Source organism: Paraburkholderia lebeckiae, assembly GCF_050436325.1.
Classification (GTDB): Bacteria; Pseudomonadota; Gammaproteobacteria; order Burkholderiales; family Burkholderiaceae; genus Paraburkholderia; species Paraburkholderia tuberum.
Genome location: NZ_JBNDLZ010000002.1, coordinates 1,182,446 through 1,239,126, shown reverse-complemented (window position 1 = coordinate 1,239,126; position 56,681 = coordinate 1,182,446). Strand labels below are relative to the sequence as shown.

Genomic DNA, 56,681 nt, shown 5'->3' with positions numbered 1-56,681 from the left:
GCCGGCGATCGCCGCGGCGCTGAGCACGATCTGCAGCGACGCGCGTTGCGCCGCCTCGCCGAGCGCGAAGATCAGCGCGGCGAACGTGACCACGTTGAGCAGCGCCGCCACCGGATCGAGCGGGTGCCGGCTCTGCGCGGTATGCGGCAGCGCCGGCATCGCGAAGCTCAGCGCGAGCACACCGAGCGGCACGTTGACCGCGAACAGCCACGGCCACGTCGCGACCGACAGAATCAGCGACGCCACCGTCGGCCCGACCGCGAACGACACGCCGACGATCAGCGCATTGGTGCCAAGCCCGCGACCGAGCCGATGCGGCGGGTACAGATAGCGGATCAGCGCGGTGTTGACGCTCATGATCGCGCTGGCGCCCAAGCCCTGCACGATGCGCGCGGCGGCGAGCAGCGGCAGCGTCGGCGCCATCGCGCAGCCGAGCGAGCTCAGCGTGAACAGCGCGATGCCGCCGATATAGATGCGCCGATGTCCGACGATATCGCCGAGCGCGGCGAGCGGCAGCAGCGTCGCGACCATCGCGAGCTGATATGCGTTGATGATCCAGACCGAGGCGGCCGGCGCCGCGTGCAGGTCGCCGGCGATCGCGGGCAGCGCGGTGTTGGCGATCGCGGTATCCAGCGTGGCGAGCGCGACGGCGAGCATGATCGCGGCCATCGCGCGGCGGTTGGCGGCCGACATCGGGCCGTCGGCGGGGAGAGTCGGCGTGGGGACGCCGACGGCGGGGCTGAGCTTATCGGACAAGGCGTGGCTCGCGGGGTTGGGCATGCCGGTGTCGGTCGCTTCCGGGGAGGCGACGCGCTCGGGCGGCGGTTTCGTCGTGGGTGAGGCGCGCGCGGTCGGTCCACGGCGGATCAGTGTGGCGGCTTGTGCGGCGCAACGTCGCGATTGTTGCAGAGACGGCACGATCGTGCAGGGAGGCGGGCAGGAACCGGGAGGCGGCTTGAAGATGAGGCGCTTTGATCTCAACGAAACGCAACTAACCGCCAAACCCGGCGGCCATCTCCAAATCGGCGCGCGCGCCCCGCCTCAAATCCAACACGCATACGACAGAATCGCCCGGCAGAACGGGCCGCCCGATTCGATCACAAGATCAGGCTATTCGGGGCTTCATCCGCCCGTCACGCATCGGAAAAATAATCGATGTGCGGCTCGCAGATGCTTCGGGCGTACGCCTAACCTGCTTTCGTCACCCGACTCACGCGCGCCGATGCCCACCCAGAGTGCCGCTGCCATGCAGCTTTGCACCGCGTCCGGGCGCCCGCCGCGGCTCGGTCGCGCGGCAGCGGGCGCGCACGCCGGGCACGCCGTATGCGTCATCGTCCTCTCGCGCGCCAGTGTGCGCGATCCCCAAAATGTCCTACTCTGTTTTTTTAAACCGCTCCGACAGGCACGCGCCTCCCGTCCGTCTCCCGTGCGGTTCGCGTTTGCCATGTCGACCTTCCCGGAGGCTTCGATGACAGCCGTCGATCTGGAATTCGACCAGCTCAACAGTACCGTCGATGCGCTACGGCGCTCAATTTCGAATCGCATGATGTACGGCGTCGGCAAGGACGCTGTCACCGCTCACCCGCACGACTGGCTGCACGCGGCCGCGCTGGCCGTGCGCGACCGGCTCGTCGCACGCTGGATGAAGACCACGCGCCTGCAATACGAGCAGGACGTGAAGCGGGTCTACTACCTGTCGATGGAGTTTCTGATCGGCAGGACCTTTACCAACGCGCTACTCGCGCTCGGCATTCACGATCAGATGAAGGAGGCGCTCGCGAGCCTCGGCGTCGACATGGACGCACTGATCGATCTCGAACCCGACGCTGCGCTCGGCAACGGCGGCCTCGGTCGGCTCGCGGCCTGCTTTCTCGACTCGATGGCGACGCTCGGCATTCCGGGCTTCGGCTACGGCATCCGTTACCAGTACGGCATGTTCCGTCAGGAAATCGTCAACGGCGAGCAGGTCGAGGCGCCCGACTATTGGCTGCGCGCCGGCAATCCATGGGAATTTCCGCGACCCGAAATCAAGTACATGGTGCACTTCGGCGGCCGCACCGTGCAGCGCGGCGACAAGACCGAATGGATCGACACCGAGCATGTGAACGCGACCGCGTACGACACCGTGATCCCCGGCTACGCGACCGACGCGACCAATACGCTGCGCCTATGGTCCGCGCGCGCGACCGAGGAGCTCGACCTCGGCGCTTTCAACCGCGGCGACTACCGCAACGCGGTCGACACCAAGAACATGTCGGAGAACGTGTCGCGGCTGCTCTATCCGGACGACTCGACGCCGGCTGGCCGCGAGTTGCGGCTGCGCCAGGAGTACTTCTTCGTGTCGGCGACGATGCAGGATCTGATCCGCCGTTATCAGCGCACGCACAGCACGTTCGGGCGCTTCTCGGAGAAGGTCGCGGTGCATCTGAACGACACGCACCCGGTGCTCGCGATTCCAGAGCTGATGCGCCTGCTCGTCGACGAGCATCATGTGCCGTGGGACAAGGCGTGGAAACACGTGACGCAGATCTTCTCGTACACGAATCACACGCTGATGCCCGAGGCGCTCGAAACCTGGGATGTCGAAATGTTGTCACGCCTGCTGCCGCGGCATCTCGAGATCATCTTCGAAATCAATGCGCAGTTTCTGAAACACGTCAGCGAGCACTCGGGCCACGACGCCGAGATGATCCGCCGCATTTCGCTCGTCGATGAATATGGGCAGCGGCGCGTGCGCATGGCATATCTGGCGATCGTCGCGAGTCACAAGGTGAACGGCGTGTCGAAGCTGCATTCGCAGCTGATGACGCGCGACATCTTCGCCGACTTCGCGCGCATCTATCCGGACCGCTTCACCAACGTGACCAACGGCATCACGCCGCGCCGCTGGCTCGCGCAGGCAAGTCCGTCGCTGTCGTCGCTGATCGACGCGCGCATCGGCACACACTGGCGCAGCAATCTGTTCGAGCTCGAGCAGCTGCGTAATCTGCGCAAGGACGACGAGTTCGTCGAAGCGTTCCGCGAGGCCAAACGACAGAGCAAGCTGCGGCTCGTGCACCGGCTCGCGCATCACACGAAGCTGCACTTCGATCCGGACGCGCTGTTCGATCTGCAGGTCAAGCGCATTCACGAATATAAGCGCCAGTTGCTGAACTTGCTGCACGTGATCGTACGCTACAACGAGATTCGCGCGAATCCGGAGCGCGACTGGGTGCCGCGCGTGGTGCTATTCGCGGGCAAAGCCGCGTCCGCGTACCGGATGGCCAAGACGATCATCAAGCTGATCGGCGACGTCAGCGAGAAGGTCAATCTTGATCCGCTGATCGGCGACAGGCTGAAGGTCGTGTTCGTGCCGAACTACGGCGTCAGCGTGGCCGAGCTGATCATTCCGGCGGCCGATCTGTCGGAGCAGATCTCGATGGCCGGCACCGAGGCGTCGGGCACCGGCAACATGAAGCTCGCGCTCAATGGCGCATTGACGATCGGCACGATGGACGGCGCGAACATCGAGATCTGCGACGCGGTGGGGCGCGAGAACATCTTCATCTTCGGTCACTCCGCCGACGAGGTGGACGACCTGCGCGCAAGCGGCTATCGGCCGCGGCGGATTTACGAGGAAAACGAAGCACTGCGCACCGCGCTCGATCAGATTCGCACGGGCTTCTTTTCGCCGGACGATCCGCTGCGCTTCTCGGATATCTTTCACACGCTGGTCGACTGGGGCGATCACTATATGGTGCTCGCCGATTTCGACGCGTTCGCGAAGGCGCAAAACGAAGTGGATGCGCGTTTCGTCGACAAGCACGCGTGGGCCAAAAGCGCGATCGAGAACGTCGCGGGGATGGGGCAGTTCTCGTCGGATCGAACGATCGGCGAGTATGCGCGCAATATCTGGCGCGTGAGTCCGCTCAGTCTCGGCTGAGCGCGAGATGACGGCAACGTAGTCGTTGCTTGCGGGAAAGCGGATCGAAAGCCGTGCGAGGCTGGTGCTGATCAGTCGCGCACGGCTTCGTCATGTTCGATCGTCGCTCCGCGTCAAGCCTTCGGCGCGGCAGCCGCGGCCTTCGTCCGATGCACTGCCTCACCGACACGTTCGACGAACTCGCGATCCGTACTCATCAGCGCTTCGCGCTCGCCGTCGGCCGTCTTGACCATCAGCCGATGCGTGATGTCCTGGGTCACCCAGGTAAGCCAACCGACCACGATCAGCATCGCCCCGCATACGAGTCCCGGCGCCGAGTGCAGCACGCCCCCGACGATTGCGCCGATCAGCCCGGCCACCGAGATCACGAGCGGCACGACCTTGTTCTTCTGCACGGTCACGACCCGCACGTCGACGATATCGCGCAGCGGGAAGACCTGACCTGCGGATGAGAGGGCGTTGCGCGTGACTGACACGCCGCGATCGTTGAAAGGCGTTTCCATCGTTTCAATGCAAGGGTGGTGAAGCGCGCAGCGTAGCAGACTTCGTCGCCAGGCAGCGGCGCGACTTCACGCGCCGATTGCAGTGCGTCAAGGAAAATCATACTTTGCCTGGACGGATTGGCTAAGATGTCGCAGGGTCGCGCGCGCTCCGGATGATTACAAAGCCTTGCCGCATCCCGATGCGCCGCGGCGTCGCGCCGGGAAAACAGAAAACGTCGTCACGCTCCCGCTCGGAGGCCATTCATGACTATTGGCGTATATGCCACGCTGGTAGCGACGTCGCTCGTGCTGCTGCTCGGCGAAAAGCTCGTGCAGTGGATCGGCGTGCTAAGAGCCTATTCGATTCCGGCGCCGGTGGCAGGCGGGCTCATCGTCGCGATCTGCGTGCTGATCACGCGCATCACCACCCACGTGCAGGTCAGGTTCGATTCGACGATGCAGACGCCGCTGATGCTCGCGTTCTTCGCGACGATCGGTCTGAATGCGCATCTATCGAGTTTGAAGGCGGGCGGCCCGGTGTTGATCCGTTTTCTGGCGCTGGTCAGCGGGCTGCTGATCCTGCAGAACACGGTCGGCTTGCTGCTCGCGTTCGCCCTCGGCGTCGATCCGCTGCTTGGGATTCTCGGCGGCTCGGTCACGTTGTCGGGCGGCCACGGTACTGGCGCCGCGTGGAGCCAGGTCTTTACCGAGCGTCACGGACTGGAGTCGGCGACCGAGATCGCGATCGGCTGCGCGACGTTTGGACTCGTGATGGGCGGCGTGCTCGGCGGTCCGATCGCACGGCTGCTGATGCGGCGGATCAGCGCCGACGAGTTGCTGCGCGTCAAACAGCTAGAGGACAAAACGCTGGTCTTCGAAGAACCGAAGGCGCAGCAGGCCACCACACCCGCCGCGATCATCACGACGCTCGCGCTGATCTCGATCTGCCTCGCGGGCGGCGAAATGTTTGCCGACTGGATCGCGGACACCGCGTTCGAATTGCCGACGTTCGTCTGCACGCTGTTCATCGGCGTGATCCTCAACAACGTGCTCACGCTCGTGCGTGTGCGGATCGACCAGCACGCGGTCGCGCTTGTCGGCAACGTCGCGCTCGCGCTCTTTCTCGCGATGGCGCTGATGCGGCTCGACCTATGGGGGCTTGCCGCGCTCGCGGTGCCGATCATCTCGATCCTCGCGGCGCAGACGCTGCTGATGGCGCTCTACGCGGTATTCGTCACGTTCCCCGCGATGGGCCGTAACTACGACGCGGTCGTGTTGTGCGCGGCGCAATGCGGGCTCGGACTTGGCGCCACGCCGACCGCGATCGCGAACATGCAGGCGATCACGAACCGCTTCGGCCATTCCCATCTCGCGTTCCTGATCGTGCCCATGACGGGCGCGTTTTTCATGGACATCGTCAACGCGATCGTCATCAAACTGTTTCTCGCGCTGCCGTTTCTCCATTGAGCCGCGGCGGCATTGGCACATCAACCCAAGCGGGCAAATACCATGAGCGATCCACGACACATCGCACCCGACAGTACCGCCGCGCGCGTCGCGTTATGGCGTGCGCTGCACGTGCAGGCCGATGCGCCGCCGCACGTGCTCGAAGACGAAGTCGGCTTGCAGTTGCTGGCACCCGCCGAAGACTGGCGCAGCCGTGGCGACATGGACCCGCGGTTCACGCGGCCGTTTCGCGCGTCGATCGTCGCGCGCGCACGCTTTATCGAGGATCTGGTCGTCGAGCAGACCGGGCGCGGTGTGGATCAATACGTGATTTTGGGCGCCGGTCTCGACAGCTTCGCGCAACGCCGGCCCGACATTGCGTCGCGGCTCACCGTGTTCGAGGTCGACCCGCCGGGACCGCAAACGTGGAAGCGTCAGCGGCTCGGCGAGCTTGGTTTCGGCTTGCCGGACTGGCTGCGTTTCGTGCCGGTCGACTTCGAAGCGGGCGATAGCTGGCGGCAGCGTCTCGTCGCCGAAGGCTTCGACGAAAGCAGGCCGGCCGTCGTCGTGTCGACCGGCGTCAGCATGTATCTGACGAAAGAGGCGAATGCGGCGACGCTGCGCGAAGTGGCCGGGCTGGCGCGCGGCTCGACGTTCGCGATGACGTTCCTGTTGCCGCTGGAGATGGCGGACCCGGACGTGCGCCCCGGACTCGAAATGGCAGAGAAGGGCGCGCGTGCGAGCGGTACACCGTTCATCAGCTTCTTCATGCCGCAGCAGATGATCGCCATGGCGCGCGAAGCGGGATTTGACGAGGCGCGGCACGTGTCCGCGGCCGATCTGACGCAGCGCTACTTCGCGGACCGGACGGATGGGCTGCGACCGCCGGGCAATGCGGAGGAATTGCTGGTGGCGAATACCTAGGGGCCTCTGAACTGTGTTTTGCGGCGACGACGCCAATTGAAGTGACGAACCCAGCATGTGAGTGGTGAATACGCAATCGCTTTCCCCGCACCGCTATAATCGCGCTCGAACATGGCCTCCGAAGTCTACTCATGAAAAAGATCGCTGCCCTCGCACTCGTCGCATGTGCGCTCGCCGCCTGCTCGTCCCCGGAAAAGCAGACGCAACGCGCCCAGCAGGAGATCCTTCATAGCGAGCCGAACCTCCGCGCCGCGCAACGCGACGCGGTGATCGACTGCACACCGGCGAATTGCGATGCCGCGTGGGCGGCGACGAAACGCTATATCGAGCAGCATTCCGACACGCACGTGATCCGCGCGGACGCGGTCGCGATCGATACCGACGTGCCCGACGATTCGGGCAAAGCCGCTTTCTCAGCGACCCGCGCGAACAAGAGCACGGGCGGCGCGACGCTGTCGCTGTTCGCGCAGTGCCGCGGCATGTATGGGCCCGACAGCGCGAAGGGCGACGACTATGACGCCTGCGCCGAGAAGATCCTGAAGATTCAGAACGGCTACGTGCCATATCTGCGCTCGCACGCATCGGCGCAATAGGCGGCAAGCTACCGGAACCACGGGGCCCCGAACGCGGCACTCGCGTAGCGATTCGCTGAACCCTCGCCACGATGCGGCGGGAGGCGCTATGCTGATGCGTCTTCGCCTCGCGGAACCCTCTCATGCAAGCTCCTGGCGCAACCGTACCGATCTCGCTCGTCAACGGGTTCCTCGGCAGCGTCGGGACGCGGCCGGATATCGTGGACCGGCATCTGTCGGCCGCGCACATCCCGCGCGCGCTTCTGGACCAGCCTGGAGCGCGCGTCACCGAGGAACAGTTCTCCACGCTCTACCGCTCGCTCGCGATCGAACTCGACGATGAGATGCCCGGCGTTTTCTCGCGCCCGCTGCGCAGCGGCGCGCTCAAGTTTCTCTGCCTGAGCCTGCTGGATGCGCCGAATCTCGAAACCGCGATGCGCCGGTTCGGCCAGTTCTTCCATCTCGTGCTTGACGACTTCCGCTTCGAGTCGCGCCGCGGCGACCTCGTCGCGAGCCTGGCGCTGCGTCCGGGAAGCACGGGAGCGCAACCCGGCATGCTGGGCCAGGAGCTGGTGCTGAAGCTCGCGCATGGGATCGCGTCCTGGCTGATCGGTCAGCGGATTGCGTTGTTGCAGGTGCAGTTTGCCTTTCCCCGTCCCGCTCACGCGCTCGAGTATCTTTATCTGTTTCCCGGACCGGCGAAGTTCGACTGCGCTCAGACCTCGATGCAGTTCAGCAGCAGCTATTTCGACCTGCCCGTGCGTCAGCGCAAGGCAAACCTGCGCAGGTTTCTCGCTCGCGCGCCGGAAGACTGGATCTTCGTTTCGTTCAACGAGCAGCTGTTCAGTCATCGCGTGCGGGAACATCTTGCGTCCCGGCTGCCCGACGTCCCGTCCATCGAAGAGGCGGCGGAAGGCCTGCACTGCTCGGTCAGAACGCTGTGCCGTCATCTTGCCGCCGAGGGCACGGCGTTCCAGGTGCTCAAGGACGAATTGCGCCGCGACATCGCGATCCAGCGCCTGACGGGCACGCGCGAGCCCATTGCCATCATCGCGGGCGACGTCGGCTTCGGCGACCCCACCGCATTCCACAGAGCGTTCCGTCACTGGACCGGCAGCACCCCGGCGGCCTATCGCCGGGGTGGCTGATCGCGTCATATCGATGCGTCGGCAACACCCGCCGACGCAGTTCCCACGGGGCGCTTACTCCCTCCGACGTGGCCAGAGATGTCAATAGATCGTCCGGTTTGGACAACCGGGCAGGGCCTGTCCGACGCTACGATTCAGCCATACGTTACCCCGGCCGCATCGGTGCCAGACGGGTGACTTTCCCAACGGACTATCTGATCGGAAGAATGGTAATGAGCTACGTCGCGCCTCTCAAAGAAATGTTGTTTGCACTCACGGAACTGGCCGGAATCGACCAACTGGCGGGCTTGCCCGGCTGCGAGGACGCAACCGCCGACACCGCTCGCGCGGTGCTCGAAGAGGCCGCGCGGCTGCACGAAGGCGTGCTCGCGCCGCTGAACGTCGACGGCGACCGCAGTCCGAGCACCTGGAAGGACGGCGTGGTGACCGCCACGGCTGGTTTCAAGGACGCGTTTCGCCAGTTCAGCGAAGGCGGCTGGCAGGGTTTGCAACATCCGTCTGAATACGGCGGTCAGGATCTGCCCAAGCTGCTGTCGACGCCCTGCATCGAAATGCTCAACGCCGCCAACCTGTCGCTGGGGCTGTGCCCGCTCCTGACCGACGGCGCGATCGAAGCGCTGCTGACTGCGGGTAGCGAGGAGCTGAAGCAGCGCTACGTGCCGAAGATGATATCCGGTGAATGGACCGGCACGATGAATCTGACCGAGCCGCAAGCCGGCTCCGACCTCTCGCTCGTGCGCACCCGCGCCGAGCCGCAGGGCGACGGCTCGTACCGGATCTTCGGCACGAAGATTTTCATCACCTGGGGCGAGCACGACATGACGGAAAACATCGTGCATCTGGTGCTCGCACGCACGCCGGGTGCTCCTGAAGGCGTGAAAGGCATTTCGCTGTTCGTCGTGCCGAAGTTCCTCGTCAACGAAGACGGTTCGCTCGGCGAGCGCAACGACGCGCACTGCGTATCGATCGAACACAAGCTCGGCATCAAGGCGAGCCCGACCGCCGTGCTGCAGTTCGGCGATCACGGCGGCGCGATCGGGCAGCTCGTCGGCGAGGAGAACCGCGGTCTGGAGTACATGTTCATCATGATGAACGCCGCGCGCTTCGCCGTGGGGGTACAGGGCGTGGCGATCGCGGATCGCGCGTACCAGCACGCCGTCGCGTATGCGAAGGAGCGCGTGCAGAGCCGTCCCGTGGATGGCTCCGCGAAACAGTCGGTCGCGATCATCCAGCATCCCGACGTGCGGCGCATGCTCTCGACGATGCGCGCGCTGACCGAAGGCGCACGCGCTCTGGCCTATGTGTCGGCGTCGCATTGCGATCTCGCGCATCGTCATCCGGACGGCGCGACGCGTGCGAATCATCAGGCGATCTACGAATACCTGGTGCCGATCGTGAAGGGCTGGAGCACGGAGATGTCGCTGGAGGTGACGAGTCTCGGCGTGCAGGTGCACGGCGGCATGGGCTTCATCGAGGAAACCGGCGCCGCGCAGTACTACCGCGATGCGCGCATTCTGCCGATCTACGAAGGCACGACGGCGATCCAGGCCAACGACCTCGTCGGCCGCAAGACCATGCGCGACAACGGCGAGGTGGCCGGGATACTGCTCGCGCAGATCGACGCGACCCTGGCTGCGGTGCAAGCGCACCCCTCGTATGGTTCGAGCGCGGCTTTTCAGGCGATGTATCGTCATCTGTCCGCCGGCCGCGAGGCGTTGTACAGCGCGGTGCGCTACGTGGTCGAGAACGTCAAAAGCGATCCGAATGCGGTGTTCGCCGGCAGTGTGTCCTATCTGATGCTCGCGGGTATCGTGCTCGCGGGTTGGCAAGTCGCACGGTCGCTCGTGCTGGCGGCCGACAAGCGCGACGAAGATCCGTCCTTCCATGACGCGAAGATCGCGACCGCGCATAGCTACGCGACGCAGGTGCTGCCTCGTGCAATCGCGCTCGAAGCGGCGGTTCGCGGTGCTCGCGATGGCGAAGGCGCGCTGGCGCTGCGCGAAGACCAGTTCTGATCGATCAACGGACGTAATGTGTCATTCAAAGCGGTAGGGCTCGGCCCTATCGGTGTGGGAAGGAGAGAGTCGTGAGAGTTCTTGTAGCAGTCAAGCGAGTGGTCGACTACAACGTGAAGGTCCGCGTGAAATCGGACGGTACGGGCGTTGATATCGCGAACGTGAAAATGTCGATGAACCCGTTCGACGAAATCGCGGTTGAAGAAGCCGTGCGTCTGAAGGAAGCGGGCGTCGCGACCGAAGTGATCGCCGTGTCGGCCGGTGTGGCGCAGGCGCAGGAAACGCTGCGCACCGCGCTCGCCATCGGCGCGGATCGCGCGATCCTGATCGAATCGAACGAAGACCTGCAGCCGCTCGCAGTCGCGAAGCTGCTCAAGGCGCTCGTCGACAGGGAGCAGCCGCAACTGGTGATCCTCGGCAAGCAGGCGATCGACGACGACTCCAATCAGACCGGCCAGATGCTCGCCGCGCTCGCGAATCTGCCGCAGGCGACGTTCGCGTCGAAGGTCGTCGTGGCGGACGGCAAGGCGACGGTGTCACGTGAAGTGGACGGCGGCGCGGAAACGCTGTCGCTGACGCTGCCGGCCGTGGTCACGACCGATCTGCGCCTGAACGAGCCGCGTTACGTAACGCTGCCGAACATCATGAAGGCGAAGAAAAAGCCGCTGGAAACGGTCAAGCCCGAAGACCTCGGCGTCGATGTCACGCCGCGTCTGAAGACGCTGAAAGTCGCTGAGCCGCCGAAGCGCTCGGCCGGTGTGAAGGTGCCGGACGTGAAGACGCTGGTGGAGAAGCTGAAGACCGAAGCGAAGGTGCTTTAAGTAGAACGCGGAGACAGAGCAAATGACGAATCTGGTAATAGCAGAACACGATAACGCGTCGATCAAGGCCGCGACGCTGAACACGATCGCAGCGGCACAGAAGATCGGCGGTGATATTCACGTGCTGGTCGCGGGACATAACGCGCAGGGCGCGGCCGATGCCGCCGCGAAGATTGCGGGTGTCAGCAAGGTGCTGCTCGCCGATGCGCCGCAACTCGCCGCAGGCCTCGCGGAAAACGTCGAAGCGACGGTGCTGACGCTTGTGCAAGATGCGGCGAAGCACTACACGCACATCCTCGCGCCGGCTACCGCCTACGGCAAGAACATCGCGCCGCGTATCGCCGCGAAGCTCGACGTCGCGCAGATCAGCGACATCACCGCAGTGGATAGCGCCGACACCTTCGAGCGTCCGATCTACGCCGGCAACGCCATCGCGATCGTGCAATCGGCTGATCCGATCAAGGTCATCACCGTGCGTTCGACCGGTTTTGATGCCGTCGCGGCCGAAGGCGGCAGCGCAGCGGTCGAGAAGATCGAAGCGGCAGCCGACGCCGGCCTCTCGCAGTTCGTGAGCCGCGAAGTGACGAAGCTCGATCGTCCGGAACTGACGAGCGCGAAGATCATCGTGTCGGGTGGCCGGGGTCTGGGCAACGGCGAGAACTACACGAAGGTTCTGGAGCCGCTGGCCGACAAGCTCGGCGCGGCACTGGGCGCCTCGCGTGCGGCCGTCGACGCGGGCTTCGTACCGAACGACTATCAGGTCGGCCAGACTGGCAAGATCGTCGCGCCGCAACTGTACGTCGCGGTCGGCATCTCGGGTGCGATCCAGCACCTCGCCGGCATGAAGGACTCGAAAGTCATCGTCGCGATCAACAAGGACGAAGAGGCGCCGATCTTCGGCGTCGCAGATTACGGCCTCGTTGGCGATCTGTTCACCATCGTGCCGGAACTCGAGCAGGCGCTCGGCTAACCGCATCCAGCGGTTAGCGTCCGGCACAACGCGCAGTACGCGTCAGAAGAGGGCAAATGCGTGCCCAGCAAACGGAATAAACATGAATGAGCTTAACGGATACGATTTCGAAGACCTGCGACCGGGCATGAGTGCCCAGTTCGCCAAGACCATCACGGAGGCGGACATTCTGCTCTTCGCGGGCGCGTCGGGAGACATCAACGCGGTTCACATCAACGAACAGTTTGCGCGAACCACACCCTTCAAGGGGCGCATCGCTCACGGGATGCTGACGGCCAGCATCATCTCCGCGGCAATTGCCGGGCGGCTGCCCGGCCCGGGCACGATCTACCTTGGCCAGAACCTGCGCTTCAAGGCGCCGGTTCGACCCGGCGACACCGTGCAGGCCGAAGTGACCGTCAAGGAACTGATTCACGACAAGCGCCGCGTGGTGCTGTCCACCGTTTGCACGGTCGGCGGCAACGTGGTGATCGAAGGCGACGCCGTGGTCATGCCGACAACCTGCCGCGACCGTGTCGTCGCGGACGCGGCTTGCGCCGTCAGCAAAGCATGATAGCGAGCCCCGCCATGAGAATGCCATTCAGCATGCCACACGAGTTTTCCACGGGCTGGGTCAATGCCGGCTTCGATTTATGGCGTTTTTCGCCGGTCAAGGATGAATACGCTACGACGGTGCCCGACACCGACGGCTCGGACTTCGATTTCAACTGGCCGGTCGCGCGAGGCTCCGTGACCCACACGAGCGCTCACTATCTGCAACAGCAGGCGCAACTGTGGAGCGACGCCGTCGCCGGATTGATCGGCGGGCGCACGGAGTTGAAGGCGGTCGCCGAGCCCGAGCAGGGAGACCGGCGCTTTCACGCCGACGACTGGTCCAGCAACGGCTGGTACAGCCTTCTTAAACAGAGCTATCTGATCAATGCCCGGGCGCTCGCGGAGTTCGTCGATGCGAGCGCGCTCGACGAAAAGGGCAAGCACAAGCTGCGCTTTTTCATGCGCCAGTTCATCGACTTCGCCAGCCCCGCGAATTTCGTCGTGACGAATCCCGAAGTTATCCGGGAGGCGGTGGAATCGGGCGGATCGAGCCTGCTCGCGGGCGTTACGCATCTGCTCGACGATCTGGGCAGCGGCTCGATTTCGATTACGGATCAAAGCGCGTTCGAAGTGGGCCGCAGCGTCGCCACGTCCAGTGGCGCGGTGGTCTATGAAAACGATCTGTTTCAGCTGATCCAGTACGAGCCGCTGACACCGAAGGTCGCCGCGCGGCCGCTCGTGATCGTTCCTCCGTGCATCAACAAGTTCTACATCCTGGATCTGCAGCCGGAGAATTCCTTCGTGCGCTTCGCCTGCGAGCAGGGCCTGACGGTGTTCGTCGTGTCCTGGCGCAACCCGCAGCAGGACATGGCGCAGACCACGTGGGACGCCTACCTCGAGGACGGCGTGATGCAGGCGATCAGCGTCGCGCGTGCGATTAGCCGGGCCGACCAGGTCAATGCATTGGGCTGGTGCGTGGGCGGCACGATGCTGTCGTCGGCGCTGGCGGTCATGCGTGCGAACGGCGACGACTCCGTGGCCAGCCTGACGCTGCTGACGGCGTTGCTCGACTTCACCGACCCGGGCGATCTCGGCGTGTTCATCGACGAGCAGGGCGTGGCGATGCGCGAGCATACGATCGGTGGCGGGGGGCTCTATCCCGGACGCGAACTCGGCTTCGTATTCCAGTCGCTGCGTGCCAACGATCTGATCTGGCCGTATGTCGTGAACAATTACCTGAAAGGCAAAACCCCGGCCGCGTTCGATCTGCTGTACTGGAACGCGGACACGACCAATCTGCCCGGCCCGATGTACAGCTTCTATCTGCGCAACATGTACCTCGAAAACAGTCTGCGCGTGCCGAACAAACTGAAGTTCTGCGACACGCCGGTGGATCTCGGCAACATCGATATCCCAAGCTATCTGATGGCGGCCGAGGAAGATCACATCGTGCCGTGGCGATCCGCCTATCAGTCGACGCAACTACTGGGCGGTCAAACCGAGTTCGTGTTGGGGGCAAGCGGCCATATCGCGGGCGTGATCAATCCGGCCTCGAAGAACAAGCGCAGCTACCGAACCAACGATACCTGCGACGAGAACGCCGACGAGTGGCTCGCAACGTCGGTTCAGCAGCGCGGCAGTTGGTGGAATCACTGGATCGATTGGGTCAAGCAGCATTCCGGCGAGCAGGTCGAGGCGCGCACGAAGCTCGGCAACAGGAAGTACAAGGCAATCGAGAGCGCACCGGGCCGCTATGTGAAGCTTCGCGCCGAGTGACCGGATGGCGATAGCGGGTGCGGCAACAACGGAGGGTGATGCTCAGTGGATCACCCTCCGTTTTTTTTCGTCGTTTCTTCCACCGCTCCATTACTTCGCATGACTCGCGCGCCAGTCGCGCGGCGTCATGTGGAAGCGCGACACGAACCAGTTCGTGAACGATCCCTGTTGCGCGTAGCCGAGAAGCGCCGAGACCCGTCCGATCGGATAGGTGGGATTGCTCATGTAGCGCACGGCGAGTTCGCCGCGGACTTCCTCGACCTGATCCGAAAAGCTGGTGCCGGCCGAATTCAACTGCCGTTGCATGGTGCGCACGCTCAGATGCAAATAACGTGCAACCAGCTCGGCGTTCGCCCGCTCGAGCGGCAGCAGCAGGTAGATCGCCTTGCGCACTTCCAGCGCGGCCGATTCCGCGGCGCTCGCGTTCAGCGGAGAGGCGAGGCTTTCCGCGTAGCGCACGAGTTCTGGGTCGGCCAGTGGATTCGGGTAATCGAGATCGGCGCTTGCGCAGACGAACCCGTTGAAGTCGCTGCCGAACACCAGCGGACAGCCGAAGAAGCGTCGATGAAACGTCAGGTCTTTGGGCGCCGGATGCGTGAAGTGGACCTCGCGCGGTTTCCAGAACTTGCCGAGCAGAGCACCGGAGTGGCGCGCGAGCACACCGAGCGCGAGTTCGATCGCCTGCCTTGTCGGGGTACCCCGTTCGACGACGAGTTCCTCCCGAATGGTGACCGTATTGTCCGCGTCCTCGACGTACACCGCCAGCGCTTCGTTGAGCAGATGGCGGTATTCGGCCGCGGCCAGCAAGACTTCGCGCAGCGTGCGTTTGTGCGCGAGCAGGACATTGATTACGCCGCTGCCGAAAGTCTGCCGCGTTTCCGCCATTTGCAGCGCGAGGGTCGGGCACGACGCCTTTTCGGCCGTCATTTCCAGTAGCCGGCAACAGGCGGTGGCCGATACGCGATCGTCCGGATTCGCGAGCGCGCCGGCGTCGATGCCGGCCTGTTTCGCGAGCTCGACCGGATTCAGTCCAAGCCGTCGCGTCACTTCGAAATAACCGCTCATGGCTACCGACGCCACCATCGTTTCCATCGTAGTTTCTCCGGACGATTCATACGCTGAGTATTTTTCTTGTCATTAAACACTTGCTTCGCGCAACTATTGGTGTTTACGCGCAGTGGCACGAATCGCTAAAAGGATGGCGTCCAATCACAAAAGTGTAGCGCGTGATTGCCGTATCGTGGGCACATGTCGTTCAAGGTGTTCCAGCAAATTTTCATGCGACCTCGCGATAGCGGAACACCGTCACTTCAAAACTGGATGGAGGCAAACAAATGCAATTTCTCGACGATTCGTTGCACCCTGAGAATCAGGACAAGGTAGTCATCACCACCGCCCCTTACGGCCCGGAATGGATGCCGTCGGACTTCCCGGAAGACATCCCCGTGACGATGGACCAGCAGATCCAGAAGGCTGTCGATTGCTACAACGCCGGTGCCACGGTACTGCACCTGCACGTGCGCGAACTGGACGGCAAGGGATCGAAGCGCCTGTCGAAGTTCAATGAACTGATCGCGGGTGTGCGCGCGGCAGTGCCCGACATGATCATTCAGGTCGGTGGCTCGATCTCGTTTGCACCGGAAGACGACGGACAAGCCGCGAAGTGGCTGTCCGACGACACGCGCCATATGCTGGCCGATCTCGATCCGAAGCCCGATCAGGTGACGATCGCGATCAACACCACGCAGATGAACATCATGGAGCTGCTCTATCCGGAGTATCTGGAAGGCACCTCGCTTTCCAACCCCGCGTTCATGGCCGCCTATAGTGAAATGACGGTGCCGGCTGGCCCCGCATGGGTCGAGGAACACCTGCGCCGCCTGCAGGCTTCGGGTATCCAGCCGCACTTCCAGCTCACCGGCATTCACGCGCTCGAAACGCTCGAGCGTCTCGTGCGCAAGGGCGTCTACAAGGGCCCGCTGAACCTGACGTGGATTGGTATCGGTGGCGGCTTCGACGGCCCCAATCCATTCAACTTCTTCAACTTCGTGCATCGCGCGCCGGATGGCTGCACGCTCACCGCCGAGTCGCTGCTGAAGAACGTGCTGCCGTTCAACATGATGGCGATGTCGATGGGCCTGCATCCGCGCTGCGGCATCGAGGACACGATCATCGATCAGCACGGCAAGCGCTTCACGTCGGTGCAGCAGATCGAGCAGTGCGTGCGCGTCGCGCGCGAACTGGGACGCGAAATTGCCACTGGTAAAGAAGCGCGCGAGATCTATCGTATTGGTGTGCAGTACGAGACGGTCGAAGAGACGCTGGTCGCCAACGGTATGGCGCCGAACCGCCAGGCCGGTGTCAGGAACCTGCCGCTTCGCGCGGCGTGATCACCTGGAGCCCGGGCCGGCGCATTGGCCGAGGCCGGGCTTCATGGCTAACGCTTCCGGTGCATAGCGGGGAGCAGATAGCTGAATCCATAACAGTCGTCGGCCCATGCGGGCAAGGCGGCCGCCAGGGAGTCAGCGTGGAAGGAGACAAAATATGCTCGTTCAGAATGCAGTGCCCACGACGGGCGAAGTTTCGGCAGCTCAGACGGACGTGCGCGCTTATGCGTGGGTGGTGTTTGCGTTGACGGTCGGATTGCTGCTTTCCGACTATATGTCGCGGCAAGTGTTGAATGCCGTGTTTCCGCCGCTCAAGGCGGCATGGCATCTGTCCGATGCGCAGCTGGGTTCGCTCAGCAGCGTGGTCGCGCTGATGGTCGGTGTGCTCACGTTCCCACTGTCGGTTCTGGCCGACCGCTGGGGCCGCGTGAAGAGCATCGTGCTGATGGCGGCGATGTGGAGTCTCGCGACGGTGGGCTGCGCGATCTCGGCGAACTATGGGCAGTTGCTGCTGGCGCGTGCTTTTGTCGGAATCGGCGAAGCGGCCTATGGCAGTGTCGGTATCGCAGTAGTTCTGAGCATCTTTCCAGTCCGGCTGCGCTCCACGCTGACCGGCACCTTCATGGCGGGCGGCGCGTTCGGCTCGGTGCTGGGCATGGCGCTCGGCGGCGCGGTGGCGGCTCACCTCGGCTGGCGTTCGGCATTCGGCGCCATGGCGGCGATGGGGGTCGTGCTGGTCGTGATCTACCGCCTCGTCGTCACCGAAAAGCGTCTTGTGCCGCTGCAGCCGGCGAGCGTGACGAGGCAGGCGCAATCGCGCGGCATGCGCATGAGCCTGCGCGCGCTGATGAAGGGGTTGTTTTCGACGAAGTCCGTGGTGTGCGCCTATGTGGGCAGCGGCCTCCATCTGCTGGTTCCCGCCGCTGTGTGGGCATGGATGCCGAGCTTCCTGAATCGCTACTACGGCATGGCCACCGGCAAGGCTGCGATGTGCGCGGCGGTGTTCGTGCTGGTGACAGGGATGGGCATGGTGGTGTGCGGAAACCTCGCCGACCGGCTCAGCAAGAACAAGCGGGAACGCAAGTGGAGCGCCGCGATCGCCTTCTGCCTCGCCTGTTTCGTTCTGCTCGCGATTGGCTTGCGGATGCCCGCGGGGCCGTGGCAGTTGGTCGTGATCGGCGCCGGCATGTTCTTCTGCGCCGGTGCGAGCGGCCCGTCGGGTGCGATGGTGGCGAACCTCACGCCGCCGACGATTCATGCCTCGGCGTTTGCGACCCTGACGCTCGCGAACAACCTGCTGGGCCTCGCGCCGGCGGCTGTTCTCACGGGAATCATCGCCGATCGGATCGGACTGCTGGGCGCGTTGCAACTGGTGCCGTTCGCACCGCTCGTCGCGGCCGCCGCATTCATGATCGGCAAACGGAACTACTCGGGCGATCTGGATCGGCTGGACACGCTGCGCGAGCAGGCCGCACGCTGACATCGCATGGTGCCGCGCGGACGGCGCGGAGCACGGAACCTGTAACTGCGCCGCTGGCGCAACGAATTCTGCAAAGTGCAGATCAAGTAAAGAATTGGAGAGTCAACATGGCAAAGGCAGTTCGCTTTCATGAAACCGGTGGTCCCGACGTGCTGCGCTACGAGGACGTCGAAGTGGGCAACCCCGGTCCCGGTCAGGTTCGCCTGCGCCATCAGGCAGTGGGCCTCAATTTCGCCGACACCTACTTTCGCAGCGGCCTGTATCCGGTCCCGCTGCCCGCGGGGATGGGCGTGGAGGCCGCGGGCGTGGTCGAGGCCGTTGGCCCGGACGTCACGAACGTCGCGGTGGGTGATCGGGTGACTTACACGGGCTTCATCAACACGCTCGGCGCGTACAGCACCGAACGCCTGATTCCGGCCGCGCCGCTGATCCGGCTGCCCGATGCGATCGACTGCGAAACGGCTGCCGGCATGACCATGCGCGGGTTGACCTCCGCGTATCTGATGCGCCGCATTCACGACTTCAAGGCGGGCGACACGATCCTTCTGCATGCCGCCGCCGGCGGTGTCGGCCTGATCGTTTCGCAATGGGCGAAGCTGCTGGGTCTGACCGTGATCGGCACGGTTTCGAACGAGGCCAAGGGCGAAGTGGCCCGTGCACACGGCTGCGACCACATCATCAACTACAGCCACGAAGACGTCGCCAGGCGGGTGCGCGAACTGACCGATGGCGTCGGCGTGAACGTCGTGTTCGACAGCGTCGGCAAAGACACCTTCGAGGCCTCGCTCGATTCGCTGAAGCGCCGCGGTCTGCTGGTTTGCGTCGGCACGGCCTCCGGCCCGATCCCGCCGTTCAATCCGCAACTGCTGGCTATGAAAGGCTCGCTCTATCTGACCCGCCCGGCTCTGGCTGACTACATCGCCGACCCGGCCGAGAAGGACGCGCTTGCCGGCGAAATCTTCGGGCTCATCGCCTCGGGAAGCATCAAGATCGAGTTGAATCAGCGCTATGCGCTTGAAGATGCGGCGCAAGCCCATCGTGATCTGGAATCGCGCAAGACGACGGGTTCGTCGGTCTTCGTGATCTAAGGAGCTAGCCATGCGAGTCGAACAACTGACGTACTCGATCGGCGCCGAACTGATCGGGGTTAATCTCGCCCACGCCATCTACGACGACGGCCTGTTTGCCCAAATCCGCTCGGCGCTGCTGAAGCACCGGGTGCTGTTCCTGCGCGACCAGGACATCACGCGTGCCGAACACGTGGCGTTCGCGCGCCGCTTCGGCGAACTGGAAGACCATCCGGTCGCGGGCAGCGATCCGGAAAATCCGGGCCTCGTGCGTATCTACAAGACCCCGGATCAGCCCAACGACCGCTACGAAAACGCGTGGCATGCCGACGCCACCTGGCGCGAAGCGCCGCAGTTCGGTGCCGTGCTGCGCTGCGTCGAATGTCCGCCTGTCGGCGGCGACACGATGTGGGCGAACATGGTCCTCGCCTACGAGAATCTGCCGGCGCACGTGAAGGCTCAGATCGCGGACCTGCGCGCGCGCCACAGCATCGAGGCGAGCTTCGGTGCCGCGATGCCGATCGAAAAGCGTCTCGCGCTGAAGGCGCAATTTCCGGACGCGGAGCACCCGGTCGTGCGCACGCATCCGGAAACAAAGGAGAAGTTGCTGTTCGTGAACGCTTTCACGAGCCATTTCACCAACTTTCACACGCCGGAGCGAGTGCGCTTCGGGCAGGACGCGAATCCGGGCGCGGGCGATCTGCTGCGCTATCTGATCAGCCAGGCGTACATCCCGGAGTACCAGGTGCGCTGGCGCTGGCAGAAGAACAGCATCGCGATCTGGGACAACCGCAGCACGCAGCACTATGCGGTGATGGACTACCCGCCGTGCCACCGCAAGATGGAGCGCGCCGGCATCGTCGGCGACAAGCCGTACTGAACTAGCAGGTAGCTTCCCATGAATTACGAATTGAAACCGACCATTCTGATGGTTCCGGGTCTGCGCGATCACGTCGCCGAGCATTGGCAAACCCTGCTGCAGCAACGGCTGCCGAAGGCGCAGTCGGTGCCGCCGCTCGAGCACGACAAGCTCAGTTGCGCGGCACGCGTTGCGGCGCTCGATGCCACCCTCGCGCGGATCGACGGCCCGGTCATTCTGGTCGCGCATAGCGCTGGCGTGATGATCACCGTGCATTGGGCGGCGCAGCACAAGCGCGAGATACACGCTGCGCTGCTCGCGGCGCCCGCGGACCTCGAGACGCCGATGCCGGCGGGCTATCCGGAGCTGGATACGCTCGAGCAGAACGGCTGGCTGCCGATTCCGCGCAAGCGGCTGCCGTTTCCGAGCATCGTCGGCGCGAGCCGCAACGATCCGCTCGCGCGGTTCGAGCGGGTGCAGGACATGGCGCAGGACTGGGGCAGCCGCCTCGTCGATCTCGGCGAAGTGGGGCACCTCAACCCTGCTTCGGGCTTTGGCGAATGGCCGATGGCGGAGACGTTGATTCGCCGCCTGGTACTGATGTGACGCGGCCCGCGTCGGGTCAGAAGGAGTCTGGGATGTCGCGTCGGATCGTGGTGGGTGCTGCCGGCGAGCTCGCGCCGGGCCAGCGCAAGCTGGCCTTCATCGATGGCCGCAGCATCGTGCTGTTCAACATCGCAGGCTCGCTTCACGCCATCGACAACACATGTCCGCACAACGGGGCCGCACTGTCGAGCGGCCAGCTGGAAGGCTGCATGTTGCGCTGTCCGGCGCACGGTCTGCGCTTCGACGTGCGCACGGGCTGCATGGCGGGAACAGGCGGATTGAGCGTGACGACCTTCCCGGTCGAAATAGTGGATTCAAAGGTGGTGGTCAGTCTCGACGCCCCGAACGCGACGCCCTCGCAAGCGCGAGCCGGCAGCGCGGCAACCTAAGGCCGGTAGGCCAGGCGCGAGACGCCACAACCAATCAGGAGACGGAAAGATGCAAGGCTTGATGATGCAGCAGTCGCTGCTGGTTTCCGCGCTGCTCACGCACGCGGAGCGCCATCACGGCGAACAGGAAATCGTGTCGCGACGCGTGGAAGGAGACATCCATCGTTATTCGTATCGGCACCTCGCGCAGCGCGCGCGCCGTATGGCCAACGCGCTGTCGACGCTCGGCGTCGGCCAGGGCGAGCGCGTCGCGACGCTCGCGTGGAACGGCTATCGCCACATGGAGCTCTATTTCGCGGTGTCGGGCTCCGGGTCCGTGCTGCATACGCTGAACCCACGACTGCACGTCGACCAGCTCGCGTACATCATCGAGCATGCGGAAGATCGTGTCGTGTTCTTCGACCTGACCTTTTTGCCGTTGATCGAGAGCGTCGCGCCCCGGGTGAAGAGCCCGACAGTATTCGTGGCGATGACCGATCGCGCGCACATGCCGCAAGCGAACGACCTCACCGGCATGCTGATGTGCTACGAGGATCTGCTCGAGCTGCACGACGACGTTTTCGAATGGCCGCTGCTCGATGAAAACAGCGCGTCGTCGCTGTGCTACACGTCGGGCACCACCGGCAATCCGAAGGGCGTGCTGTATAGCCATCGTTCGACCGTGCTGCACACCTACGCGGCGGCGCTGCCCGATTCGCTGAACTGTTCCGCGCGCGACGTGATCCTGCCGGTCGTGCCGATGTTCCATGTGAACGCGTGGGGACTGCCCTATATCGCCTGCATGGTCGGCGCGAAGCTGGTGTTTCCGGGGCCGGCGCTCGACGGCAAGTCGCTCTATGAACTGATCGAAACGGAACACGTGACGCTGTCGGCCGGCGTGCCGACCGTGTGGCAGGGACTGCTCACGCATGTCGATGCGATGGGCGGGACCTTCTCGTCGATGCGACGCACGGTGATCGGCGGTGCGCAGTGTCCGACCGCGATGACCGAGGCGTTCCAGAAGCGCCACCGGGTGGAGGTACTGCACGCGTGGGGCATGACCGAATTGAGCCCGATCGGCACGGTCTGCAGCTTCAAGGCGCATCAGCAGTCGCTGCCGATGGAGGATCAGTACAAGATTCAGGCGAAGCAGGGGCGCGCGCTGTTCGGCATCGACATGCGGATCGTCGACTCCCAGGGTAATGAATTGCCGTGGGACGGCGAGAGCGCTGGCGATCTGCAGGTGCGCGGTCATTGGGTCACGCAGCAGTACTTCGGCGCCGACGTCGAGTCGCCATTGTGCGACGGCTGGTTTCCGACCGGCGACATCGCGACGATCGACCAGCACAGCTTCATGCAGATCACCGATCGCAGCAAGGACGTGATCAAGTCGGGCGGCGAATGGATCAGTTCGGCGGCGATCGAAAACGTCGCTTATCTGCATCCGGAAGTCTCGACGGCAGTGTGTATCGCCGCACGGCATCCGAAGTGGGACGAACGGCCGCTGCTGCTGGTCGTGAGAAAGCCGGGCAGCGAGCTGGCCAGCGACGAACTGCTGTCCTTCTTCAACGGCCGGGTCGCGCGCTGGTGGACCCCCGATGCAGTGGTGTTCGTCGACACGGTGCCTATCGGCGCAACAGGCAAGGTCCTGAAGAACCAGTTACGCGAACAGTTCGGCAACTACTACCTGCCCTGACGCGCGGCTCCCGCAGCAACGCAGTTCGATTCACGCAACAACGCGACCGGGTACGCCCGGCGCATACAAAACCACTAATCATTTGAAGCGACCGCAGCATCGGCTTTTGCGCCACCGCCGGTACGCGAAGGAGACACAATGAAGTTGAAATCAAGCAGCGCTGTCGTGTTGGCCATTTTCGCCACCGCGGCTCATGCGCAGTCGTCAGTGACGCTTTATGGCGTAGTCGATACGGGGCTGCTGTATCAAAGCACATCGGCGGCTACCTTTCTGCCGCACGCGCCGAACACGGGCAAAATTTATCAGCTGAAGGACGGCGGTATCTATGCGAGCTTCTGGGGTGTGAAGGGAAGCGAAGACATCGGCGGCGGCTACAAGATCAACTTCAAGCTGCAGGGTACGTTCAACACCGCGAACGGCAAGTTCGGTCTGTCCGACACGCCGGGCGTCACGGCGATCTTCAACCAGTTCGCGACGGTCGGCGCATCAGGGCCGTTCGGTACCTTCGACGCCGGCCGGCAGATCATTCCGATGATCTACGCGATGGCGGAAACCGACGTCCGCGGCGCGCAGTATTTCGGCAGTATTCTGACCGCGTGGCTGGGCATCAATCAGGCGGCCGGCTGGCCAGGCACGAGCACGAACGCGCCGATCGGCGCGCTGTACGACAGCAACGCGCTCGTCTACAACTCGCCGAAATTCCATGGCGCGTCGCTCGCGCTCGAGTACGCGCCGGGCGGCGTCGCCGGTCATTTCCAGGGCGGTACGCGCGAGTCGGCCGTGCTCAAGTATTCGAACTACGGTCTGAATCTGTCCGCGTTGTATTACAACGGCCACGATACCAACCCGTACCCGATCACCTACCCGGCGGCGCCCGCTATCCCCGCGACCGGGCTTGCGAACAACCGTTTCTACTATTTCGGTGCGATGTACACGATCGCCGGATTTTCGGTGTCGGCCTCGTACGGCGCCGGCAAGAACCCGGCCCATACCAACACCGCGGACTTCGAAATGATCTCGGGGGGCCTCGGCTACCAGTTCAATCCGCGTTTCAAGATCACGTCCGGGTACTACTACCTGAAAGACAAGAACAACTCGGCGAACCATTCGGGGGAGTTCGCCGTAGGCGCGGAATACAACCTGTCGCAGCGCACCAAGGCTTACGCGCAGGTGGGTTATGTCAACAACAGGGGGACCATGAACCAGACCATCGTCTATGGCGCCCCGGTTGCGCCTGGCGTGTCCACCACCGCGGCCATGGTCGGCATCCGCCATAACTTCTGATTACGTCACCTATAACAACTGGAGTATTCGATGAAAAGCATTCAGGCACGCGCGTTGGCGATTGCCATATTGATTCTGGCCGCGTCGAGCAACGCATGGTCGCAGTCGGGCAAGACGGCTAGTGCACCTTCGGGCGCACCCGCGATGTCAGCTAGCGCAGCCGCTCCCGTCAGCTCGAGGCAAGCCAATCGCGCGCTGCGTCGGCAGGTGTATGCCGCCATCGGCAAGCACAAGGAGATCAGCGCCGGCAATATAAGCGTCATCGCAAAAGGCGGCGCGGTGACGCTGAGCGGCACAGTCACCGACGCTTCCCAGATCAATCAGGTCGCGGAGATCGCGAAGGGTGTTCCGGGGGTGACTTCGGTGACCAACAAGCTCACGGTGCAAAAGCCGTTCGGCGGGATGTAAAAAGAGCTCACGCATCGGGGGATTAAGCGCGAGGAGCCCAATATAACAATCCACTAGCTGTCGAACAGCGCCGTGTAACGGCGCTGCATCTCTTCAGGCGTGAGCGCTTCGATCTGCGCGCCGAGCATCCATTCGTGGCCGAATGGATCGCGCACGGTCGCCGAGCGCTCCCCATAAAAATGATCGGTTAGCGGGCGGACCACGGTTGCGCCCGCTTTGAGCGCTTGTGCGAACAGCTGGTCGACGTCGTCGCAGTGGATATGCAGCAGCACACTCGGCCGGCTGTCGCCGGTCGGTCCGAGCATGTCGTGCTCGGGATATTCATCGGACAGCATCACGGTCGCGGGACCGATCTTCACTTCGGCATGACCGATGCGGCCGCCTGGCTCGGTCAGGCGAAACTGCTCGACGCCGCCGAATGCCTGCGCGTAGAACTCGATAGCCCGTGCGGCGTTGCGCACGCGCAGATAGGGGTAGACCTCGTGGATCGCGTTCATCGTCACCTCCGGGTGGTGGGCGAATATGGGTTGCCGGACATAATAGTCTGCTCCGATCCGCTAAGCGGTCGCTTTGCTACCCACGGGATTCCATCGCCTTTTGGCCAACGATGAATCGAGGCCGCTAGCGCTGCTCCTTCTGAATCAAGCCGCACCTGAATCGCGTCACATTTGTCACTCCCACCATTCGATGTCCGGCGGCCTAAACTACCCCATCATCAACAGCGAGCGATGCCGGTGAGCGAATCGCCTTCCGACCCGAACGCACAGGACATCGCTCTAACCCGGAGGTTACGATGACGACGATCAAGTCACCTGAGAAGCTTGGGAAAGATGGACAGCCTGCCATGAAGACACCACCGATTGTGTCGCGGCAAGAGTGGGAGGCCGCGCGCGAGGAGCTGCTCGTCAAGGAGAAAGCCTTGACACGTGCCCGCGACGCGTTGGCCGCCGAGCGACGGCGGATGCCATGGCTTGCCGTTGAAAAAACGTATGCGTTCGACGGGCCGGAGGGCAGAGTAAGCCTGCTCGACCTGTTCAAGGGCCGCCGCCAGCTGGTCGTCTATCGCGCCTTTTTCGAGCCCGGTGTGCACGGCTGGCCAGAGCATGCGTGCATTGGCTGTTCCCTTGGGGCCGATCAGGTCTCCCACCTTGCCCATTTGAACGCTCGCGACACTACGCTGGTGTACGCGTCCCGCGCGCCGCAAGCCGATATCGCGCGGCTGAAGACCCGGATGGGCTGGGAGATGATCCCCTGGTACACCATCACCGACAGTTTCGACGCCGACTTTGGCGTGGACGAATGGCACGGCCACAACGCGTTCATCCGGGACGGCGAGCGGGTGTTCCGAACGTACTTCATTAACGGGCGTGGGGACGAGGCGATGGGCACGATCTGGAGCTACCTTGACATGACGGCGCTCGGGCGGCAGGAGACGTGGGAGGATTCGCCGGAGGGCTACCCGCAGAGCCGACCGTACAAGTGGTGGAACTGGAACGACACTTACGTCCCCGGCGCGGCTCCCGATCCGAAGTGGGTCGAGGTGTCAGATGCCGGAGAGGCTGCGTTTCGGAAACGTGACGACTAGCGCCTGACGAATCATCGATCGCTGTCGTTTCTCCGTCCGATGCTGCAGCCTGCGGGCAAACTGTGAAGCGAGGCCCGGATGCGAATGAGCAGTATCGCGGTACGTTCGATGTTTGAAATCGCGTCGTCGTAATGAGCGCGCTCGTGGATCGGTCGTGCGCCAGTCGCGAATCCAGGCGGGGATTACAATGAGAGGGACGTTACGGCGTCCTATCGGTTCAACCGCTTCGTTTCCCCGCTTACGAGGGCCGCACTCCGATGAACGCATCCGAACGTATCGACGAACTGATCGCGGGACTCACCGACTGGCGCGGCGCGACCTTCGCTCGCATCCGTCAATGCGTGCTCGCGGCGGACCCGGCGATCGTCGAGGAATTCAAGTGGATGGGTAGTCCGGTCTGGTCGCGCGACGGCATGATCGCGGTCGCCAACGCGCACAAGGGTAAGGTCAAGCTGACCTTCGCGCATGGGGCGGGCCTGGCCGACCCGGACGGCTTGTTCAACGCAGGCCTCGAAGGCAACGCGCGGCGCGCTATCGACTTCTTCGAAAGCGACGAGGTCGACGAGCGCGCACTGAAAGCGCTGATTTGCGCCGCGATCGACTATAACCAGAAGCATCTGAAGAAGAACACGCGCGGCGCACTACCGAAAGCCCGCTGTAAGCAGGCGTCCGGCGACGCCTGAGGCCGGCACAGTCGGCTCGCCAGCCCCGCTGCGCCGCCAGCCTCGGCGGATCGATACCAGAACTGATATCGATAGGACCCAAAATATGATTGGAAAGATATCAACTCGCTCCGTACACTGCACCATCCCTGGACACTGAGCGGCAACCTTGCGCCGTAGCGCCGGGCGGGCCGCTTCAGTCAAATTGGCCGGTGAGGGTCCCGGCACATGCATCAAGGACCTAGTATGTCGGAAAAAAAGCGGAAATTGCGCTCGGCCGAGTGGTTCGGCACGGCTGACAAGAACGGCTTCATGTATCGAAGCTGGATGAAGAATCAGGGCATTCCCGATCATGAGTTCGACGGGCGTCCCGTGATTGGTATCTGCAACACGTGGTCCGAGCTGACGCCGTGCAACGCGCACTTTCGCAAGCTCGCCGAGCACGTGAAGCGCGGCGTCTATGAAGCGGGCGGCTTCCCGGTCGAGTTCCCGGTGTTTTCCAACGGCGAATCGAATCTGCGTCCGACCGCGATGCTCACGCGCAATCTCGCGGCGATGGACGTCGAGGAGGCGATCCGCGGCAATCCGATCGACGCGGTCGTGCTGCTGACCGGCTGCGACAAGACGACCCCCGCGCTGCTGATGGGCGCGGCGAGCTGCGACGTGCCGGCGATCGTCGTGACCGGCGGCCCGATGCTGAACGGCAAGCTCGACGGCAAGAACATCGGCTCTGGCACCGCGGTGTGGCAGCTGCACGAATCGCTGAAGGCCGGCGAGATCGATCTGCATCAGTTCCTGTCGGCCGAGGCGGGCATGTCGCGCTCGGCGGGCACCTGCAACACGATGGGCACCGCGTCGACGATGGCCTGCATGGCCGAGGCGCTCGGCACGTCGCTGCCGCACAACGCGGCGATTCCCGCGGTCGACTCGCGCCGCTACGTGCTTGCGCATATGTCGGGAATCCGGATCGTCGAAATGGCGCTCGAAGACCTGAAGCTGTCGAAGATCCTCACGCGCGAGGCGTTCGTGAACGCCATTCGCGTCAATGCGGCGATCGGCGGCTCGACCAATGCGGTGATTCATCTGAAGGCGATCGCGGGGCGCATCGGTATCGATCTCGAACTCGACGACTGGGTGCGCATCGGCCGCGACACGCCGACGATCGTCGACCTCATGCCGTCGGGCCGTTTCCTGATGGAAGAGTTTTATTACGCGGGCGGCCTGCCGGCCGTGCTGCGCCGGCTCGGCGAAGCGAACCTGCTGCCGCATCCGGACGCGTTGACGGTCAACGGCAAGTCGCTGTGGGACAACGTGAAGGACGCACCCAACACCAACGACGAAGTGATCCGTCCGCTCGACAAGCCGCTCGTCGCCGATGGCGGCATCCGCGTGCTGCGCGGCAATCTCGCGCCGCGCGGCGCGGTGCTGAAGCCGTCGGCGGCGACGCAAGAGTTGCTCAAGCATCGCGGACGCGCGGTCGTGTTCGAGAACCTGGAGCACTACAAGGCGCGCATCGTCGACGAAACGCTCGACGTCGACGCGAATTCGGTGCTGGTGATGAAGAACTGCGGACCGAAGGGTTATCCGGGCATGGCCGAAGTCGGCAACATGGGCCTGCCGCCGAAGCTGCTGAGGCAGGGCGTGAAGGACATGGTGCGCATCTCCGATGCGCGCATGAGCGGCACCGCCTACGGCACCGTGGTGCTGCACGTGACGCCGGAAGCGGCGGCCGGCGGCCCGCTCGCCGCGGTGCAGGACGGCGACTGGATCGAGCTCGATTGCGACGCGGGCACGCTGCACCTCGATGTCAGCGACGCGGAACTCGAGCGCCGTCTCGCGCAGCATGTGCCGCCCCAGCCGCCGGAAGGTGGCGGCTACCGGCGCTTGTATATCGATCACGTGCTGCAGGCCGACGAGGGTTGCGACCTCGACTTCCTCGTGGGGTGTCGAGGTTCCGCGGTGCCGCGGCATTCGCACTGACGCGCCGTTGCAACGGCAACGGCTCGGCCCATGACAGTGCGGGCGATGCATTCGTGCATCGCCCGCATTTTTTTATGTCCTGTCGTTGGCGTTCGCGGCGCAGTTGCCTTGGATGGTGCGCCGCTAATGGCTAATGGCTAATGGCTATTGGCCGAGGTTGTCGACCGCGTCGAGCACGAGCCCGAAGAACTCGTTCGCCGCAGCCGGATTCAGCCAGCGCACGACCACCGTCATGCGCCGCTCCGGTTCGACCCATGTGAACGAACTGCCTGCGCCGACACCGAAATAGCTCGACTCCGGCACGTTCGGGAACACCTTGCGCCCGGTGTTGAGCCACACGAGGTAGCCATAGAATGGCGCGATCGCGCACGGCGTGCGCATGCGCGCGATCCATTCGGACGACAGCACGCGCTGGCCGTTCGCAACGCCGTCGTGGAGCAGCATCTGTGCGACCTTCAACTGATCGTTCGCGCTGACCGACATGCCGCCGCCCCAGTGCGTGCCGCCCGGCACCGACTGCATGCGTCGCCCGTCGATTTCGACCCACGCATTGTCGTAGCCGACCCATTGCCAGTTTTCGCTCGCGCCCGAAGGCCGCATGATCGCTTCGCGAAACACCTCGGGCAGCGGCTGACGGAACAGATGCAGCAGCGCGAGCGAGAACTGGTTGATGCGGACGTCGTTGTATTCCCAGTACGTGCCCGGCCGTTGCGGCGGACGCAGGTCGCCTTTTTTGCCATCGGGCGGCGCGGCGAAATTGACCGCACGGTAGTGATCCGCCTGATCCGACAAACCGAAGTACGTGCCGCGCCATTCGCTCGTTTGCTGCAGTAGATGCGCCCAGCTGATCGGCGCGTTGTGTTCGTCGTCGAAGCCGATGTCGGGTACGCGCGCGCGCACCGGTTCGTCGACGTCGGGCAACAGGCCGCGATCGTGCGCGACGCCGGCCAGCAGCGCGAGGTACATCTTCGCGACACTGAAGGTCAGGTCGGCGCGATCCGGTTCGCCCCAGCTCGTCAGCACGCGGCCGTCGACGGCGATCGTGCCCGACACCGGTCCGCGATCATGCACGGGACCGAGCAGCCTGTTCCATGGCGGCGGGTCGTTCACGTGCACACCCCACGCGCCGCCCACATGGCGGTCCCAAAGCGATTCATGATCCACCGCGAACTGCACGGCTTGCTGCAAACGGTCTTGCATGGATAAGGTCCTTGTCGATTCAACGAAGCCCGCGAGGCAGAGACTCAGCGTGCATGCAGTCGCACGCGTGCCCACATCACGGTGAAAAGGCTGAGCACGGCCGCGAGCATCAGATAAAGTCCGGGCGCGAGATTATTGCCCGTCGCCGCGATCAGCGCGGCGACCGCGAGCGGCGTGAAGCCCCCGAACACGGTGGTGCCGATGTTGTAGCCGAGCGCCATGCCGGTCGTGCGCGTGCGGGTCGGGAACAGCTCGGACATCAAGGCCGGAATCGGCGCGAAGTAGGTCGCCTTCAGCAACGCGACCCACGTGACCGCGGCAAGCAACGAGCCGAGCGACGGGTGCGCGTTCATCAGCACGAAGGCGGGATACACGGTCGCGAAGAACAGCACGCCGGCGCCGAGCATGATGCGCACGCGGCCCACCTTGTCGGACAGATGACCGACGACCGGCGTGAGCACCATCATGATCAGACCGGCCGCGAACGTCGCGATGAAGCCCGACGACGGTGCGAGTCCGAGCTGCCGTGCGGCATAGGTCGGCATGTAGAGCAGCATGTAGTTGGCCGTGGTGGTCAGCACGAGCGCGCCGATCGATACGAGCACCTGTTCCTTCTGCGTCGCGAGCACTTCTCGCACCGGCGCGGCGGATTTTTCCGCGCGCTCGAACTCCGGCGTTTCGTCGATGCGGCGGCGAATGTAGAGCCCGACCGGACCAATCAGCATGCCGAACAGGAACGGAATGCGCCAGCCCCAGCCTTCGAGTTGCGCGGTCGTCAGCGTGCTCGTCAACACCGCGCCGAACAGCGACGCCAGCAGCGTGCTCGCGCCCTGGCTCGAGAACTGCCAGCTCGCCATGAAGCCTTTGCGCTCCGGCGCATGTTCGATCAGAAACGCGGTCGAACTGCCGAACTCGCCGCCCGCCGAGAATCCCTGCAACAGCCGCGACGCGAATACGCCGATCGGCGCGAGCACGCCGATCGCCGCATACGACGGCATCAACGCGATCATGCCGGTGCCAACCGTCATCATCGCAATCGATAGCGTCAACGATGCCTTGCGGCCTTTGCGGTCGCTGAACGAGCCGAGCGCGAGCGCGCCGATCGGTCGCGCGAGATACGACAGCGCGAAGGTGCCGAGCGTGAGCAGCAGCGACACGGTGCGGTCGTGCACCGGAAAAAACGTGCGCGACAGCACGGCCGCGAAGTAGCCGTATACGACCAGATCGTAGAACTCCAGTGCGTTGCCGATCGAGGTCGCGAGAATCAGCCGCGATACGCTCGAGCGCGAAGTGTGCCGCGCGAGCGCGTCGGGGGTGGTGACGGAGTCCATGCTCATGACGAAATCCTCTGGCGGCATTGGGAGGCGCGCCGGCAGTGTCGCGTGAGCGGCGCGGGCGCGGGATCGAAGCGTGTGACCCGATGTTGGGGTGGACGATATTGATAGACAATTACAATATTTGGCAGATATCGTTGCCGAAACGGCAAAGCGGAATCGAGCTGACCCAGCTATTCGATATCGCATGCAGTCTCGACGGCCACGCGTTCGATCCGGTGTTCGTCGAATTGTTGACGGGCGCGATCGAGAATCCAGTGTTGCTCGACTGATTTCGCGCCGCAAAAGAAAAAGCGCCCCGTAGGGCGCTTTCCATCGCTTCAATCAGGCAGGGAACACAGGTGTTCCCCACCGCGAACCGTCCGCTTAGAACTTGTGACGCATACCGACACGGAACGCCAGCTGGTTGTCGGCGCCGACGCCCGACGTGTTGAAGTAGCTCGTGCTCGAACCGATCTGTGCCTGCAGATCCTGCGCGTTGTGGCCCGACGCGATCTGATAGATGCCCAGCACGTACACGTCCGTGCGCTTCGACAGCGCGTAGTCGCCGCTCAGGTTCACCTGGTTCCAGTGACCGACGTTCGCGCCGCTCAGGTGCATGTACGTGTAGCCCGCGCCTGCCGTGATAGCCGGCGTGACCGCGTACTTCGCGCCTGCTTCGTAGGCGGCGAACGTGGTCGACCCACCCGAGATCGGTGCGAGGCGCGTGTTCGTGTACAGGGCCCACAGCGTCGCCGGGCCGAATGCGAAGCGGCCGCCAACGCCGACCGTGCGCAGATCCTGGATCTGGCCGTTGCCGATCGTCGGGAAGCTGACGTTTGCCAGCGAAGTCGAGAAGGCCGGCGATGCCTGGCCCGGATAACGGATGTCCGTGTACGCCGCGCCGATACCGAACGGGCCGTTCGCGTAGTTCGCGCCGAAGCTGTAAGCGCGCGACGAACCTGCCACCGGGGCAGTGGACGTGCCCGTAGCCGGCGTGCCGGCAAAGCCGCCTGCCGTGTTCGAGAAGCCGTACATCGCGCCGAAGGTCAGGCCGGAGAAGTTCGCGCTGCTGAACTTGACCGAGTTGTTGATACGGCTCGACGTGAGCTGGTCGACGTCGTTGATGTGGTAAGCGTAGTTGCCCGCGACGGTCTGGCCGCCGGTCGCGTAGTTGGAGCCGAGGTAGTCGGTCGAGAACGAGTACTGGCGACCGAACGTCAGCGAGCCGACGTTGTTCTGCGACACGCCGACGTACGCCTGGCGCCCGAACATCGCGCCGCCTTGGCCGGCGGTGCCGTTCCCGCTGTTGAAGCCGTTTTCCAACACGAACAGCGCTTTCAGGCCGTTACCGAGGTCTTCCGTGCCACGCAGGCCCCAACGGCTGCCGTTCGCGACGCCGTCGTCGTACTTGGTCAGGCTGCTGTGGCCGGTGGCCGTTTTCGAGTTGTTCACGTAGCTGATACCAGCATCGATCAGGCCGTACAGCGTGACGCTGCTTTGTGCGTGAGCGGCGGAGGCGAAGACGGCAAACGTAGCGGCGGTCAGGATTTTCTTGTTCAAAACACTTCTCCGAGTTAGCAAATTTTGGCGATCGCGACGCGCTGCTCTGTGGCAACGTCGTGCGATGGCCGGCAATTTAAGGGAACGCAGAGTAAGGTATGTGACACTGAAAAATTCTTTTCACGGTGTCGTGTCGGCGCGACACTTTGCGTGTGCACCGGAGGCAGGTGTATCGGTGGCGGGGCGGGTCGGCCGACCCGGGAGTGAGGCTGGACGCGTGGCAGCGAATCGCCCGCCTGGCGGCGGGCGATTGGTTATTTCAGCTGGTGCGTGAAAATTCAGTTACATGGCGGGCCGCGACAGCATCGACGGTCGCAGCGTCGTTGGTGTCAGTTGCTCAGCAACGAGCCGCTGCGGAACGGCGTCGCGCCGGCGATGCGCGCGAATTCGAGGCCGGCCGTCGCGAAACGCGCCAGATGCCGCGCGTACAGCACGCCGGCCACGGTGTTTTTGATCGTGACGACGCGGTCCGTCAACGGATCGACGATGTCCGCGATTTCCTGGCCCGCGTCCACCCACGTGCCGACCTCGCAGCGATAGACGAGCACGCCGCTGATCGGCGCGACGAGCGGCTCGGCGCCCGCGAGCGGCGTCGCGGCGAATTCGAGCGGCGGCATCGGCGCCGGCTCGCCGTCGACCACGCCGCGCAAGGTCAGATACTCGATGATCGCCTGCGCGTCTTTTTCCGCGAGTTCGTACGACACATCGCGCTGGCCGCGCAGCTCGATGGTGACCGAGATGCCGCCGTTCGGGATTGGGAAGCGCTCGCCGAAACGGCCGCGCAGATCCGACCAGCAGAAGCTGTGGATCTCGTCGAACGGATTGCCGACCGAGTTCAGCGCGAGCAGCGACGCCTTCGCGTCCAGGTAGCGCGCGAGCGGCTCGACTTCGGGCCATAGGTCCGGATTGGTGTACAGGTGCATCGCGGCTTCCCAGTCGCAATGCAGATCGAGCACGACGTCGGCGTCGTACGAGAGCTTTTGCAGTGCGAGGCGTTGCGAGCCGAGTTCGGTGGTCGGCTGCTGCGCGTCGAGCGCTTCGCGCATCGCCGCGCGGATGGCGGCGCGGTTCGCGTCGATGTCGCTGGTCAGACGCGATTCGATGAACGGCTGCACGAGTTCCGCGAGGTCGTAGAAGTTGCGGTTGAAGTTCTGCGCGCTGCCGGTTTCGAAGCGGCCGAGCATCTGGCCGAGCAGATGCTGATTAAGGCCGATCGGATTCGGCACCGGCACGACCACGACTTCGCCACGCAGCTTGCCCGCGGCTTCGAGCGCGGCCAGCTTGCGGCGCAGCGACCACGACACCAGCATCCCGGGCAGTTCGTCCGCATGCAGCGACGACTGGATATAGATTTTCTGGCCGCCGCCGGGACCGTAGTGGAAACTCGTCAGTTCACGGGCGGTGCCAAGCGACGGGGCAATCAGCGGATGGGTCTGGGTTTGCATGGTTTTGGCTTCGCGGCCCGTTCGGAGCAGCCGCGCTAGATGGTTGATTGCAAGGGGAAAGATGCGCGCCGGCAGCGCGCGTGGTCCGCATGCGCGGACCGCGGCAACCGGTCTCACGGGGGGCCGCGTCTCGCACGATCTTAGCCGATATGCCACACGATGTGACTTGATGTGGCTAGATGTGGAGCCGCAAAACAAAACGGGCTCCGCGTCGCGGAGCCCGTTTCGGACAAGCTGCCGGCGCGCCGTGCGGCGCGCGTGGGCGATTTAGCCGCCGTACACGTCGAAGTCGAAGTACTTCTTCTCGATCTTCTTGTAGGTGCCGTCCTTGATCATGTCGGCGATCGCCTTGTCGACCTTCACCTTCAGATCGGTGTCTTCCTTGCGCATGCCGATGCCGGCGCCGTTGCCGAGGATCTTCGGATCGTCGAGGTCCTTGCCGACGAACGCAAAGCCCTTGCCGCGCGGCGTTTTCAGGAAGCCTTGATCAGCCTGCACCGCGTCTTGCAGCGCTGCGTCCAGACGGCCCGAGATCAGGTCGGCGTAGACCTGGTCCTGGTTCTGGTACGGCACGACTTTCGCGCCCGCCGGTTCCCAGTAGGTCTTCGCGTAGGTTTCCTGGATGGTGCCCTGTTCGACGCCCACCGTCTTGCCCTTCAGTGATTCAGCGGTCGGCAGGATGCCCGAGCCCTGTTTCGCGACGAGGCGCGTCGGCGTGTTGAACAGCTTCGACGAGAAAGCGATCTGTTCGGCGCGTTGCGGCGTCATCGACATCGACGACAGCACGCCGTCGAACTTCTTGGCCTTCAGTGCCGGGATCATGCCGTCGAAGTCGTTTTCCACCCACACGCACTTCGCACCGACGCGCTTGCAGATTTCGTTGCCGAGGTCGATATCGAAGCCAACGAGCTTGCCGTCCGCGCCTTTCGACTCGAACGGGGGATAGCTGGCATCAACGCCAAATCGGATCGTCGACCAATCTTTAGCGTGTGCGCCAATCGAGACGGTGGCAAGCAGAGCAACCGTCAAAGCCGCTAGCAGTTTTTTCACTGTTTTAACTCCTCGTGTAGTTCAATTACGCCCTCGGCGGTTGTGCCGCCTTGGGACGCCCGGCGCGTCTCGCAAACGGGCTTCTGGTCAGGATGCAGGCCGGGGTGGCCTGCAACGCGCGCCAAGCTTATCAGTTCAAAAATATTGGGAAGCTAGTAAAACACCGGATGGCGCGGGAGGATGCCCTCTAGGTCAACGCTTGCGCCCCGGCCGGTGTGACCGGATCGTACACCGTTGGTGGGGTTTGCGTAACGCGGATGCAATGCAGAGCGGTAATACGAGGGGCCGGCGAGCGTAATCGACCGGGATTTACGCCGGTTTTCTCGCGAGTTCACCGAAAACCGGTTTAAAACGCGAGTTTGAAACGTGGACGGATCGTTAAAGCTCGCGGCTGAATTTGCCGTTAATTAAGAGCGGCCTCGAGGCTATTGCCCGACACGTTATTACCAGCACCGATATTTTTGCGCCGCCGTTTCGAACCGGTGCAAAAACAAAGGCTTTGGCGCTATCATCGATGCTCCCTGCGTTGGACGCCGGCCGCCCGCATTGGACGGCCGTCAAGATTCAAATGCCGCGCGTTTGCGCTCGCTCAAATGGCCTTTCTGCTCAACGGTGTTATGCATGCACACGATGTTGTTCACGGCGGATCGAACAGGCTGTTGTAGACGGACTTTTAAGCGACGAATCGCTAGCGCCGGCGTGCGGGCTCGCGCGGCATTATTGCAACGCCGGTTTTTTGACAGTTTTTCGTCGAGCGTTACATCGGGATTTTCATCGATTGGCGCATCCGGATTTTCGTGCGACGTTTTTTCCGGGGTTTTAGCCCGTGTGTCGCGCGTTCTGATAGGCGCATTGCTGTGCGCGGGTTTCGGCGCGGCGACGCCCGCAGCGGCCGCCGACAAAGTGCTGCACGTTCTCGCATGGCCCGGCTATGCGGACCCGGACGTCGTCAAGGCGTTCGAAGCGCGCTACGGCGCGAAGGTCGAGGTCACGCTCGTCGATTCCGATGAGGCGCTGTGGGCGCAGATGCACAGCAAGGGCGCGCCGCCGTTCGACGTACTCGCCGCCAACACCGCCGAAATCCGCCGCTATACGCGGACGAATCTGCTCGCGCCGCTCGATCTCGCGAGTCTGCCGAATACGAAGAAGCAGTTGCCGCGTTTCCAGGCGCTCGGCTCGATCGACGGCCTGACCTCGGCGGGCAAGGTATACGCGATTCCGTTCACGTATTCGTCGATGGGACTCATCTACGATCGCAAGCAGATTCCGGTTGCGCCGCGTTCGATGCTCGAACTGTGGAACCCGCTCTATCGTGGCAAGGTGCTCGACTTCAATAGCGCGCAGCACAACTTCTCGTTCACCGCGCTTGCGCTCGGCTATCCGCATCCGTTTCAACTCGACCCCGCGCAGATGCGCACGATCGCGCACAAGCTCGTCGATCTGCGCCGCAACCTGCTGACCTACTACACGCTGCCCGAGGAGGCGACCGCGTTCTTCATCCAGCACAAGGTCGCGTTGATGTTCGCCAACTACGGCACGCAGCAGGTGCAGTTGCTGCGGCGCGCGGGCGCCGACGTCGGCTACGTGATCCCGGATGAAGGCGCGCTCGCGTGGCTCGATTGCTGGTCGATGACGCGCGCGGCGAGCGACAAGCCGCTCGCGCTCGCGTGGATCAACTACATGCTCGAGCCGAGCGTGAGCGCGTTGCTGACACAGCGCCAGGGGCTCGCGAATACGCTGACCGAGCCGGCCGAAGTCAGCGCCAACGCGCACATCGTCTGGATCAGTCCGGTGGAAGATATCGAGCGCCGCGGGCAACTGTGGACGCGCATCGTGTCGGGCGACCGTTCGGAGCGCTTCTGATGCTGCATCGCGGCCTGACCTTCAAGCTATCCGTGCTGCTCGCGTGCATCGGCGTGCTGGCCTCGGGCGCGACCGGCTATTACGCGTATCGCGCGAATCGCACGATGCTGGTCAACGAAGCGGAGCACAGCCTGCAGACGTCGACGGAGCTGCTCGGCCAGCGCATCGCGGTATCGATCGACGACATCGCGGCGGACGCGCTCGTGCTCGCGACGATGCCGTCGTCGGTGAGCGTCGCGCAGACCGACGACGGTATCGGCCCGAACCTCGGCCGCGAGCGGCTCGCGCAGGTGTATTCGAGCTTCATGCTGCATCACCCGGAGTATCTGCAGGTGCGGCTGATCACGCGGCAGCATCACGGTCTCGAACTGATCCGTTTCGATCGCGACAGCGACGGCCTCGTGCGCGTAGAGGGTGACGATTTGCAGGAAAAAGCCCAGTTTCCCTACGTATTCGAAACGCTCGCGTTTTCGCCGGGCCGCATCTACACGTCGCCGATTTCCGTCAATCACGAATCCGGCACGCATGCGGCGCAAGGCAAGCCGACGCTGCGTCTCGGCACGCCGATCGCGGATGCGCGCGGCACGGTGGTCGGCGTCGTCGTAATCGATGTCGATCTGGCCGGCATGCTGCGGCGTTTGCAGAGCGATCTGCCGAGCGACTATCAGGTCTATCTGGCGAACGAGTGGGGCGACTTCCTGATCCATCCCGACGCGTCGAAAACCTTCGGTTTCGACCGCGGCCGTCGCGTGCTGATGCAGGACAGCTTCCCGGCCACGAAGCAGCTGTTCGAGCAACGCCAGAGCGAGGTGCTCGTCAACGGTCTCGCGAGACCCGGCGAGGCGGCCGGCCGCGTGCTCGCGTTCGTGCGGCGACCGTTCGGCGATTCCGAGGGCAACCGCTTCATCGTGCTCGGTCTCACGAAGCCGCTCGAGGACGTGCTGACCGGCGCCAATCAGCTCGGCACGCGGATCATTCGCATGGTGCTGGTGTTCAGCGCATTGTCGGTACTGCTGGCGATCCTGTTCGCGCGGGCGCTGACCAAGCCGCTGCATCTGCTCGCGTACGCGGCGACGCACCTGTTCGCCGACCACGCGATGCACACCTTGCCGCTCAAACGCACCGACGAAATCGGCGTGCTCGCGCGCTGCTTCGAGCGTTTGCGTTGCGAAATCCGCGCGCAGATGGATACGCTGCACAGCAAGCAGAGCGAGCTCGTGCATCTGGCCTCGCACGACGTGCTGACCGGCTTGCCGAACCGCATGCTGTTCATGCAGAAGCTCGAGAACGCGATCGAGGAGGCAAGATTCCGCCGCGAAGGCCTCGCCGTGCTGTTCGTCGACCTCGACCGCTTCAAGCAGATCAACGATCAGTTCGGTCACTCTGTTGGCGACAAGGTGCTGGTCGCGGTCGCACGCCGTCTGAAGGACGTGCTGTATGCCGGGGACGTGGTCGCGCGGCTCGGCGGCGACGAATTCATCGTGCTGATCGAAGGGCATCGCGCGGCCGAGGTCACGCCAGAAATCGCCGAGCGCATCATGGACGCGCTGAACGAAACGCTGACCGTCGACGGCAATAGCATGACGGTCGGCGCGAGCATCGGCATCAGCGAGTTCCCGCACGACAGCGGCAATGCCGAGGAACTGCTGCTGAACGCCGATGCCGCGATGTATGCGGCGAAATCGGGTGGCCGTTGCGCGTATCTGCGCTATCAGGATCTGCTCGCCATGCGGCTCGACCAACAGGCTGAGGAGGCGAGGGCTGCCCAGGCCCAGCTCGCCCAGGCGCACGCCTCGCGCGATGCGACCGAGGGGCGCGAGGCGGAGCCCACCGCCTGACGCGGTCTTACCCGCGCCGCTCGGGACCGCGCGCACGATCCGAGCGCCGCAGAAGACGCGATGCGCCACCATCTGCGCGGAATCCTCATGTCGATCGGCCCCATCGCCGAGCGCAATCCCGCGTGGTTCGAGGCCGACGAGCCGGAGCGTGTGCCGTTGTCGACCTGAGACGCAGGCGCGCTCAACCAGCCCACTCAAACGATCCGCACCCCTGCGCGATAAGTCGCGCGCGGCACCGGCAGCTTGTCGAGCATCGTCACGCGCACGAGATCCGCGCGCAGGCCCGGCTCGATCGCGCCGCGGTCCGTGAGGCCGGCGGTGCGCGCCGGCTCGGCCGAGACCGTTGCCATCGCGCGCGGCAGCGACCAGCCCGCTTTTTCGACGAGATCGAACACCGCGGTCAGCAAGCTCGACGGCACGTAATCCGACGACAGGATGTCGAGCAGGTCCGCGCGCGCGAGTTCCAGCGCCGACACGTTGCCCGAATGCGAGCCACCGCGCACGATGTTCGGCGCGCCCATGATCGTCGCGATGCCGTGCTCGCGCGCGGCTTGCGCGGCGATGCGCGTGGTCGGGAATTCGGCGAGCACGATGCCCTCGGCCTTCGCCTGTTCGACGTGCTCGATCAGCGTGTCGTCATGGCTCGCGACCGGAATGCCGAGCCGCCGGCAACGCGCGACGATCTCGCGGCGGTGCTCATCCGCGTAACGCTCCTGTTCGACCGCGAGTTCGGCGAGCGTGCTCGCGACACGCTCGTCGCTCATCTTGCCGTTGCGCTCCTGGAAGCGACGCCATTGCTCGCGGTCGTGCCATTGGCGCTGGCCCGGCGTATGGTCCATCACCGACGCGAGCCGCAGCAGCGGATGCGCGCACAGCGAATCGAATACCTCGAGCACGTCGGCGGTCGCGATCTCGCAGCGCAGATGCAGAAAGTGCTCGGCGCGCAGCAGTCGACGCGTGGACAGCCGCAGCAGCGAATCGGCGCACTGCGTTTGCACATCGCGGTTACGCAGCCCAATGCTCGAGCGCGAGCCGATGGCGAGCGCGTCGAATACCGTCGTGATGCCGGCTGCGGCGACCTGCGCGTCGTGAATCACGAACGCTGCGTCGGTATTCCATTCGACGCCGGGACGCGGCACGAGGTGCTTCTCGAGGTTGTCCGTATGCAGTTCGATCAGACCGGGCAGCAGATAATCGCCGTCCCAGTCTTCGGCGTCGCGCGCCGAACCCGCGTCGCGTTCGACGTCGCGAATCACGCCGTCCTCCACGCGCACGGTGCCAATGAATTCTTCGTCTCGCGTCACGATGCGAGCGTTGCTGATCAACATCGACTTGCTCCGTAGTCAGTCGGGACTGGTGTCAATTTAGTGCCGCGCCGGTGGCCGCAGTTCCAGGCGGCGCGTCGCGACCTTGTTGCGGGTCTCTTCGTCGTGAAAGATACCAACGATCGCCGCGCCGCGCTCGCGCGCCTCGACGATCAGATCGGCCACAACGTCGCGGTTTTCCGCATCGAGTGAAGCGGTCGGTTCGTCGAGCAGCAACAGCGGATGTTCGGCGATCAAACCTCGCGCGATGTTCACGCGTTGCTGCTCGCCGCCCGAAAATGTCGCGGGCGCGAGGGACCACAGACGTTCCGGCACGTTGAGCCGCGCGAGCAATTCAGCGGCGCGCGCGTTTGCTTCAGGTTCGGCGACGCCGTCCAGGACCAGCGGCTCGGCGACGAGCGCAAGCGTCGGCACGCGCGGGATCACGCGCAAAAACTGGCTCACATAGCCGACCACGCGACGGCGCAGCCGCAGCACGTCACGCGGTTCGGCACGGGTGATTGCAATGGGCCGACCCTGATCGCTGGTGTCGCGAATCGCGATTGAGCCGGTGCTCGCCAGATAGTTGCCGTACAGACAGCGCAGCAGCGTGCTCTTGCCTGCGCCCGACGGCCCCACCAGCACCACGCATTCACCGCGCTCGACCTCGAGCGACACGTTCGAGAGCGCGTCGATCCGCACACCGCCCTGGCCGTGCAGCGTGAAAGTCTTGCCGATGCCGATGGCGCGCAGCATCAGCGCCGCGTTGTCCGCGAAAGCGCGCTCGCCGTGGCGTGCATCGCTGCCTGCGTCAATGACTACCTCATTGGATTGCATCGTGAGCCTCAAACCGGCAGAACCGAGGAAACCAGCGTTTGCGTATACGGATGCTGCGGATCGTCGAGCACCTGATCGGTCAGGCCGGCTTCGACGACTTCGCCCGCCTGCATCACCATCAGTCGATGCGCCAGCAGACGCGCGACACCGATGTCGTGCGTGACGATCAGCACCGATAGATGCAGCGTCGAGCTCAGCGTGCGCAGCAAATCGAGCAGACGCGCCTGCACGGACACGTCGAGACCGGCGGTCGGTTCGTCCATGAACACCAGACGCGGACCGGTGACGAGATTGCGCGCGATCTGCAGACGTTGCTGCATACCGCCCGAAAACGCGGCGGGGAATTCGTCGATGCGAGTGGGGTCGAGTTCGACGCGCTCCATCCATTGCGTGGCTGTGCGGCGAATTTCGCCGTAGTGGCGCGCGCCGACCGCCATCAACGGCTCGCCGATGTTGGCGCCGGCCGATACGCCGCCGCGCAGGCCGTCGCGCGGATTCTGCTGCACGAAGCCCCACTCGGTGCGCATCAGCAGACGGCGGCGCGGCTCGGACAGCGCGCGCAGATCGAGCGAGTCGCCATGCGACGCGGTGTAGTGCAGCGAGCCGCTATCGGCCTCGGTCTTCAGCGCCAGCGTGTTGAGCAGCGTGGTCTTGCCCGAACCCGATTCACCGACGATGCACAGCACCTCGCCCGGATACAGATCGAAACTCACGTTGCGGCAACCGTTGCGGCCGCCATATTGTTTGGTGAGCGCGCGTGCGCTCAGAAGCGGCGTCATGCGGATTCTCCTTCGCGCGTGGCGTGGGGCAGCGGCGCTTGCGCTTCGATAGCGCCGTCGGCGTCGCCGCGCCGCCCGTGACAGTAGTCGCTGTCCGAGCACACGAACATGCGCGTGCCCGCATCGTCGACGATCATCTCGTCGAGAAAGCTTTCCTTCGATCCGCACAGCGCACACGCGTGCTGCCACTTCTGCACTTCGAACGGATGATCGTCGAAGTCGAGGCTGCGCACCTGCGTATAAGGCGGAATCGCGTGAATGCGGCGCTCGCGGCCCGCGCCGAACAGTTGCAGCGCGGCGTTCATATGCATCTTCGGATTGTCGAACTTCGGGATCGGCGACGGCGAGCTCAGATAGCGATGATTGACGATGACGGGGTAGTCATACGTGGTCGCGATGCTGCCGTGATGCACGATGTCCTCGTACAGTTTCACGCTGATCAGCCCGTAATCGGCGAGCGCATGCAGCTTCCTGCATTCGGCGACGCGCGGCTCGAGCCGGTACAGCGGCTCGGGCATCGGCACCTGATAGACGAGGATCTGCCGCTCGGTCAACGGCGTTTCGGGAATCCTGTGCCGCGTCTGGATGATCGTCGCTTCGCTCGTGTGCCGCGTGGTCGCCACACCCGTGGTGCGCGCGAAGAAGCGGCGGATGTTGACGGCGTTGGTGGTTTCGTCGGAGCCCTGATCGATGACCTTCAGCGTGTCCGTCCTGCCGATGATCGCGGCCGTCACCTGGATGCCGCCGGTGCCCCAGCCATACGGCAGCGGCATTTCGCGCGACGCGAACGGCACCTGGTAGCCCGGCACGGCGACTGCCTTCAACAGCGCGCGGCGCAGCATGCGCTTGGTCTGCTCGTCGAGATACGCGAAGTTGTAGCCGTGCGCGGCGGTGTCGTATGAGGTGTTGGCAACAGCGGTGTCGGGCGCGTTCATGCTGCCTGCTCCTTGTCGGTGGCGTGGCTTGTTTCATCGTGGCTGTGATGCTGCGCGCGCAGACGCCGCACCAGTTCCAGCTCCGCCTGGAAGTCGACGTAATGCGGCAGCTTCAGGTGCTGCACGAAGCCCGACGCCTCGACGTTGTCGCTATGCGACAGCATGAATTCGATGTCCTGCGTCGGTGACGCGAGCGTTTCGCCGAGTTCTTCGGCGCGCAACGCGCGATCGACGAGCGCCATCGCCATCGCCTTGCGCTCCGAGTGGCCGAACGCGAGGCCGTAGCCTTGCGTGAAGGTGGGCGGCACCGTGCCGCTGCCCGCGAACTGGTTGATCATCTGGCATTCGGTGATGTCGATATCGCCGATGTCGACCGCTTCGCCGAGTTCGTCGAGGTCCATCTCGACCGCGATCGTGCCGAAACGGATCTCGCCCGCGAACGGATGCGAATGCGCATAGCCGCGTTGCGTCGCATAGCCCATCGCGAGCAGAAAGCCTTCGTCGCCACGCGCGAGGTTCTGCAGACGCGTCGCTCGGCTTGCCGGAAACGCCAGCGGTTCGCGCGACAGATCGCCGGGTTCTGCGCCGTCGGGTGTCGGGCGCTCCTGTTCGATCAGGCCTTCCTTGTCGAGCAGCGACACGACGCGCGGCATCGATTCAGCCGCTGGCGGTTCTTGCGGAACGGGCGCGTTGCCGCGCGTCACGTCCTGCCGCGCGTCATCGCCATCGGCGAGCAACGCGAAATCGAGCAGACGCTGCGTGTAGTCATAGGTCGCGCCGAGCAACTGGCCGCCGGGCAGGTCCTTGAAGGTCGCCGAGATGCGCCGCTCGACCTGCATCGTTTCGGTATCGATGGCGCTCGTATAGCCGAAGCGCGGCAACGTGGTGCGATACGCGCGCAGCAGGAAGATCGCCTCGACCAGATCGCCGGCCGCCTGCTTGATTGCGAGCGCCGCAAGCTCCTCGTCGTAGACCGAGCCTTCGGTCATCACGCGCGCGACCGCGAGCCGCAACTGCTCGCGAATCTGCTCGACGCTCAGTTCGGCGATCTGCGTATCGCCGCGGCGCGCTTTGTCGAGCAGGCGCCACGACGCTTCGATCGCGCGTTCTCCACCTTTGACGGCAACGTACATCAGTTCACCTTCGCTTCGGTTGTGCGCGGCAGGCCGATCAAGCGCGCGCCGCAAACCAGATAACAATCGATGCCGCACGGAAACAGCGGCGCGAGCGTCGCGCGTTCTTGCCAGAACCGCGCGGGAAGACCGACCGGCGAAATTGCTTCGGTATCGCGAATGCCGGGGCCGCTGAGCGTGACCGGTGTGCCACCGGTCAGCGCGTCGACGCGGATCAGCAACGTGGCCGATTGTTCCGGTGACTCGGCGCTGCCGGGCGCGAAGCTTTCGAGCGATGGCAACGCGTCGGCATCGTGCGCATACACGAACGCGGCCGCGCCGGGTGCATCGGCGAGCGGCGCGCCGGTATGGAAGCGCAACGCCGACGCGAGCGCGGGATCAGGCTGCGCGAGCCACACCGGCGTCGCGTAGTCGCAGAGCGTCAGCAGTGCGGCAAACGCGGCGGGTTCGACCGGCGTATTGCGCAACTCGGGCAGCACGTCGCGGATCACGCCGATCGTGCCGGGTCGCGACAACGCGTCGAGCAGCGTGCGAAAGACGGCCTGGGTGTCGTGGACCGGGTCCGCGAAACCCGGCGTCAGCGTGGACAACGCAATCGGTGAACGTTCCATCAGTCGCCTCGCACCATCGTGAAGAATTCGACGCGCGTCGCCGCGACGTCCTGTTGCTGTTGCGCGCGCAGGGCCTGCTGTCGCGCGGCGAACGGCTCGATCAATCGACGATGCAGGCTGTCGTGATGCTCGGGCATCTGCAGCAAGGCATCGGCGAGCGCGGCAAGTTCGGCGCGACGGCGGTCGCGTCCCAGATGGCAGGCCACGCCGACGGTGGCTTCGGCGTCGTCGCTGGCATGCAGGCGCAGCGTGGCGCGCGTAACCGTGGCTTCGCCGAGATTGAACGGATCGCCGCTGCCGCCGATGCGCCCGCGCACCATCGCGAGGCCAATTTCAGGGGGGCGCAGCCAGTCGTAGGCGGGGGTGGGGCGGCCTTGCAGCGCGCGCTGCAGCGCGGCTTCGAGGTCGGCGCGCGGCGTGCGCGCCAGCACGGCCATCCAGGCGCGCCGCGCCGCCGAAGACTCGGCTGGCAACGGCGAAGAGGGTGGACGGGGCGGAACGGAACTCGGGCTCATCGGATTTCCTGTCGATCCAGCGAGTGGGCATTGGAGCATCTATTCATCTAAACGTCTAGACGTTTATAAGCATAGTTGTCTGGACTGTCGTGCGCGGCCGACATTCATATTTTCATCACGGCTCGCGCACTACAATGCACGTCATGGCGATCATTTGAACCGAAGGGAATGACAGCACCATGACATCGAACGACAGCGCGGCGCCGGCCACGACGCTCGAACGCGGCGCGGGCGTGGCCGTCTGGAGACAGATCGAACAGATTCTCGCCGCAGAGATCACGGCAAGCGGGTTCGGCGAAGAAGGGCGGCTGCCGAGCGAAGGTGAGCTGGCGAAGCGCTTCGACGTCAACCGTCACACGGTGCGTCGCGCGATGCTCGGCCTCGCCGCGCTCGGCCTCGTCAGCGTCGAGCAGGGGCGTGGCACGTTCGTGCAGCCCGGCGCGATCGACTATTCGATCGGCCGCCGTACGCGTTTCACCGAAAACCTGCGTCAACAACACCACTCGCCCGCGGGCACGATGCTGTCGGCCGCACGCGTGAAGGCCGAGCCCAGTGTCGCGAAGGCGCTGGGTCTGCGCGCGGGCGCGGCCGTGTACCGCATCGAATCGCTGAACGCGTCCGACGGCGTGCCGCTCACGTTCGCGCGCAGCTGGTATCCGGCCGCGCGTTTTCCGGATTTGCCGGAGGTCGTGCAACGCCTCGGGGGCACGACGAAGGCGCTGGCCGAATTCGGCGTGGACGATTATCTGCGCAAGTGGAGCCGCATCGGCAGCGTGCTGCCCGAGCCGGAAGTCGCGCGGCGGCTCAACATCAACCGTCAGCAGCCGGTGCTGTGGGTCGAGAACGTCGACGTCGATCTGCAAGGCACGCCGGTTAAATACGGCTTTACGCATTTCGCGGCCGATCGCGTGCAACTGCTCGTGGAGCATGACCTGTGAGCGGCCCCGCATGGAGTGCCGAAGCGCGCTTTGCGCTCTATTACGCGCCGTCGGTTGAATCGGCGTGGTGGCAGGCCGGCTCGACATGGCTCGGCCGCGATGCGCACAGCGGCGAGCGCCGCGCGCAGCCGCAGCCGCCAGGCCTGACGCGCCCGCTCGCCGCGTTGACCGACGCGCCGCGCCGCTATGGCTGGCATGGCACGCTGGTCGCCCCGTTCCAGCTCGGCGCCGGCGTCACGCAGCACGACTTGCTCGCGGCCGCGCGAGCCTGGGCGCTCGCGCAGCGGCCGTTCACGTTGCCGGTAGAAGCGGCCACGCTGGGCGACTTCGTCGCGTTGCGACCGGCCGATGCGGATGGCGAGACGCGCATTCGCGAACTCGCGTCGAACGCGCTGCAGTCGCTCGACAGGCTGCGAGCGCGGCCGTCGGCGGCCGATCTCGAGCGACGGCTCGCCGCGCCGCTCAGCGAACGCCAACGTGCGTTGCTGTTGCAATGGGGCTATCCGTACGTGTTCGACGAGTTCCGTTTTCATATGACGTTGTCCAGTTCGCTCGCCGATGCCGACGAGCGCGCGACGCTGCTCGCATGGTGGCGGGAGCGCACGCCGGCGCTCGGGCCGCTCGCTGTCGATCAGGCCGCGCTGTTCGTCGAGCCGGCGCCGGGCGAGCCGTTCGTGCTTTGGCAGCCGCTGCCGTTCAGCCACGGCGCGCAACCTGGCGATCGTACGAACAAGCAGCAAGACGAGGTGAGCAGCCAATGACGGGGCGTTTGATCTATGTGATGGGGCCGTCGGGCGCGGGCAAGGATTCGCTGCTGCAGTTCGCGCGCATGCGGCTCGCCGGCGAGCCGCTCGTATTCGCGCATCGTTACATCACGCGGCCGAGCGGCAATGGCGAGGTGCATGTTGCACTAAGCGTCGAGGAGTTCGCCGCGCGCTCGGTGCTTGGCCTGTTCGCGCTCGAATGGTCGAGCCATTCGCTGCGCTATGGCATCGGCATCGAACTCGATGCGTGGCTCGCGCGCGGCTGCACGGTGGTCGTCAACGGCTCGCGGCAGTACCTGCAGCATGCGCTCGCGCGCTATCCACGCGCGGAAGTGGTGCACGTGAGCGCCGCGCCGCATATCCTCGAAGCACGGCTCGGCGCGCGGGCGCGCGAATCGTCGGAGCAGGTCGCGGCGCGGCTCGCGCGGCGCGCGCCGTTTGCGTTGCCGGCCGGCGTGCGCTGCACGACAATCGACAACTCCGGCGCGCTCGAAGAAGCGGGGCACGCAATGATCACGGTGCTCAAGGAGCGCGTGAGCGCGTAGCGCAAGCACGCGGCCTTACTGCACGGCCCCAATTCGCTCCCGCGTCACCTGCCGCAAACATGCGACGAACTGCTGTACGGCCGGCGTGGGCAGCAGATCGCGTCGCGAGATCATGCTCAGATCGTAGTTCGGCAGCGCGTCTTCGATCTGTGCGACGCGAATGCCGAGCGGCGCGACCCTCTGCGCAAGCGGCCGCGTGAAGCAACTGATCGCGTCGGTCTGCGACACGAGCCCGAGCGTGACTGCAAACGACGACGGCGCGCGCAGCAAGCGCTTCGGTACCGGCAAGCCGTGCGCGCTGAACATCGCCATCATCACGCTGTGCGGGAAGTGATCGGCGCCGACCGTGACGATCCACTCGGCGTCGAGCAGCTCGGACAGACGCGTGACGTTCGCGAGCGGATGGCCGGCGCGCATCGTGACGACGAACTGCGTCGAGTACAGCGGCACCTGCACCAGATCGTTATCCAATGCCAGAACGTGATGGATCGCCGCGAGATCGAGCTTTCCGTTGCGCAGACGCGCGAGCGCGTCGGGCACCGTCACTTCCTCCAGATGCAGACTCACGAGCGGCATCCGCTCGCGAAAGCTCGGCTATAGTGCGAGGCTACTCACTGGAGCCATACAAACTATGAACGAGACCCCGCGTTTGACCGAAGTGTCCGATCTGGAACCCGCCGCCGTGGGCCTGCGCGAGATTCGCCATCACATTCACCACCATCCGGAACTCGCGTACGAGGAAGTGCAGACCGCGGCGCTCGTCGCGGAAAAACTCGAACAGTGGGGCTGGCAGGTCACGCGTGGGGTCGGCAAGACCGGCGTGGTCGGCACGCTGAAAGAGGGGGACGGCAAGCGCAGCATCGGCATTCGCGCGGACATGGACGCGTTGCCGATCATCGAACAGACCGGCCTGCCGTACGCGAGCGGCACCCACGGCAAGATGCACGCGTGCGGCCACGACGGTCACACCACGATCCTGCTCGGCGCCGCTCAACGTCTCGCGGCCACGCGCAATTTCTCGGGCACCGTGCATTTGTATTTCCAGCCGGCCGAGGAAAGCGGCATCGACAGCGGTGCGCTGAAGATGATCGACGACGGCCTGTTCGAGCGCTTCCCTTGCGACGCCGTGTTCGGCCTGCACAACCATCCGGGAGCCGAGCCGGGCGTGTTGCTGTTCCGCAAGGGACCGTTCATGTCGGCGGGCGACAAGGCGATCATCACGATCGAAGGCGTCGGCGGCCATGCGGCGCGTCCGCATCTGACCGTCGATCCGGTCGTGGTCGCCGCGAGCATCGTAATGGCGCTGCAAACGATCGTCGCGCGCAACGTCGATCCGTCGCAGCCGGCCGTGGTGACGGTCGGCTCGATGCACGCGGGCACCGCGAACAACGTGATTTCGAGCAGCGCGCGGCTCGAGCTCAGCGTGCGCTCGTTCAGCCCAGAGGTGCGCGCGTTGCTGAAGAAGCGCATCACCGAACTGGCCGAGTCGCAGGCTGCGAGCTACGGCGGCAAAGCGCACGTCGAGTACATCGAAGGCTATCCGGTGGTCATCAATACGGATGCCGAAACGGATTTCGCGGTGCAGGTCGCGCGCGAACTGGTGGGCGACGACAAGGTGGTCGAGCAGACCGACATCCTGATGGGTAGCGAGGACTTCGCATTCATGCTGCAGAAGCGGCCGGGCACGTTCCTGCGCATCGGCAATGGCGTCGGCGAGGACGGTTGCATGGTGCACAACCCGCACTACGACTTCAACGATCGCAGCCTGCCGATCGGCGCGGCGTTCTGGGCACGGCTGGTGGAGCGCTATCTCGCGCAGTGAGCGCTTGATGCAAACGCCGCGGCGCGCACTAGGCGTGCGCGCTCGGCCGCTCATCACCGCGCGGCCAGAGCCACGAAGCGTTCATTAGCCGCGCCGCGCGACCATCTCCGAGACTGTCTGCGCGGCTCGCTGCAGCGGTTCCAGAAACGCCTTCACCATCTGTTTGGCCGAATTGCGCTGCGCGTTGCCGCTGATGTTCATCGCGGCGATCACGCGGCCCTGGCGATTGCGAATCGGCGCGGACAGCGAAATCAAGCCGCCTTCGAGCTCCTGATCGACGATCGCCCACCCCTGGCGACGCACCTGCTCGATCAGCTTCTTCAACTCTTGCTTGTCGGTGACGGTGCGCGGCGTGTGCGCGTAGAGCGGCGTCGAGTTCAGCGTCGCGTCGAGCGTCTCGTCGTCGAGCGAGGCAAGCAGCACGCGGCCCATCGACGTGCAGTACGCGGGCAGGCGGCTGCCGATCGACAGGTTGATCGTCATGATCTTGTGAGTCGGCACGCGCAGCACGTAGACGATCTCGGTGCGATCGAGCACGGCCGCGGAGCAGCTTTCGTGCACCTGCGCCGACAGGCTTTCCATCACCGGTTCGGCGAGATTCCAGAACGGCATCGAGGTCAGATACGCGAAGCCGAGGTCGAGAATCTTCGGCGTCAGACGGAACAGGCGTCCCTCGGCTTCCACATAGCCGAGCGTTTGCAGCGTCAGCAGGATCCGGCGCGCGCCGGCGCGCGTGAGGCCAGTCGCCGCGGCAACGTCGGTGAGCGTCTGTTCAGGCCGCGTCGCGTCGAACGCGCGGATGACCGCGAGGCCGCGCGCGAACGACTGCACGTACGAGTCGCCCGGTTTCTCCGGGGCCGGTTCGGCGTTGGCGGGCGCGACGGAAGACGGCGGCAGGGCTTTGCTCATGGACCTTGATCGTGGTTTCGGAAGAGTGCGCGCGAAGGACACGCGACGCGCGTTCGTTTCGATACGGCGCCGCGTTTTGCGTTGCGGCGCAAAGGCGAGACGATAGCTTAAGCCTTCTATTTCGCCAAATAACGCCGATTCGTGCAAAAAACCCAGGGTTTGCGTGGATGCGATTCCCCACTCCAAATTTGTATGATGACCCGATAACCTGACTAGTTCGAGATACCCGGTCCAACCGATCCGCCATGTTCGACAAGATTCCCGCGCGCGCTTTGAGCGACACAGTCGCGCAGCAACTGCTGAAGCAGATCGACAAGGGCACCTTTGCGCGCGGCGCCAGGCTGCCGACCGAAGCCGTGCTCGCGCAACAGTTCGGCGTAAGCCGCACGGTGATTCGCGAGGCGCTGTCGCGGCTGAAGAACGAGGGGGTGGTCGAGCCGCGCCAGGGCAGTGGCGTGTTCGTCGCCGGGCACGGCGCGATCCGCCCGCTGCGAATCGACTACGCGGAAGCCGTGGAGCCGGGCTCGGTCGTGCAGATCCTCGCGCTGCGTCGCGCGATCGAGGCGGAGGTCGCGTCGGAAGCCGCGATGCGCCGCAGCGATGCCGACATGGCCGCGATCGACGCCGCGCTCGCGCGCATCGAGCGCGCGGTCGGCACTGGCGAAGACGGCGTCGCCGAAGACGTCGCGTTTCATCGCGCGATCGCGGCGGCTACGGGCAATCCGTATTTCCTGAAGACGCTGACGTTCCTCAATCAGTACCTCGAAGCGGGCACGGTCGTCACGCGCCGCAACGAGGCGCTGCGCGAGGACTTCTCGCGGCAGGTGCGCGAGGAGCACGCGGCGATCGCCGCGGCGATTCGCGCCGGCGATCCGATGGCGGCGCGCAATGCCGCGCAGACGCATCTGTACAACGCGGCGCGGCGGCTTGCCGAGGCGGGCATCGTCTGACGCGCTGAAGGCGCGCGGTGATTCCGACGCGCGCGAACCCACGAATGCAGCACCAATCCATAGAGGTCATGCATGTCGAGAAATGTCGGTGTCATTGGTTTGGGGGCCATGGGGCTCGGCGTCGCGCGCTCGCTGTTGCGTGCGGGCTTCAGGGTCCACGCGTGCGACTTGCGGCGCGACGCGCTGCAGGCGTTCGTCGATGAAGGGGGCATCGGCTGTGCGACGCCCGCGGAGCTCGGCGCGCAGTGCGAGGTCGTGATCACGCTGGTCGTGAATGCCGCGCAAACCGAGGCCGTGCTGTTCGGTGAGCGCGGCGCGCTCGCGGCCATGAAGCCGGGCGGCGTCGTGATCGCGAGTGCCACGGTCGCGCCGGAGTTCGCGAGCGATCTCGGCAAGCGCGTCGAGGCGGCCGGTCTGCAGATGCTCGACGCGCCGGTGTCGGGCGGCGCGGCGCGCGCGGCGTCGGGCGAGATGACAATGATGACGTCCGGTCCCGCGGCCGCTTATGCCGCGTGCGAAGACGTGCTCGCCGCGATCGCCGGCAACGTGTATCGGCTTGGCGCCACGCATGGCGCAGGCTCGAAGGTGAAGATCATCAACCAGCTGCTGGCCGGCGTGCATATCGCGGTGGCCGCCGAGGCAATGGCGCTCGGCCTGCGCGAAGGTGTCGACCCGGACGCGCTGTACGACGTGATCACGCACAGCGCGGGCAATTCGTGGATGTTCGAGAACCGCGTGCCCCATATTCTCGCGGGCGACTACACGCCGCTGTCGGCGGTCGATATTTTCGTCAAGGACCTCGGCCTCGTGCTCGATACCGCGCGTCGCACGAAGTTTCCGCTGCCGCTGTCGGCGGCAGCGCATCAGATGTTCATGATGGCGTCGACGGCGGGCCACGGTGGCGAAGACGACTCGGCGGTCGTGAAGATTTTCCCAGGCATCGAATTGCCGACGAAGCAATAGGCGAGGGACAGGTCATGACGGCTCAAACGAAACCCGCGCTGCTTGGCTGCATCGCCGACGATTTCACCGGCGCCACCGATCTCGCCAACATGCTCGTGCGCGGTGGCATGCGCACGGTGCAGGCGATCGGCGTGCCCACCTCCAACGCAGCGCTTGGCGCCGACGCGCTCGTCGTCGCGCTGAAGTCGCGCACGATCCCGGCCGCCGACGCGGTCGCGCAATCGCTGGCCGCGCTCGCCTGGCTGCGCGCGCAAGGGTGCCGGCAATTCTTCTTCAAGTACTGTTCGACCTTCGATTCGACCGATGCGGGCAACATCGGCCCGGTGACCGATGCGTTGCTGAATGCGCTGTCCACCGAGTTCGCTGAGCGCGCGTCGTTCACGATTGCGTGTCCCGCGTTTCCCGAGAACGGCCGCACGATTTTTCGCGGCCATCTTTTCGTCGGCGATGCGCTGCTGAACGAGTCGGGCATGGAAAACCATCCGCTGACGCCGATGCGCGACGCGAACCTCGTGCGCGTGCTGCGGCGGCAAACTCAATCGAAGGTCGGGCTCGTGCGTTACGACCAGCTCGCGCAAGGCGATGCGGCCGTGCGCGCAGCATTCGCCGCGTTGCGCGCCGACGGCGTGCGCATCGCGATTGCCGATGCGGTGTCCGACGCCGATCTGCACACGCTCGGCGCGGCCTGCGCGGATCTCGCGCTGATCACCGGCGGCTCCGGCGTCGCGCTTGGTTTGCCGGCCAACTTCCGGCGCGCGGGTCTGCTCGACGAGCAAACCCATGCCGCGCAATTGCCGCGCATAGAGGGTTTGTCGGCGGTGCTCGCGGGCAGTGCGTCGACGGCGACCAACGCGCAGGTCGCCGCCTGGTGCGCGACACGGCCCGCATTCCGCATCGATCCGCTCGCGGCGGCGCGCGGCGAGGACGTCGTCGGCGAGGCGCTCGCGTTCGCACAACAGCGCTTCGTGCACGCGGAAGCGGTGCTGGTCTATGCGACTGCATCGCCCGACGAAGTGCAGGCCGTGCAGCGCGAACTCGGCGTCAACGAGGCCGGGCATCTGGTCGAGAAGACGTTGGCGGCGATTGCGCGCGGTTTGCGCGAACGGGGTGTGCGCAAGTTCGTCGTCGCGGGCGGCGAGACTTCGGGCGCCGTCGTGCAGGCGCTCGACGTGCGCATGCTGCGCATCGGCGCGCAGATCGATCCGGGCGTGCCGGCCACGGCGACGACCGAAGCGGAACCGCTCGCACTCGCGCTGAAATCCGGCAATTTCGGCACCACCGACTTCTTCGACAAGGCCCTGCGCCATCTCGACGGAGCCGTGCAATGAGCGACGCACCGGCACTTCACGCCTCCACCGAAGCGCGCGTGCGCGAGGAAATCTGCGCGGTCGGCGCGAGCCTGTATCAACGCGGCTATACGGTCGGCAGCGCCGGCAACATCAGCGCGCGGCTCGACGATGGCTGGCTGATCACCCCGACCGACGCGTGCCTCGGCCGCCTCGATCCCGCCGACATCGCGAAGGTCGATGCAAACGGCCACGCGGTGTCGGGCGGCAAACCGTCGAAAACGCTGACGCTGCATCGCGGTATCTATGCGCGCAACGGCGAGGCGCGCGGCATCGTCCATACCCATTCGACGCATCTGGTCGCATTGACGCTCGCGGGCGTATGGAGCGAAGCGGACGTGTTGCCGCCGATCTCACCGTACTACGTGATGAAAGTGGGCCACGTACCGCTGATTCGCTACCAACGTCCAGGCGATCCGCAAGTGGCCGCGCAGATCGCCGAGTTGGCCGATCGGGTGCGCGCGGTGTTGCTCGAACGTCTGGGGCCGGTAGTCTGGGAGCGCTCGGTCGCGCACGCGTCGTATGCGCTCGAAGAACTCGAGGAGACCGCGCGCCTGTGGCTGATGACGAATCCGCGGCCCGCGCCGCTCGACGCCGCCGCGATCGAAGAACTCCGTGCCGCGTTCGGCGCGCGCTGGTAGCCACGCGCATTGCCGATGAACGCCGCGCACCGTATCGCACTGTCTTGAAGGAGTTGCCGCCATGCCTCGCTTCGCCGCCAATCTGTCGATGATGTACAACGAGCACGCGTTCCTCGATCGCTTCGCCGCCGCCGCGCGCGACGGCTTCAACGCGGTCGAATTCCTGTTTCCCTACGAGTTCCGCCCGGGCGAGCTGAAGGCGCGGCTCGACGCGCATGGCCTCACGCAGGCGCTGTTCAATGCGCCACCCGGCGACTGGAGCGGCGGCGAGCGCGGCCTTGCGTCGTTGCCGGGCCGTGAGGACGAATTCCGCCGCGGCATCGACACGGCACTCGAGTACGCGCGCGTGCTCGGCAATCGCAAGCTGCATGTGATGGCGGGGTTGATCGCCGGCGATCAAGCGGGCGAAACGCAGCGCAAAACACAACGCGACGTGTACCTGAACAACCTCGCCTATGCCGCGCGGGCCGCGCAAGCCGAACAGATCACGGTCGTCATCGAGCCGATCAATACGCGCGACATGCCCGGCTATTTCCTCAATCGACAGGACGACGCGCAAGCGATCTGCGCCGAAGTCGGCGCGCCGAATCTGAAGGTGCAGTTCGATTGCTATCACTGCCAGATCGTCGAGGGCGATCTGGCGATGAAGCTCAAACGCGATATGGCTGGCATCGGTCACATCCAGGTTGCGGGAGTGCCCGAGCGGCACGAGCCCGACATCGGCGAGCTGAACTACCCGTACCTGTTCGATCTGATCGATGCGCTCGGCTACGACGGCTACATCGGCTGCGAGTACCGGCCGCGCGCGGGGACCTCGGCGGGGCTTGGCTGGCTGAAGCCTTATCTCGATGCGGGGCGTTGACTCTTTCCGACAACCACTGACGCACACGTAACCATGAAAGTACTGATCACCGGCGGTGCCGGTTTTCTCGGCCAGCGTCTCGCGCGCGAGCTGCTTGCGCGCGGCGCACTGAAAGATGCGCACGGCGCACCGCAAGCGATTACCGGGCTCGTGTTGCTCGACGTCGTGCGCGCACACGATTTCGGCGATGCGCGCGTGCGCACCGAAGTCGGCGATATCGCGGAGCGCAGTGTGCTCGAACGCGTGATCGACGATCAAACCTCGGCGATCTTTCACCTCGCTGCGATCGTCAGCGGCCAGGCCGAGGCGGACTTCGATCTCGGCATGCGCATCAATCTCGATGCGTCGCGGCTGCTGCTCGAAATCTGCCGCCAGCGCGGGCACCAACCGCGCGTCGTGTTCACCAGTTCGGTCGCGGTCTACGGTGGCGATCTGCCTGCAGTCGTGCAGGACGACACCGCGCTGAATCCGCAGTCGTCGTACGGCGCGCAGAAGGCGATCGCGGAGCTGCTGCTCAACGACTATTCGCGGCGCGGTTTCGTCGACGGCCGCGTGCTGCGACTGCCGACCATCAGCGTGCGGCCGGGGCGGCCGAATGCGGCGGCGTCGTCGTTCGCGAGCGGCATCGTCCGCGAGCCGCTCAATGGCGAGGAGGCCGTGTGTCCGGTCGCCGGTTCGACGCGGCTGTGGTTGCTGTCGCCGCGCAAGGCGATCGAGAGTCTCATCGCCGGCCTCGAACTCGATGGCGCCGCGCTTGGCAAGCAACGCGCGCTGAACCTGCCGGGCTTGTCGGTCAGCGTCGACGAGATGATCGCGGCACTGCGCGAGGTCGCGGGCGAGGCGGTCGCGAGCCGCATTGTGCGGCAGCCCGACGAGCGCATCGAGAAGATCGTCGGGAGCTGGCCCGGCGCGTGGGATACGTCGCGCGCCGAACGGCTCGGGCTCGCGACCGATCGCAGTTTCGCGGACGTGATTCGCGGCTACATCGCCGATGAAGGAATCGAAGTTCGCTGAAGATCACCCCCTCCGCGTATTCCCTGGTGTCGCTTGGCACGGCTGCGGCCGTGCTTGACATGCTTTCGCGCCCCCGCCTATTATCGAGCCTGTTTTGTTCGATATATGACCGTGTGTTCGTATATAGAACACAAGGCAGGACGAGGAAGAGGCGACAGCCGTATCGGTCGTCAATCCCAAGCCCATCGTTCACGATCTTGCGCTAAGCTGCTCCGACGTGACGGCCGCCGCAACGCCGCCGTTTTGCAGCCTCCCGCCCCCGGCCGTTGGCCCCCGGCCGATGCCTCGGCGCATCGAACCGGCGTCATCGGTGCAAGGCCGGCCGAGGCGCAGCGCACGCAGCATCCCAACTGGAGACATCCCATGACCGAAGCATTCCTGTGCGACGCGATTCGCACCCCCATTGGCCGCTATGCGGGTTCGCTGTCGTCGGTGCGCGCCGACGACCTGGGCGCGGTGCCGCTCAAGGCGCTGATGGAGCGCAACAAGAACGTCGACTGGACCGCGATCGACGACGTCATCTACGGCTGCGCCAACCAGGCCGGTGAC

53 protein-coding genes and 1 pseudogene (2 of these 54 running past the window's edge) are annotated in these 56,681 nt (G+C 64.7%); 36 read left to right on the top strand and 18 right to left on the bottom strand.

All coding sequences use genetic code 11. The features are described 5' to 3' along the window. A protein-coding gene (locus OKW44_RS08860) for an MFS transporter (protein WP_026226583.1) crosses the window boundary here: on the bottom strand, window positions 1–693 show its 5' portion. 678 nt of this gene lie to the left of the window's left edge; 693 of the gene's 1,371 nt are visible here — the first part of the coding sequence; its start codon is at window positions 691–693; its stop codon lies off the left edge, out of view. 775 nt (window positions 694–1,468) lie between these two features. Here OKW44_RS08860 and OKW44_RS08855 point away from each other — a divergent pair. Beyond that, window positions 1,469–3,922 carry a glycogen/starch/alpha-glucan phosphorylase gene (locus tag OKW44_RS08855; protein ID WP_026226584.1) on the top strand — a complete coding sequence of 818 codons (2,454 nt, stop codon included), beginning with the start codon at window positions 1,469–1,471 and terminating at the stop codon, window positions 3,920–3,922. Between the two features lie 113 nt (window positions 3,923–4,035). Here OKW44_RS08855 and OKW44_RS08850 read toward each other — a convergent pair whose 3' ends face one another. After that, entirely contained in the window at window positions 4,036–4,425 is a 390-nt protein-coding gene (locus tag OKW44_RS08850) for a DUF6232 family protein (RefSeq protein ID WP_018424767.1), read from the bottom strand. A 243-nt stretch (window positions 4,426–4,668) separates the two neighbouring features. Between OKW44_RS08850 and gltS the strand changes: the two genes are divergently transcribed. From gltS to phaC, 9 genes are all read left to right on the top strand, one after another. Beyond that, window positions 4,669–5,871: a sodium/glutamate symporter gene (gene gltS / locus OKW44_RS08845; protein ID WP_018424768.1), complete on the top strand. Its 1,203-nt coding sequence runs from the start codon at window positions 4,669–4,671 to the stop codon at window positions 5,869–5,871. Between the two features lie 42 nt (window positions 5,872–5,913). After that, complete coding sequence (locus OKW44_RS08840; RefSeq protein WP_018424769.1) at window positions 5,914–6,774, top strand: class I SAM-dependent methyltransferase; 861 nt, start codon at window positions 5,914–5,916, stop codon at window positions 6,772–6,774. A 131-nt stretch (window positions 6,775–6,905) separates the two neighbouring features. Further along, window positions 6,906–7,367 (top strand): hypothetical protein, encoded by a 462-nt coding sequence (locus OKW44_RS08835; RefSeq protein ID WP_018424770.1) that lies wholly within the window; start codon window positions 6,906–6,908, stop codon window positions 7,365–7,367. A 122-nt stretch (window positions 7,368–7,489) separates the two neighbouring features. Further along, complete coding sequence (locus OKW44_RS08830) at window positions 7,490–8,494, top strand: AraC family transcriptional regulator (protein WP_018424771.1); 1,005 nt, start codon at window positions 7,490–7,492, stop codon at window positions 8,492–8,494. A gap of 212 nt (window positions 8,495–8,706) precedes the next feature. Further along, window positions 8,707–10,509 carry an acyl-CoA dehydrogenase gene (locus tag OKW44_RS08825; protein ID WP_018424772.1) on the top strand — a complete coding sequence of 601 codons (1,803 nt, stop codon included), beginning with the start codon at window positions 8,707–8,709 and terminating at the stop codon, window positions 10,507–10,509. 71 nt (window positions 10,510–10,580) lie between these two features. Beyond that, complete coding sequence (locus OKW44_RS08820; protein WP_026226585.1) at window positions 10,581–11,330, top strand: electron transfer flavoprotein subunit beta/FixA family protein; 750 nt, start codon at window positions 10,581–10,583, stop codon at window positions 11,328–11,330. A gap of 22 nt (window positions 11,331–11,352) precedes the next feature. Beyond that, window positions 11,353–12,300: an electron transfer flavoprotein subunit alpha/FixB family protein gene (locus tag OKW44_RS08815; RefSeq protein ID WP_018424773.1), complete on the top strand. Its 948-nt coding sequence runs from the start codon at window positions 11,353–11,355 to the stop codon at window positions 12,298–12,300. Window positions 12,301–12,382: 82 nt separating this feature from the next. Next, window positions 12,383–12,853 (top strand): MaoC family dehydratase, encoded by a 471-nt coding sequence (locus OKW44_RS08810; protein WP_018424774.1) that lies wholly within the window; start codon window positions 12,383–12,385, stop codon window positions 12,851–12,853. 14 nt (window positions 12,854–12,867) lie between these two features. Next, window positions 12,868–14,610 (top strand): class I poly(R)-hydroxyalkanoic acid synthase, encoded by a 1,743-nt coding sequence (phaC, locus tag OKW44_RS08805; RefSeq protein WP_026226586.1) that lies wholly within the window; start codon window positions 12,868–12,870, stop codon window positions 14,608–14,610. A gap of 90 nt (window positions 14,611–14,700) precedes the next feature. Here phaC and OKW44_RS08800 read toward each other — a convergent pair whose 3' ends face one another. Continuing rightward, entirely contained in the window at window positions 14,701–15,702 is a 1,002-nt protein-coding gene (locus OKW44_RS08800; protein WP_018424776.1) for an AraC family transcriptional regulator, read from the bottom strand. A 242-nt stretch (window positions 15,703–15,944) separates the two neighbouring features. Between OKW44_RS08800 and OKW44_RS08795 the strand changes: the two genes are divergently transcribed. The 9 genes from OKW44_RS08795 to OKW44_RS08755 all read left to right on the top strand — a co-directional run bounded on the left by OKW44_RS08795 (window position 15,945) and on the right by OKW44_RS08755 (window position 24,765). Beyond that, window positions 15,945–17,000: a beta-keto acid cleavage family enzyme gene (locus OKW44_RS08795; protein ID WP_018424777.1), complete on the top strand. Its 1,056-nt coding sequence runs from the start codon at window positions 15,945–15,947 to the stop codon at window positions 16,998–17,000. 154 nt (window positions 17,001–17,154) lie between these two features. Further along, window positions 17,155–18,477 (top strand): MFS transporter, encoded by a 1,323-nt coding sequence (locus OKW44_RS08790; RefSeq protein WP_018424778.1) that lies wholly within the window; start codon window positions 17,155–17,157, stop codon window positions 18,475–18,477. Window positions 18,478–18,584: 107 nt separating this feature from the next. Then, a complete protein-coding gene (locus tag OKW44_RS08785) occupies window positions 18,585–19,565 on the top strand; it encodes a quinone oxidoreductase family protein (RefSeq protein ID WP_018424779.1) in 981 nt (326 codons plus the stop codon). A gap of 10 nt (window positions 19,566–19,575) precedes the next feature. After that, a complete protein-coding gene (locus tag OKW44_RS08780; RefSeq protein ID WP_018424780.1) occupies window positions 19,576–20,424 on the top strand; it encodes a TauD/TfdA dioxygenase family protein in 849 nt (282 codons plus the stop codon). Between the two features lie 18 nt (window positions 20,425–20,442). Beyond that, a complete protein-coding gene (locus tag OKW44_RS08775) occupies window positions 20,443–21,009 on the top strand; it encodes an RBBP9/YdeN family alpha/beta hydrolase (protein WP_018424781.1) in 567 nt (188 codons plus the stop codon). Window positions 21,010–21,041: 32 nt separating this feature from the next. Further along, a complete protein-coding gene (locus tag OKW44_RS08770; protein WP_018424782.1) occupies window positions 21,042–21,398 on the top strand; it encodes a Rieske (2Fe-2S) protein in 357 nt (118 codons plus the stop codon). Between the two features lie 49 nt (window positions 21,399–21,447). Beyond that, entirely contained in the window at window positions 21,448–23,073 is a 1,626-nt protein-coding gene (locus OKW44_RS08765) for a 3-(methylthio)propionyl-CoA ligase (RefSeq protein ID WP_018424783.1), read from the top strand. Between the two features lie 138 nt (window positions 23,074–23,211). Continuing rightward, window positions 23,212–24,357, top strand: a complete 1,146-nt coding sequence (locus OKW44_RS08760; protein WP_018424784.1) for a porin — start codon at window positions 23,212–23,214, stop codon at window positions 24,355–24,357. A 30-nt stretch (window positions 24,358–24,387) separates the two neighbouring features. Next, window positions 24,388–24,765 carry a BON domain-containing protein gene (locus OKW44_RS08755; RefSeq protein WP_018424785.1) on the top strand — a complete coding sequence of 126 codons (378 nt, stop codon included), beginning with the start codon at window positions 24,388–24,390 and terminating at the stop codon, window positions 24,763–24,765. A gap of 53 nt (window positions 24,766–24,818) precedes the next feature. Here the strand turns inward: OKW44_RS08755 and OKW44_RS08750 are convergent, their stop codons facing one another. Next, window positions 24,819–25,262, bottom strand: a complete 444-nt coding sequence (locus OKW44_RS08750; RefSeq protein WP_018424786.1) for a VOC family protein — start codon at window positions 25,260–25,262, stop codon at window positions 24,819–24,821. A 296-nt stretch (window positions 25,263–25,558) separates the two neighbouring features. On the opposite strand from OKW44_RS08750, the gene OKW44_RS08745 reads away from it, so the two are divergent. The 3 genes from OKW44_RS08745 (at window position 25,559) to OKW44_RS08735 (ending at window position 28,992) form a co-directional block, all read left to right on the top strand. After that, complete coding sequence (locus tag OKW44_RS08745) at window positions 25,559–26,350, top strand: DUF899 domain-containing protein (RefSeq protein ID WP_018424787.1); 792 nt, start codon at window positions 25,559–25,561, stop codon at window positions 26,348–26,350. 257 nt (window positions 26,351–26,607) lie between these two features. Beyond that, entirely contained in the window at window positions 26,608–27,033 is a 426-nt protein-coding gene (locus tag OKW44_RS08740) for a DUF1801 domain-containing protein (RefSeq protein ID WP_018424788.1), read from the top strand. A 225-nt stretch (window positions 27,034–27,258) separates the two neighbouring features. Then, window positions 27,259–28,992, top strand: coding sequence for an IlvD/Edd family dehydratase (locus OKW44_RS08735; RefSeq protein ID WP_018424789.1), 1,734 nt, complete (start codon window positions 27,259–27,261; stop codon window positions 28,990–28,992). A gap of 144 nt (window positions 28,993–29,136) precedes the next feature. On the opposite strand, the gene OKW44_RS08730 is transcribed toward OKW44_RS08735, so the two are convergent. Together OKW44_RS08730 and OKW44_RS08725 are read right to left on the bottom strand one after the other, a co-directional pair. Beyond that, a complete protein-coding gene (locus OKW44_RS08730) occupies window positions 29,137–30,192 on the bottom strand; it encodes a serine hydrolase domain-containing protein (protein WP_018424790.1) in 1,056 nt (351 codons plus the stop codon). 44 nt (window positions 30,193–30,236) lie between these two features. Then, complete coding sequence (locus OKW44_RS08725) at window positions 30,237–31,529, bottom strand: MFS transporter (RefSeq protein ID WP_018424791.1); 1,293 nt, start codon at window positions 31,527–31,529, stop codon at window positions 30,237–30,239. Window positions 31,530–31,663: 134 nt separating this feature from the next. Here OKW44_RS08725 and OKW44_RS08720 point away from each other — a divergent pair, with 134 nt between their 5' ends. Then, on the top strand, window positions 31,664–31,798 hold the full coding sequence (locus OKW44_RS08720) for a hypothetical protein (RefSeq protein ID WP_275426104.1): 135 nt from the start codon (window positions 31,664–31,666) through the stop codon (window positions 31,796–31,798). Between the two features lie 94 nt (window positions 31,799–31,892). On the opposite strand, the gene OKW44_RS08715 is transcribed toward OKW44_RS08720, so the two are convergent. The 3 genes from OKW44_RS08715 to OKW44_RS08705 form a co-directional block, all read right to left on the bottom strand. Further along, window positions 31,893–33,068: a porin gene (locus OKW44_RS08715; RefSeq protein WP_018424793.1), complete on the bottom strand. Its 1,176-nt coding sequence runs from the start codon at window positions 33,066–33,068 to the stop codon at window positions 31,893–31,895. Between the two features lie 329 nt (window positions 33,069–33,397). Then, entirely contained in the window at window positions 33,398–34,513 is a 1,116-nt protein-coding gene (locus tag OKW44_RS08710; RefSeq protein WP_026226587.1) for a succinylglutamate desuccinylase/aspartoacylase family protein, read from the bottom strand. Between the two features lie 267 nt (window positions 34,514–34,780). Next, the gene (locus tag OKW44_RS08705) at window positions 34,781–35,563 is read right to left on the bottom strand and encodes an ABC transporter substrate-binding protein (protein WP_026226588.1); all 783 of its coding nucleotides are present in this window, start codon (window positions 35,561–35,563) and stop codon (window positions 34,781–34,783) included. Between the two features lie 621 nt (window positions 35,564–36,184). On the opposite strand from OKW44_RS08705, the gene OKW44_RS08700 reads away from it, so the two are divergent. Together OKW44_RS08700 and OKW44_RS08695 are read left to right on the top strand one after the other, a co-directional pair. Next, window positions 36,185–37,426 carry an extracellular solute-binding protein gene (locus OKW44_RS08700; RefSeq protein WP_026226589.1) on the top strand — a complete coding sequence of 414 codons (1,242 nt, stop codon included), beginning with the start codon at window positions 36,185–36,187 and terminating at the stop codon, window positions 37,424–37,426. Beyond that, on the top strand, window positions 37,426–39,264 hold the full coding sequence (locus tag OKW44_RS08695) for a diguanylate cyclase domain-containing protein (RefSeq protein WP_026226590.1): 1,839 nt from the start codon (window positions 37,426–37,428) through the stop codon (window positions 39,262–39,264). Before OKW44_RS08700 ends, OKW44_RS08695 begins: the two co-directional genes overlap by 1 nt. Window positions 39,265–39,458: 194 nt before the next feature. Here the strand turns inward: OKW44_RS08695 and OKW44_RS08690 are convergent, their stop codons facing one another. From OKW44_RS08690 to phnG, 7 genes are read right to left on the bottom strand one after another with little or no spacing between them, the layout of a single operon-like run. Further along, entirely contained in the window at window positions 39,459–40,592 is a 1,134-nt protein-coding gene (locus OKW44_RS08690; protein WP_018424799.1) for an alpha-D-ribose 1-methylphosphonate 5-triphosphate diphosphatase, read from the bottom strand. A 36-nt stretch (window positions 40,593–40,628) separates the two neighbouring features. Continuing rightward, entirely contained in the window at window positions 40,629–41,405 is a 777-nt protein-coding gene (gene phnL, locus OKW44_RS08685; RefSeq protein WP_018424800.1) for a phosphonate C-P lyase system protein PhnL, read from the bottom strand. A gap of 8 nt (window positions 41,406–41,413) precedes the next feature. Next, window positions 41,414–42,184: a phosphonate C-P lyase system protein PhnK gene (phnK, locus tag OKW44_RS08680; RefSeq protein WP_018424801.1), complete on the bottom strand. Its 771-nt coding sequence runs from the start codon at window positions 42,182–42,184 to the stop codon at window positions 41,414–41,416. After that, the gene (locus OKW44_RS08675) at window positions 42,181–43,119 is read right to left on the bottom strand and encodes an alpha-D-ribose 1-methylphosphonate 5-phosphate C-P-lyase PhnJ (protein ID WP_018424802.1); all 939 of its coding nucleotides are present in this window, start codon (window positions 43,117–43,119) and stop codon (window positions 42,181–42,183) included. The genes phnK and OKW44_RS08675 overlap by 4 nt, the downstream gene beginning before the upstream one ends. Beyond that, window positions 43,116–44,252, bottom strand: coding sequence for a carbon-phosphorus lyase complex subunit (locus tag OKW44_RS08670; protein ID WP_018424803.1), 1,137 nt, complete (start codon window positions 44,250–44,252; stop codon window positions 43,116–43,118). Before OKW44_RS08670 ends, OKW44_RS08675 begins: the two co-directional genes overlap by 4 nt. Further along, window positions 44,252–44,863 (bottom strand): phosphonate C-P lyase system protein PhnH, encoded by a 612-nt coding sequence (gene phnH, locus OKW44_RS08665; protein ID WP_018424804.1) that lies wholly within the window; start codon window positions 44,861–44,863, stop codon window positions 44,252–44,254. The genes OKW44_RS08670 and phnH overlap by 1 nt, the downstream gene beginning before the upstream one ends. Beyond that, on the bottom strand, window positions 44,863–45,378 hold the full coding sequence (gene phnG, locus OKW44_RS08660; protein ID WP_026226592.1) for a phosphonate C-P lyase system protein PhnG: 516 nt from the start codon (window positions 45,376–45,378) through the stop codon (window positions 44,863–44,865). The genes phnH and phnG overlap by 1 nt, the downstream gene beginning before the upstream one ends. 179 nt (window positions 45,379–45,557) lie before the next feature. Here phnG and phnF point away from each other — a divergent pair, with 179 nt between their 5' ends. From phnF to phnN, 3 genes are read left to right on the top strand one after another with little or no spacing between them, the layout of a single operon-like run. Beyond that, complete coding sequence (gene phnF, locus OKW44_RS08655; RefSeq protein ID WP_018424806.1) at window positions 45,558–46,316, top strand: phosphonate metabolism transcriptional regulator PhnF; 759 nt, start codon at window positions 45,558–45,560, stop codon at window positions 46,314–46,316. Continuing rightward, window positions 46,313–47,077, top strand: a complete 765-nt coding sequence (locus OKW44_RS08650; RefSeq protein WP_018424807.1) for a DUF1045 domain-containing protein — start codon at window positions 46,313–46,315, stop codon at window positions 47,075–47,077. The genes phnF and OKW44_RS08650 overlap by 4 nt, the downstream gene beginning before the upstream one ends. Beyond that, a complete protein-coding gene (gene phnN / locus OKW44_RS08645) occupies window positions 47,074–47,625 on the top strand; it encodes a phosphonate metabolism protein/1,5-bisphosphokinase (PRPP-forming) PhnN (protein WP_018424808.1) in 552 nt (183 codons plus the stop codon). Before OKW44_RS08650 ends, phnN begins: the two co-directional genes overlap by 4 nt. A 15-nt stretch (window positions 47,626–47,640) precedes the next feature. Here the strand turns inward: phnN and OKW44_RS08640 are convergent. Beyond that, a pseudogene (locus OKW44_RS08640) lies at window positions 47,641–48,213 on the bottom strand (LysR substrate-binding domain-containing protein); the annotation flags it as partial. A gap of 43 nt (window positions 48,214–48,256) precedes the next feature. Between OKW44_RS08640 and OKW44_RS08635 the strand changes: the two are divergent. Continuing rightward, window positions 48,257–49,447: a M20 aminoacylase family protein gene (locus tag OKW44_RS08635; RefSeq protein WP_018424810.1), complete on the top strand. Its 1,191-nt coding sequence runs from the start codon at window positions 48,257–48,259 to the stop codon at window positions 49,445–49,447. Between the two features lie 84 nt (window positions 49,448–49,531). On the opposite strand, the gene OKW44_RS08630 is transcribed toward OKW44_RS08635, so the two are convergent. Continuing rightward, entirely contained in the window at window positions 49,532–50,356 is an 825-nt protein-coding gene (locus OKW44_RS08630) for an IclR family transcriptional regulator (protein WP_018424811.1), read from the bottom strand. Window positions 50,357–50,601: 245 nt separating this feature from the next. Between OKW44_RS08630 and OKW44_RS08625 the strand changes: the two genes are divergently transcribed. The 7 genes from OKW44_RS08625 to pcaF all read left to right on the top strand — a co-directional run. Beyond that, a complete protein-coding gene (locus OKW44_RS08625; RefSeq protein WP_018424812.1) occupies window positions 50,602–51,306 on the top strand; it encodes a FadR/GntR family transcriptional regulator in 705 nt (234 codons plus the stop codon). A gap of 72 nt (window positions 51,307–51,378) precedes the next feature. Further along, window positions 51,379–52,269, top strand: coding sequence for an L-threonate dehydrogenase (ltnD, locus tag OKW44_RS08620; protein WP_026226593.1), 891 nt, complete (start codon window positions 51,379–51,381; stop codon window positions 52,267–52,269). Window positions 52,270–52,283: 14 nt separating this feature from the next. Then, complete coding sequence (gene otnK / locus OKW44_RS08615; protein ID WP_018424814.1) at window positions 52,284–53,597, top strand: 3-oxo-tetronate kinase; 1,314 nt, start codon at window positions 52,284–52,286, stop codon at window positions 53,595–53,597. Continuing rightward, window positions 53,594–54,256: a 3-oxo-tetronate 4-phosphate decarboxylase gene (otnC, locus tag OKW44_RS08610; RefSeq protein WP_018424815.1), complete on the top strand. Its 663-nt coding sequence runs from the start codon at window positions 53,594–53,596 to the stop codon at window positions 54,254–54,256. The genes otnK and otnC overlap by 4 nt, the downstream gene beginning before the upstream one ends. Before the next feature lie 61 nt (window positions 54,257–54,317). Then, on the top strand, window positions 54,318–55,118 hold the full coding sequence (gene otnI / locus OKW44_RS08605; protein WP_018424816.1) for a 2-oxo-tetronate isomerase: 801 nt from the start codon (window positions 54,318–54,320) through the stop codon (window positions 55,116–55,118). 33 nt (window positions 55,119–55,151) lie between these two features. Next, complete coding sequence (denD, locus tag OKW44_RS08600) at window positions 55,152–56,132, top strand: D-erythronate dehydrogenase (protein ID WP_018424817.1); 981 nt, start codon at window positions 55,152–55,154, stop codon at window positions 56,130–56,132. 363 nt (window positions 56,133–56,495) lie between these two features. Next, window positions 56,496–56,681, top strand: the start of a protein-coding gene (gene pcaF, locus OKW44_RS08595; protein ID WP_018424818.1) for a 3-oxoadipyl-CoA thiolase. Its footprint extends 1,017 nt past the window's final position; the window shows 186 of its 1,203 coding nt (coding positions 1–186); the start codon lies at window positions 56,496–56,498; its stop codon lies beyond the right edge, outside the window.

Bases quoted from the DNA above. Each gene is read 5' to 3' on its own strand.
- OKW44_RS08855 (WP_026226584.1), top strand. From the start codon at position 1,469: ATGACAGCCGTCGATCTGGAATTCGACCAGCTCAACAGTACCGTCGAT.
- OKW44_RS08850 (WP_018424767.1), bottom strand. From the start codon at position 4,425: ATGGAAACGCCTTTCAACGATCGCGGCGTGTCAGTCACGCGCAACGCC.
- gltS (WP_018424768.1), top strand. From the start codon at position 4,669: ATGACTATTGGCGTATATGCCACGCTGGTAGCGACGTCGCTCGTGCTG.
- OKW44_RS08840 (WP_018424769.1), top strand. From the start codon at position 5,914: ATGAGCGATCCACGACACATCGCACCCGACAGTACCGCCGCGCGCGTC.
- OKW44_RS08835 (WP_018424770.1), top strand. From the start codon at position 6,906: ATGAAAAAGATCGCTGCCCTCGCACTCGTCGCATGTGCGCTCGCCGCC.
- OKW44_RS08830 (WP_018424771.1), top strand. From the start codon at position 7,490: ATGCAAGCTCCTGGCGCAACCGTACCGATCTCGCTCGTCAACGGGTTC.
- OKW44_RS08825 (WP_018424772.1), top strand. From the start codon at position 8,707: ATGAGCTACGTCGCGCCTCTCAAAGAAATGTTGTTTGCACTCACGGAA.
- OKW44_RS08815 (WP_018424773.1), top strand. From the start codon at position 11,353: ATGACGAATCTGGTAATAGCAGAACACGATAACGCGTCGATCAAGGCC.
- OKW44_RS08810 (WP_018424774.1), top strand. From the start codon at position 12,383: ATGAATGAGCTTAACGGATACGATTTCGAAGACCTGCGACCGGGCATG.
- phaC (WP_026226586.1), top strand. From the start codon at position 12,868: ATGAGAATGCCATTCAGCATGCCACACGAGTTTTCCACGGGCTGGGTC.
- OKW44_RS08800 (WP_018424776.1), bottom strand. From the start codon at position 15,702: ATGGAAACGATGGTGGCGTCGGTAGCCATGAGCGGTTATTTCGAAGTG.
- OKW44_RS08795 (WP_018424777.1), top strand. From the start codon at position 15,945: ATGCAATTTCTCGACGATTCGTTGCACCCTGAGAATCAGGACAAGGTA.
- OKW44_RS08790 (WP_018424778.1), top strand. From the start codon at position 17,155: ATGCTCGTTCAGAATGCAGTGCCCACGACGGGCGAAGTTTCGGCAGCT.
- OKW44_RS08785 (WP_018424779.1), top strand. From the start codon at position 18,585: ATGGCAAAGGCAGTTCGCTTTCATGAAACCGGTGGTCCCGACGTGCTG.
- OKW44_RS08780 (WP_018424780.1), top strand. From the start codon at position 19,576: ATGCGAGTCGAACAACTGACGTACTCGATCGGCGCCGAACTGATCGGG.
- OKW44_RS08775 (WP_018424781.1), top strand. From the start codon at position 20,443: ATGAATTACGAATTGAAACCGACCATTCTGATGGTTCCGGGTCTGCGC.
- OKW44_RS08770 (WP_018424782.1), top strand. From the start codon at position 21,042: ATGTCGCGTCGGATCGTGGTGGGTGCTGCCGGCGAGCTCGCGCCGGGC.
- OKW44_RS08765 (WP_018424783.1), top strand. From the start codon at position 21,448: ATGCAAGGCTTGATGATGCAGCAGTCGCTGCTGGTTTCCGCGCTGCTC.
- OKW44_RS08760 (WP_018424784.1), top strand. From the start codon at position 23,212: ATGAAGTTGAAATCAAGCAGCGCTGTCGTGTTGGCCATTTTCGCCACC.
- OKW44_RS08755 (WP_018424785.1), top strand. From the start codon at position 24,388: ATGAAAAGCATTCAGGCACGCGCGTTGGCGATTGCCATATTGATTCTG.
- OKW44_RS08750 (WP_018424786.1), bottom strand. From the start codon at position 25,262: ATGAACGCGATCCACGAGGTCTACCCCTATCTGCGCGTGCGCAACGCC.
- OKW44_RS08745 (WP_018424787.1), top strand. From the start codon at position 25,559: ATGACGACGATCAAGTCACCTGAGAAGCTTGGGAAAGATGGACAGCCT.
- OKW44_RS08740 (WP_018424788.1), top strand. From the start codon at position 26,608: ATGAACGCATCCGAACGTATCGACGAACTGATCGCGGGACTCACCGAC.
- OKW44_RS08735 (WP_018424789.1), top strand. From the start codon at position 27,259: ATGTCGGAAAAAAAGCGGAAATTGCGCTCGGCCGAGTGGTTCGGCACG.
- OKW44_RS08730 (WP_018424790.1), bottom strand. From the start codon at position 30,192: ATGCAAGACCGTTTGCAGCAAGCCGTGCAGTTCGCGGTGGATCATGAA.
- OKW44_RS08725 (WP_018424791.1), bottom strand. From the start codon at position 31,529: ATGAGCATGGACTCCGTCACCACCCCCGACGCGCTCGCGCGGCACACT.
- OKW44_RS08710 (WP_026226587.1), bottom strand. From the start codon at position 34,513: ATGCAAACCCAGACCCATCCGCTGATTGCCCCGTCGCTTGGCACCGCC.
- OKW44_RS08700 (WP_026226589.1), top strand. From the start codon at position 36,185: ATGCACACGATGTTGTTCACGGCGGATCGAACAGGCTGTTGTAGACGG.
- OKW44_RS08695 (WP_026226590.1), top strand. From the start codon at position 37,426: ATGCTGCATCGCGGCCTGACCTTCAAGCTATCCGTGCTGCTCGCGTGC.
- OKW44_RS08690 (WP_018424799.1), bottom strand. From the start codon at position 40,592: ATGTTGATCAGCAACGCTCGCATCGTGACGCGAGACGAAGAATTCATT.
- phnL (WP_018424800.1), bottom strand. From the start codon at position 41,405: ATGCAATCCAATGAGGTAGTCATTGACGCAGGCAGCGATGCACGCCAC.
- phnK (WP_018424801.1), bottom strand. From the start codon at position 42,184: ATGACGCCGCTTCTGAGCGCACGCGCGCTCACCAAACAATATGGCGGC.
- OKW44_RS08675 (WP_018424802.1), bottom strand. From the start codon at position 43,119: ATGAACGCGCCCGACACCGCTGTTGCCAACACCTCATACGACACCGCC.
- OKW44_RS08670 (WP_018424803.1), bottom strand. From the start codon at position 44,252: ATGTACGTTGCCGTCAAAGGTGGAGAACGCGCGATCGAAGCGTCGTGG.
- phnH (WP_018424804.1), bottom strand. From the start codon at position 44,863: ATGGAACGTTCACCGATTGCGTTGTCCACGCTGACGCCGGGTTTCGCG.
- phnG (WP_026226592.1), bottom strand. From the start codon at position 45,378: ATGAGCCCGAGTTCCGTTCCGCCCCGTCCACCCTCTTCGCCGTTGCCA.
- phnF (WP_018424806.1), top strand. From the start codon at position 45,558: ATGACATCGAACGACAGCGCGGCGCCGGCCACGACGCTCGAACGCGGC.
- phnN (WP_018424808.1), top strand. From the start codon at position 47,074: ATGACGGGGCGTTTGATCTATGTGATGGGGCCGTCGGGCGCGGGCAAG.
- OKW44_RS08635 (WP_018424810.1), top strand. From the start codon at position 48,257: ATGAACGAGACCCCGCGTTTGACCGAAGTGTCCGATCTGGAACCCGCC.
- OKW44_RS08630 (WP_018424811.1), bottom strand. From the start codon at position 50,356: ATGAGCAAAGCCCTGCCGCCGTCTTCCGTCGCGCCCGCCAACGCCGAA.
- OKW44_RS08625 (WP_018424812.1), top strand. From the start codon at position 50,602: ATGTTCGACAAGATTCCCGCGCGCGCTTTGAGCGACACAGTCGCGCAG.
- ltnD (WP_026226593.1), top strand. From the start codon at position 51,379: ATGTCGAGAAATGTCGGTGTCATTGGTTTGGGGGCCATGGGGCTCGGC.
- otnK (WP_018424814.1), top strand. From the start codon at position 52,284: ATGACGGCTCAAACGAAACCCGCGCTGCTTGGCTGCATCGCCGACGAT.
- otnC (WP_018424815.1), top strand. From the start codon at position 53,594: ATGAGCGACGCACCGGCACTTCACGCCTCCACCGAAGCGCGCGTGCGC.
- otnI (WP_018424816.1), top strand. From the start codon at position 54,318: ATGCCTCGCTTCGCCGCCAATCTGTCGATGATGTACAACGAGCACGCG.
- denD (WP_018424817.1), top strand. From the start codon at position 55,152: ATGAAAGTACTGATCACCGGCGGTGCCGGTTTTCTCGGCCAGCGTCTC.